This is a genomic window from Arthrobacter sp. K5, assembly GCF_040448525.1.
GTDB lineage: Bacteria > Actinomycetota > Actinomycetes > Actinomycetales > Micrococcaceae > Arthrobacter > Arthrobacter globiformis.
The window spans coordinates 4,446,681-4,503,945 of the sequence record NZ_CP159279.1 but is presented as its reverse complement, the minus strand read 5'-3'; the positions used below and the strand labels follow the sequence as shown (position 1 = coordinate 4,503,945).

General features: G+C 66.9%; 54 protein-coding genes (2 of these 54 only partly in view). 28 read left to right on the top strand and 26 right to left on the bottom strand.

Features of this window, described 5'->3' with window-relative positions; translation table 11 throughout:
- Together ABRP34_RS20535 and ABRP34_RS20530 are read left to right on the top strand one after the other, a co-directional pair.
- Window positions 1–427, top strand: the 3' portion of a protein-coding gene (locus tag ABRP34_RS20535; protein ID WP_353711592.1) for a succinate dehydrogenase iron-sulfur subunit. It extends 356 nt beyond the left edge of the window; only the last 427 of its 783 coding nucleotides appear in the window; its start codon lies beyond the left edge, outside the window; it ends in the stop codon at window positions 425–427.
- Window positions 428–549: 122 nt separating this feature from the next.
- Window positions 550–1,320, top strand: a complete 771-nt coding sequence (locus tag ABRP34_RS20530) for an alpha/beta hydrolase (RefSeq protein WP_003798098.1) — start codon at window positions 550–552, stop codon at window positions 1,318–1,320.
- Here ABRP34_RS20530 and ABRP34_RS20525 read toward each other — a convergent pair.
- From ABRP34_RS20525 to glyA, 13 genes are all read right to left on the bottom strand, one after another.
- Entirely contained in the window at window positions 1,277–2,341 is a 1,065-nt protein-coding gene (locus ABRP34_RS20525; RefSeq protein WP_353713425.1) for a YihY/virulence factor BrkB family protein, read from the bottom strand. The two genes, ABRP34_RS20530 and ABRP34_RS20525, sit on opposite strands and share 44 nt — an antisense overlap.
- A 37-nt stretch (window positions 2,342–2,378) precedes the next feature.
- On the bottom strand, window positions 2,379–2,987 hold the full coding sequence (locus ABRP34_RS20520) for a 2'-5' RNA ligase family protein (protein ID WP_353711591.1): 609 nt from the start codon (window positions 2,985–2,987) through the stop codon (window positions 2,379–2,381).
- 4 nt (window positions 2,988–2,991) lie between these two features.
- The gene (gene trpS, locus ABRP34_RS20515) at window positions 2,992–3,978 is read right to left on the bottom strand and encodes a tryptophan--tRNA ligase (RefSeq protein ID WP_139023217.1); all 987 of its coding nucleotides are present in this window, start codon (window positions 3,976–3,978) and stop codon (window positions 2,992–2,994) included.
- Window positions 3,979–4,099: 121 nt separating this feature from the next.
- Complete coding sequence (locus ABRP34_RS20510) at window positions 4,100–4,933, bottom strand: exodeoxyribonuclease III (protein ID WP_353711590.1); 834 nt, start codon at window positions 4,931–4,933, stop codon at window positions 4,100–4,102.
- Between the two features lie 10 nt (window positions 4,934–4,943).
- On the bottom strand, window positions 4,944–5,507 hold the full coding sequence (locus ABRP34_RS20505; RefSeq protein WP_353711589.1) for a hypothetical protein: 564 nt from the start codon (window positions 5,505–5,507) through the stop codon (window positions 4,944–4,946).
- Between the two features lie 62 nt (window positions 5,508–5,569).
- Window positions 5,570–6,403, bottom strand: a complete 834-nt coding sequence (locus ABRP34_RS20500) for an ABC transporter permease (RefSeq protein ID WP_353711588.1) — start codon at window positions 6,401–6,403, stop codon at window positions 5,570–5,572.
- Window positions 6,400–7,248 (bottom strand): ABC transporter permease, encoded by an 849-nt coding sequence (locus ABRP34_RS20495; protein ID WP_353711587.1) that lies wholly within the window; start codon window positions 7,246–7,248, stop codon window positions 6,400–6,402. Before ABRP34_RS20495 ends, ABRP34_RS20500 begins: the two co-directional genes overlap by 4 nt.
- A complete protein-coding gene (locus tag ABRP34_RS20490) occupies window positions 7,241–8,176 on the bottom strand; it encodes an ABC transporter ATP-binding protein (RefSeq protein ID WP_353713424.1) in 936 nt (311 codons plus the stop codon). Before ABRP34_RS20490 ends, ABRP34_RS20495 begins: the two co-directional genes overlap by 8 nt.
- Window positions 8,177–8,364: 188 nt before the next feature.
- A complete protein-coding gene (locus ABRP34_RS20485) occupies window positions 8,365–8,700 on the bottom strand; it encodes an SHOCT domain-containing protein (protein WP_353711586.1) in 336 nt (111 codons plus the stop codon).
- Between the two features lie 304 nt (window positions 8,701–9,004).
- Window positions 9,005–9,670, bottom strand: coding sequence for a response regulator transcription factor (locus tag ABRP34_RS20480; RefSeq protein ID WP_353711585.1), 666 nt, complete (start codon window positions 9,668–9,670; stop codon window positions 9,005–9,007).
- Window positions 9,667–10,842, bottom strand: coding sequence for a sensor histidine kinase (locus ABRP34_RS20475; protein WP_353711584.1), 1,176 nt, complete (start codon window positions 10,840–10,842; stop codon window positions 9,667–9,669). Before ABRP34_RS20475 ends, ABRP34_RS20480 begins: the two co-directional genes overlap by 4 nt.
- A 140-nt stretch (window positions 10,843–10,982) precedes the next feature.
- Window positions 10,983–11,882 carry a bifunctional methylenetetrahydrofolate dehydrogenase/methenyltetrahydrofolate cyclohydrolase gene (locus ABRP34_RS20470; protein WP_353711583.1) on the bottom strand — a complete coding sequence of 300 codons (900 nt, stop codon included), beginning with the start codon at window positions 11,880–11,882 and terminating at the stop codon, window positions 10,983–10,985.
- A gap of 3 nt (window positions 11,883–11,885) precedes the next feature.
- The gene (gene glyA / locus ABRP34_RS20465; protein ID WP_353711582.1) at window positions 11,886–13,190 is read right to left on the bottom strand and encodes a serine hydroxymethyltransferase; all 1,305 of its coding nucleotides are present in this window, start codon (window positions 13,188–13,190) and stop codon (window positions 11,886–11,888) included.
- A 302-nt stretch (window positions 13,191–13,492) separates the two neighbouring features.
- Between glyA and purU the strand changes: the two genes are divergently transcribed.
- Together purU and ABRP34_RS20455 are read left to right on the top strand one after the other, a co-directional pair.
- Entirely contained in the window at window positions 13,493–14,353 is an 861-nt protein-coding gene (gene purU / locus ABRP34_RS20460; protein ID WP_003798131.1) for a formyltetrahydrofolate deformylase, read from the top strand.
- An 87-nt stretch (window positions 14,354–14,440) separates the two neighbouring features.
- Complete coding sequence (locus tag ABRP34_RS20455) at window positions 14,441–14,800, top strand: class I SAM-dependent methyltransferase (protein ID WP_353711581.1); 360 nt, start codon at window positions 14,441–14,443, stop codon at window positions 14,798–14,800.
- Between the two features lie 24 nt (window positions 14,801–14,824).
- Here the strand turns inward: ABRP34_RS20455 and ABRP34_RS20450 are convergent, their stop codons facing one another.
- A complete protein-coding gene (locus ABRP34_RS20450) occupies window positions 14,825–15,856 on the bottom strand; it encodes a DMT family transporter (RefSeq protein WP_353711580.1) in 1,032 nt (343 codons plus the stop codon).
- On the opposite strand from ABRP34_RS20450, the gene ABRP34_RS20445 reads away from it, so the two are divergent.
- From ABRP34_RS20445 to ABRP34_RS20435, 3 genes are all read left to right on the top strand, one after another.
- Window positions 15,855–17,267, top strand: coding sequence for a PLP-dependent aminotransferase family protein (locus ABRP34_RS20445; protein WP_353711579.1), 1,413 nt, complete (start codon window positions 15,855–15,857; stop codon window positions 17,265–17,267). The genes ABRP34_RS20450 and ABRP34_RS20445 overlap by 2 nt on opposite strands.
- A gap of 99 nt (window positions 17,268–17,366) precedes the next feature.
- Window positions 17,367–17,687 carry a multidrug efflux SMR transporter gene (locus ABRP34_RS20440; protein WP_003798137.1) on the top strand — a complete coding sequence of 107 codons (321 nt, stop codon included), beginning with the start codon at window positions 17,367–17,369 and terminating at the stop codon, window positions 17,685–17,687.
- A 53-nt stretch (window positions 17,688–17,740) separates the two neighbouring features.
- A complete protein-coding gene (locus ABRP34_RS20435) occupies window positions 17,741–18,268 on the top strand; it encodes a gamma carbonic anhydrase family protein (RefSeq protein WP_353711578.1) in 528 nt (175 codons plus the stop codon).
- Window positions 18,269–18,385: 117 nt separating this feature from the next.
- Here the strand turns inward: ABRP34_RS20435 and ABRP34_RS20430 are convergent, their stop codons facing one another.
- Both ABRP34_RS20430 and ABRP34_RS20425 read right to left on the bottom strand, forming a co-directional pair.
- Complete coding sequence (locus tag ABRP34_RS20430) at window positions 18,386–20,122, bottom strand: NAD(P)/FAD-dependent oxidoreductase (protein WP_353711577.1); 1,737 nt, start codon at window positions 20,120–20,122, stop codon at window positions 18,386–18,388.
- A gap of 33 nt (window positions 20,123–20,155) precedes the next feature.
- The gene (locus tag ABRP34_RS20425) at window positions 20,156–21,694 is read right to left on the bottom strand and encodes an amino acid permease (protein WP_353713423.1); all 1,539 of its coding nucleotides are present in this window, start codon (window positions 21,692–21,694) and stop codon (window positions 20,156–20,158) included.
- Between the two features lie 102 nt (window positions 21,695–21,796).
- On the opposite strand from ABRP34_RS20425, the gene ABRP34_RS20420 reads away from it, so the two are divergent.
- Entirely contained in the window at window positions 21,797–23,494 is a 1,698-nt protein-coding gene (locus tag ABRP34_RS20420) for a PucR family transcriptional regulator (protein ID WP_353711576.1), read from the top strand.
- Window positions 23,495–23,501: 7 nt separating this feature from the next.
- On the opposite strand, the gene ABRP34_RS20415 is transcribed toward ABRP34_RS20420, so the two are convergent.
- Entirely contained in the window at window positions 23,502–24,347 is an 846-nt protein-coding gene (locus ABRP34_RS20415; protein ID WP_353711575.1) for a nitrilase-related carbon-nitrogen hydrolase, read from the bottom strand.
- 197 nt (window positions 24,348–24,544) lie between these two features.
- Here ABRP34_RS20415 and ABRP34_RS20410 point away from each other — a divergent pair, with 197 nt between their 5' ends.
- From ABRP34_RS20410 to ABRP34_RS20360, 11 genes are all read left to right on the top strand, one after another.
- The gene (locus ABRP34_RS20410; RefSeq protein ID WP_353711574.1) at window positions 24,545–25,735 is read left to right on the top strand and encodes an ROK family transcriptional regulator; all 1,191 of its coding nucleotides are present in this window, start codon (window positions 24,545–24,547) and stop codon (window positions 25,733–25,735) included.
- A gap of 128 nt (window positions 25,736–25,863) precedes the next feature.
- Complete coding sequence (gene mmsA / locus ABRP34_RS20405; protein ID WP_003798151.1) at window positions 25,864–27,420, top strand: multiple monosaccharide ABC transporter ATP-binding protein; 1,557 nt, start codon at window positions 25,864–25,866, stop codon at window positions 27,418–27,420.
- 44 nt (window positions 27,421–27,464) lie between these two features.
- Window positions 27,465–28,742 (top strand): multiple monosaccharide ABC transporter permease, encoded by a 1,278-nt coding sequence (gene mmsB / locus ABRP34_RS20400; protein WP_003798152.1) that lies wholly within the window; start codon window positions 27,465–27,467, stop codon window positions 28,740–28,742.
- A gap of 55 nt (window positions 28,743–28,797) precedes the next feature.
- Window positions 28,798–29,898: a sugar-binding protein gene (locus ABRP34_RS20395; RefSeq protein WP_353711573.1), complete on the top strand. Its 1,101-nt coding sequence runs from the start codon at window positions 28,798–28,800 to the stop codon at window positions 29,896–29,898.
- Between the two features lie 210 nt (window positions 29,899–30,108).
- Window positions 30,109–31,575, top strand: a complete 1,467-nt coding sequence (locus ABRP34_RS20390) for an FtsX-like permease family protein (protein WP_353711572.1) — start codon at window positions 30,109–30,111, stop codon at window positions 31,573–31,575.
- Window positions 31,576–31,577: 2 nt separating this feature from the next.
- Window positions 31,578–32,285 carry an ABC transporter ATP-binding protein gene (locus ABRP34_RS20385; RefSeq protein ID WP_003798160.1) on the top strand — a complete coding sequence of 236 codons (708 nt, stop codon included), beginning with the start codon at window positions 31,578–31,580 and terminating at the stop codon, window positions 32,283–32,285.
- Window positions 32,286–32,376: 91 nt separating this feature from the next.
- Entirely contained in the window at window positions 32,377–33,447 is a 1,071-nt protein-coding gene (locus ABRP34_RS20380; protein WP_353711571.1) for a Gfo/Idh/MocA family oxidoreductase, read from the top strand.
- A 194-nt stretch (window positions 33,448–33,641) separates the two neighbouring features.
- Window positions 33,642–34,739, top strand: a complete 1,098-nt coding sequence (locus tag ABRP34_RS20375) for a hypothetical protein (protein ID WP_353711570.1) — start codon at window positions 33,642–33,644, stop codon at window positions 34,737–34,739.
- An 87-nt stretch (window positions 34,740–34,826) separates the two neighbouring features.
- Window positions 34,827–36,203, top strand: a complete 1,377-nt coding sequence (locus ABRP34_RS20370) for an LPXTG cell wall anchor domain-containing protein (protein ID WP_353711569.1) — start codon at window positions 34,827–34,829, stop codon at window positions 36,201–36,203.
- A 252-nt stretch (window positions 36,204–36,455) separates the two neighbouring features.
- Entirely contained in the window at window positions 36,456–37,661 is a 1,206-nt protein-coding gene (locus ABRP34_RS20365) for a serine/threonine-protein kinase (protein WP_003802730.1), read from the top strand.
- A complete protein-coding gene (locus ABRP34_RS20360) occupies window positions 37,658–38,188 on the top strand; it encodes a mucin-associated surface protein (RefSeq protein WP_353711568.1) in 531 nt (176 codons plus the stop codon). Before ABRP34_RS20365 ends, ABRP34_RS20360 begins: the two co-directional genes overlap by 4 nt.
- Before the next feature lie 51 nt (window positions 38,189–38,239).
- Here the strand turns inward: ABRP34_RS20360 and ABRP34_RS20355 are convergent, their stop codons facing one another.
- A complete protein-coding gene (locus ABRP34_RS20355; protein WP_353711567.1) occupies window positions 38,240–40,456 on the bottom strand; it encodes a catalase in 2,217 nt (738 codons plus the stop codon).
- A 273-nt stretch (window positions 40,457–40,729) separates the two neighbouring features.
- On the opposite strand from ABRP34_RS20355, the gene ABRP34_RS20350 reads away from it, so the two are divergent.
- Window positions 40,730–41,539, top strand: coding sequence for an SRPBCC family protein (locus ABRP34_RS20350; RefSeq protein ID WP_353711566.1), 810 nt, complete (start codon window positions 40,730–40,732; stop codon window positions 41,537–41,539).
- A 130-nt stretch (window positions 41,540–41,669) separates the two neighbouring features.
- Here the strand turns inward: ABRP34_RS20350 and ABRP34_RS20345 are convergent, their stop codons facing one another.
- Window positions 41,670–43,889: an NADP-dependent isocitrate dehydrogenase gene (locus tag ABRP34_RS20345; RefSeq protein ID WP_003802736.1), complete on the bottom strand. Its 2,220-nt coding sequence runs from the start codon at window positions 43,887–43,889 to the stop codon at window positions 41,670–41,672.
- 373 nt (window positions 43,890–44,262) lie between these two features.
- On the opposite strand from ABRP34_RS20345, the gene ABRP34_RS20340 reads away from it, so the two are divergent.
- Together ABRP34_RS20340 and ABRP34_RS20335 are read left to right on the top strand one after the other, a co-directional pair.
- Complete coding sequence (locus ABRP34_RS20340) at window positions 44,263–45,264, top strand: hypothetical protein (RefSeq protein ID WP_353711565.1); 1,002 nt, start codon at window positions 44,263–44,265, stop codon at window positions 45,262–45,264.
- Window positions 45,265–45,292: 28 nt separating this feature from the next.
- Complete coding sequence (locus ABRP34_RS20335; protein WP_353711564.1) at window positions 45,293–45,427, top strand: hypothetical protein; 135 nt, start codon at window positions 45,293–45,295, stop codon at window positions 45,425–45,427.
- A 123-nt stretch (window positions 45,428–45,550) separates the two neighbouring features.
- Here ABRP34_RS20335 and purH read toward each other — a convergent pair whose 3' ends face one another.
- Window positions 45,551–47,221 carry a bifunctional phosphoribosylaminoimidazolecarboxamide formyltransferase/IMP cyclohydrolase gene (gene purH, locus ABRP34_RS20330; RefSeq protein WP_353711563.1) on the bottom strand — a complete coding sequence of 557 codons (1,671 nt, stop codon included), beginning with the start codon at window positions 47,219–47,221 and terminating at the stop codon, window positions 45,551–45,553.
- 180 nt (window positions 47,222–47,401) lie between these two features.
- On the opposite strand from purH, the gene ABRP34_RS20325 reads away from it, so the two are divergent.
- The gene (locus ABRP34_RS20325) at window positions 47,402–48,754 is read left to right on the top strand and encodes an MFS transporter (protein ID WP_003802746.1); all 1,353 of its coding nucleotides are present in this window, start codon (window positions 47,402–47,404) and stop codon (window positions 48,752–48,754) included.
- A 96-nt stretch (window positions 48,755–48,850) separates the two neighbouring features.
- On the opposite strand, the gene purN is transcribed toward ABRP34_RS20325, so the two are convergent.
- Window positions 48,851–49,426 (bottom strand): phosphoribosylglycinamide formyltransferase, encoded by a 576-nt coding sequence (purN, locus tag ABRP34_RS20320; protein ID WP_353711562.1) that lies wholly within the window; start codon window positions 49,424–49,426, stop codon window positions 48,851–48,853.
- 39 nt (window positions 49,427–49,465) lie between these two features.
- On the opposite strand from purN, the gene ABRP34_RS20315 reads away from it, so the two are divergent.
- Window positions 49,466–49,903: a hypothetical protein gene (locus ABRP34_RS20315; protein WP_003802749.1), complete on the top strand. Its 438-nt coding sequence runs from the start codon at window positions 49,466–49,468 to the stop codon at window positions 49,901–49,903.
- Between the two features lie 34 nt (window positions 49,904–49,937).
- Here the strand turns inward: ABRP34_RS20315 and ABRP34_RS20310 are convergent, their stop codons facing one another.
- Window positions 49,938–51,257, bottom strand: a complete 1,320-nt coding sequence (locus ABRP34_RS20310; RefSeq protein ID WP_353711561.1) for a DUF6350 family protein — start codon at window positions 51,255–51,257, stop codon at window positions 49,938–49,940.
- Between the two features lie 174 nt (window positions 51,258–51,431).
- Between ABRP34_RS20310 and ABRP34_RS20305 the strand changes: the two genes are divergently transcribed.
- Window positions 51,432–51,893: a DUF4383 domain-containing protein gene (locus ABRP34_RS20305; protein WP_043418963.1), complete on the top strand. Its 462-nt coding sequence runs from the start codon at window positions 51,432–51,434 to the stop codon at window positions 51,891–51,893.
- A 575-nt stretch (window positions 51,894–52,468) separates the two neighbouring features.
- On the opposite strand, the gene ABRP34_RS20300 is transcribed toward ABRP34_RS20305, so the two are convergent.
- Window positions 52,469–52,702 carry a hypothetical protein gene (locus ABRP34_RS20300; RefSeq protein ID WP_353711560.1) on the bottom strand — a complete coding sequence of 78 codons (234 nt, stop codon included), beginning with the start codon at window positions 52,700–52,702 and terminating at the stop codon, window positions 52,469–52,471.
- Window positions 52,703–52,754: 52 nt separating this feature from the next.
- Window positions 52,755–52,937 (bottom strand): hypothetical protein, encoded by a 183-nt coding sequence (locus ABRP34_RS20295; protein ID WP_353711559.1) that lies wholly within the window; start codon window positions 52,935–52,937, stop codon window positions 52,755–52,757.
- Between the two features lie 141 nt (window positions 52,938–53,078).
- Between ABRP34_RS20295 and ABRP34_RS20290 the strand changes: the two genes are divergently transcribed.
- Window positions 53,079–54,161, top strand: coding sequence for a hypothetical protein (locus ABRP34_RS20290; protein ID WP_353711558.1), 1,083 nt, complete (start codon window positions 53,079–53,081; stop codon window positions 54,159–54,161).
- A gap of 88 nt (window positions 54,162–54,249) precedes the next feature.
- The gene (locus ABRP34_RS20285) at window positions 54,250–54,459 is read left to right on the top strand and encodes a hypothetical protein (RefSeq protein ID WP_353711557.1); all 210 of its coding nucleotides are present in this window, start codon (window positions 54,250–54,252) and stop codon (window positions 54,457–54,459) included.
- Between the two features lie 150 nt (window positions 54,460–54,609).
- Here the strand turns inward: ABRP34_RS20285 and ABRP34_RS20280 are convergent, their stop codons facing one another.
- Together ABRP34_RS20280 and ABRP34_RS20275 are read right to left on the bottom strand one after the other, a co-directional pair.
- Window positions 54,610–55,347 carry a MarR family transcriptional regulator gene (locus ABRP34_RS20280; protein WP_353711556.1) on the bottom strand — a complete coding sequence of 246 codons (738 nt, stop codon included), beginning with the start codon at window positions 55,345–55,347 and terminating at the stop codon, window positions 54,610–54,612.
- Window positions 55,348–55,449: 102 nt separating this feature from the next.
- Complete coding sequence (locus ABRP34_RS20275; RefSeq protein WP_353711555.1) at window positions 55,450–56,340, bottom strand: PRC and DUF2382 domain-containing protein; 891 nt, start codon at window positions 56,338–56,340, stop codon at window positions 55,450–55,452.
- A gap of 397 nt (window positions 56,341–56,737) precedes the next feature.
- On the opposite strand from ABRP34_RS20275, the gene ABRP34_RS20270 reads away from it, so the two are divergent.
- Window positions 56,738–57,265, top strand: partial view of a hypothetical protein gene (locus ABRP34_RS20270; RefSeq protein ID WP_353711554.1) — the 5' portion only. It continues 423 nt past the right edge of the window; 528 of the gene's 951 nt are visible here — the first part of the coding sequence; its start codon is at window positions 56,738–56,740; the stop codon falls past the right edge of the window.

The window sequence follows — 57,265 nt, the reverse complement described above, 5'->3', positions numbered from 1 at the left end:
GGGCCTGCCGGTGGAGAAGGACCTGATCGTGGACATGGAGCCGTTCTTCCAGTCCTTCCGCGAGGTCATGCCGTTCCTCATCAACAAGGGCCACGAGCCCACCAAGGAACGCCTGCAGTCCGCCGAGGACCGTGAGCGCTTCGACGACACCACCAAGTGCATCCTGTGCGCGGCGTGCACCTCCTCCTGCCCGGTGTTCTGGACCGATGGCCAGTACTTCGGCCCGGCAGCGATCGTGAACGCCCACCGGTTCATCTTCGACTCCCGTGACGATGCCGGCGACATGCGTCTGGAGATCCTCAACGACAAGGAAGGCGTGTGGCGCTGCCGCACCACCTTCAACTGCTCCGAGGCCTGCCCCCGCGGCATCCAGGTCACGCAGGCCATCGCAGAGGTCAAGCAGGCCATTCTGGCCCGCAAGATCTAACACCGTTTACCAGCGGACGTAACGGACGACGGCGTCGCTCACCTTGTACGGGAAACGTACGGTGGGCGGCGCCGTCGTCGTTTTCCCAACAAAGCCATTCGCATCACACGAAAGGGGACGCCGTGTCCCGCTCCGAAAAAGTCTCGTTCGAAGGCACCACCGGTGAACTGCTGTCCGGGATCCTCGACGTGCCGGACGGTCCGGTGAAGGGCTGGGGCGTCTTTTCGCACGGCTTCACGCTGGGCAAGGACAGCCCCGCGGCGTCCCGGATGTGCAAGGCCCTGGCCGACAACGGGATCGGCATGCTGCGCTTCGACAACGTTGGCCTCGGCGGCTCCGCAGGGCAATGGTCCGCAGGGTCCTTCAGCCACAAGGTGGCGGACACCGTCCGCGCGGCGGAGTACATGCGGGCCGAGGGCCGGGGCATCTCCCTTCTGGTGGGGCATTCCTTCGGCGGCGCCGCCGTACTCGCGGCCGCGTCTGAAATCCCGGAACTCGATGCGGTCGCCACGGTCGGGGCGCCCTTCTCCCCCAAACACGTCGCCCACGTCTTCGATGCGGCGCTCGACAAGATCCTCAGCGAAGGCAGCGCCGAGGTGGATCTGGGCGGCAAGCGCGTAGAGATCCGCAGGCACTTCGTGGAGGATCTCGAGAACGCCGACCTCACGGACTGCATCCGGCGGCTGCACAAGCCCCTGATGGTCCTGCACTCCCCCACGGACAACACCGTGGGCATCGAGAACGCCAGCACGATCTTCCAGACCGCCCGGCACCCGCGGAACTTCGTCTCGCTGGAGGGCAGCGACCACCTGCTGACCGGCAAGGGGCAAGCCGCGCGGGCGGCGAAGATTATCGCGGCGTGGGCCGACCAGTACCTCGACGCCGGACACTGACGCCCACGGGGCGCGGGTGCTCGGCCGGGTGGTGCCGCTCCACCGGTGTCTTTCCGGGCTGCACCTGCCGTGACCCCCAGCCGGTGGTTTTGGCTGCCGGAGAGGCCTTCAGGTCCTCCTCGCGGATGGCCGACCAGGACGCGGAAACCAGGTAGACCTGGCTGACCAGGTTGAACCAGATCAGCAGGCCGATGATGATGGCAAACGGTGCCAGGATGGGGTTGCGTCCGGCCCCGGCGAGCAGTTCGGTGCTGAAGACCTGCAGGACCGTGGTGCCGACGCCGGCGAGGATGGTTCCTTCCAGCAGCGCCTGCCGGGAGAGCTTCAGGCCGCCGGCCAGGCGGAACATGATGAGCGCGGTGATCCAGTTCAGGAGCAGCGGTACGGCGATCTTGATCAGCGCCGCCACCGGCCCCGCCACGGCCGGGTCCAGCCGGAGCTGCTCCATCGCCCAGCCCGCCGCGGTACCGAACACGAGGGACGCACCCGAGCTGATGACCAGGGCGACGCCGAGCAGCAGCAGCGTTCCGGCGTCGTGCAGTTTGAGGACCACGGGGTTGAGCTTGCGCGGGCCCAGCATCATCACTCCGCGGAGCCCCTCCCGGAGTCCGGCGATCCAGCCCAGGGACGTAATGACGGTAACGACGGCGGCGATCACTGCCGTCCAGCCAAGACCGTCGGGGTTCAGGAGATCCCTGGGGTCCACCAGCCCGTCACTGCCCTTGACCTTCAGCAGCCCTGGGGCGCTCTCGGCCACGCTGGCGGTAATCCGGTCCAGGAGCGCCGGCTGGCCGCGCAGCGCCAGCCCTGCGATGGAGAACCCGGTGGCCAGCAGGCCGGTAATGGAGAAGAACATGTTGAAGCCGGTGCCGGCACTCATCAGCGGGCCGTGCTGCCGCGTGTAGTGCTGCCAGGCCCGCATGGGGCGGAAGGCGTTCAGCCGGGCCTGCAGGAACTGGACCAGGGCCATGAGCCGGGGGAAAGTCCCCTGGCCGGACCTCCGGGCTTTGCCCCACTCCACCTGTTTGCGGATGACCTCCAGCTTCAGTTGGGCACGCTCAGTGGGGAGCGGTGGCTCCGTCGGTGTTTGTTGCTCGGAGGGCGTCCCGTTCGTCGTCTGGTTCGGTACCAAAGTCAAACTCTTCCCGTAGCTGCCAAATACCGCCGGTGTCGTGCTCGTAGAGTCCCATGCTAACCACCGGGAAGGTGGCCCTGTAGTCTTTCAGCACCGTTTCCGCCTCATCGAGGCTCTCCGGGGCGACGTCGTGGGCAATGGTCACATGGGGATGGTAGGCAAAGGGCAGCTCACGTTCGAGCGGTCCGGTCTGGAGCTTTTCGTGGAGGTCAACACACTCCTGGAAGCCCTCCTCGACTTTGATGAAAACCACCGGGGAGACGGGCCGGAAGGACCCCGTTCCGCAGATGGTCACCATGAACGGGGCCTGCGTCCGGGCCACCTCCCGCACGTGCTCCCGGGCCGCTTCCCAGTCGTGCGTGGGCGTGGTGGTGACGAGCGTGATGTGGGCCGGGATCACGGTGGCCATGGGATCCCCGAAGGACGCCCGCCACCGCTGCAGTTCCTCGGCAATTTCAGGCGGGAAGGCCAGAATGACGCCGAGGCTCATTCCGTTGCTGACTCCGCTGTTGGCGGGCTTGGGGGCCGGCATCTTGCTAGCGGGCTCCGGCATATGGCAGGAAGCCGGTCTTGGCATAGACGTCTGCGAGGGTGGCAGAGGCGATCGCACGGGCCTTGTCGGCACCCAGGGCAAGCAGCCGGTCAAGTTCGGCCGGGTCCGCCAGGAGTTCGTTGGCGCGGTCACGGATGGGGGTCAGCCGCTCGGTCACCACCTCGGCCAGATCCACCTTCAGGTGGCCGTACATCTTGCCTTCGTAGGCGGCCACCAGCTGGTCGACGGTCTGCCCGGTGATGGCCGAGTAGATGGTCAGCAGGTTCGACACGCCGGGCTTGGTTTCCCGGTCGAACCGGATGTCGGTCTCCGCGTCGGTCACGGCGGACTTGATCCGTTTGGCGATGACCTTGGGGTCATCGAGCAGGTTGATCAGGCCGTTGGGCGACTCTGCGGACTTGGACATCTTGGCGGTGGGCAGCTGCAGGTCATAGATCTTGGCCGATTCCTTCTGGATGAAGGGCTCGGGAACGGTGAAGGTGTTGCCGAACCGGGTGTTGAACCGGGCGGCGAGGTCGCGGCTGAGTTCCACGTGCTGGCGCTGGTCCTCCCCCACCGGCACGCCGTGCGGCTGGTAGAGCAGGATGTCCGCGGCCTGCAGGATGGGATAGGTGAACAACCCCACACTGGCGTACTCGGAGCCCTGCCGGAGCGCCTTGTCCTTGAACTGGGTCATACGGGACGCTTCGCCGAAGCCCGTGATGCAGTTCAGGACCCAGGCCAACTGGGCGTGTTCGGGCACCTGGGACTGGACGAACAGGGTGCACTTGTCCACATCCACGCCACCGGCGATGTACTGCGCGGCCGTGACGCGCGTCCGCCGGGCCAGCTCCGCGGGATCCTGGGGAACGGTGATCGCGTGCAGGTCCGGGATGAAGAAGATGGCGTCGTACTCATCCTGCATCCGCACCCAGTTCACCAGGGCGCCGAGGTAGTTGCCAAGGTGCAGGGAGTCGGCGGAAGGCTGCATGCCGGAGAGGATGCGGTGCCGGATTCCGGCCTCTGGCGGGGTGCCGTTGGCTGCTTCGGGCTGCGCGGCTGCGGCGTCGGTCACGGTAGGGGTGGAGGTCATTCGTCAGGAGCCTTAGGAACTAGAGCCGGTAGTCCACTACCAGCGGGGCATGGTCAGAGAAGCGGGTGTCCCACGAGGGCGCCCGGTCCACGACGGCCGAAACTGCTGCGGCCGCGAGGGCGGGGGTGGCCAGGTGGTAGTCGATGCGCCAGCCAGTGTCGTTGTCGAAGGCCTGGCCGCGCTGCGACCACCAGGTGTAGGGGCCGTTGACGTTGCCCGCCAGGCCCCTGTGAACATCCTTCCAGCCGATCTCCTCACCGAAGAAGCGGTCAAAGTAGGCGCGCTCCTCCGGCAGGAAGCCGGCACGCTTGACGTTGCCCTTCCAGTTCTTGATGTCCAGCTCGGTGTGGCCGACGTTCAGGTCACCGGTGACCAGGGCGTGGTCGCTGTGCTTGGTGAGCTCGGGCAGACGCGTGCTCATGACATCCAGGAAGCGGTATTTGTCCTCCTGTTTGGGGGTGCCGGCCTCGCCGGAGTGCACGTAGGCGCTCACGACGGTCAGCTGGGAGGCGTTGCCTTCGGCGTCGCGGACCCGGAAGTCCGCCTCCACCCAGCGGCCGGCCGTGGCGAAGTAGTCATCGCCGATGTGGTCACGGGTGACGAGGGGCTCCTCGCGGGAGGCGATGGCCACGCCGGCGCGGCCCTTGGCCTCGGCTTCGGCGTGCAGGATGTGCCAGCCTTCGCCGATGAGCTGGCGCACGACGGCGTCAGGGGCCCGGACTTCCTGCAGTGTCAGGATGTCCACTTCGCGGGTCGCCAGCCATTCGGCCATGCCCTTTTTGTAGGCAGCGCGGAGGCCGTTGACGTTGACTGTTGCGATGCGAAGGTGGTCCTTCTTCAATGCCGAGCTCACCCGTTCCACTCTAGTCGATGATGGTTCCGGTCACGGGCTCGCCGGAGCCGCCGGACGACTTGATCATGTCACGGGCGTTGGTGGCGGTGATTTCGATGGTCTCGAGGGCACGGTGGATCGTGTCCTGGTCCGCGGCTGCGCCCTTGGCGCGCTCCTGCTCCACCACGCGCACCTGCACCTGCACGATCTTGAAGGAGTGGTCCAGCTTCATGTCCCGGATCTCCTCCGCCTCGCCGCGTTCACGGACCAGGCGGGTACCGCCGTGGTCGGCCGAGACGGTGGAGGGCGCGCGGCCGGTGGCGGCGTTGAACGCGTTGTGCGCCTCGTTGATCTTGGCTCCGGCCTTCTTGGCCGCCCGCTGGATGCTGAAGACCACGAAGGAGGCGAGCGCCAGCCAGAACAGTGCGATGACGGCAACAACCCAGCCGACGACGTCGTTCTGGTTGGCGGCGAAGATCACGGCCACCAGGAAGGCGGTGATCAGGACCAGCAGGCCCGGACCGCTGATGCGGAACATGGAGAATCCGCCCCGGCCGGGGGTGGATGACGACTTGGAGCTGCCCAGAGATTGCATGAAGCTATTCTCTCAAATCCCCGGAGCGCCCCAGGACGCTTCCACCGGCGGCGAACACCTGCCTACTTCAGGAACAGGCTCCGCAGCCTCCCGGTGGTGAGCATGAGGCCCAGGACGATCATCACCAGGTAGTAGCCGATGTGGATGGCCGTGGCCGGGGTGAAGGCGGCAGCGCTGATCTGCCGCAGCAGTTCCACGCCGTGCCACAGCGGCATGGCCTGGATCAGCCACTGGATGTACTCGGGGTAGACGCTCAGCGGATAGAAGGTGGCGCTGAAGAGGAACATCGGCAGCATGATGAAGTTCACCCAGTCCATCTGCTGGAAGGTCTTCATGAAGCTGGTGATGCCCATGCCGAAGCTGGCGAACCCGAAGGCGATCAGCACCGAGGCCGGAATCATCAGCAGTGCCCACGGGGTGGTGATCAGGCCCATCAGCCCCATGACCGCCGTGAACCCGGTGGCGTACAGCAGGCCGCGCAGCAGCGCCAGGAAGATCTCGCCGATGGCCACGTCCAGCGGGCCGAGCGACGTGTACAGCATCCCCTGGTAGAGCCTGGCGAAGTTCATCTTGAAGAAGACGTTCCAGGTGGAGTCGTACACCGCCCCGTTCATGGCCGAAACCGCCAGGAGCGCCGGTGCGATGTACGCCGCGTAGTTGATCTCCTGGCCGCCCGGCCCGGTGACGGAGCCAACGACGGCGCCCATCCCGACGCCCATCGAGATCAGGAACAGCACCGGCTCGAAGAACCCGGACAGCATGACCAGCCAGTTGCTGCTCTTGGTGGCCATCAGCCCGCGCCCGATCACCGCACGGGCGTTGCGCGAGTACAGCGGGCCGAAGCGCCGGTTCCGGGCTTCCTCCGTGACGGCGTGGCCCTGGGTCAGGACTGTCACTGTCCCATCCTCCTGACGAATTGGCGCTTGGTGAGGACCCAGCCGAACCAGGCCAGTGCCAGCAGGAACACGACATGGATGATGGTCAGCACCGGGGATTCCTCGTAGCCGAAGGTCATCACCCGGCCCAGTTCCGTGCCGTGCCAGATGGGCGAGATCCAGCCGATCCAGCGGACCAGGACGGGCAGCGTGTCCAGCGGGAAAAACGTGCCGGAGAACAGGAACAGCGGCATGACGATGAACCGCATCACCATGGCGAACTGGCCCTTGTCCTCCTTGATGGATGCCGCGTACGCCATGAGCGGCAGGCCGAACGAGAGCCCGGCCAGGGTTGCCACCAGCACGGAGCCCCATCCCCAGCCACTGGGTGACGCGCCGAACATGGCCACAATGACGAAGTAGATGACGGACTGCAGCAGGAACCGCAGTGTCACCGCGATGATCTGCCCGGCAGCGATCTGCTCAGGGGTCAGCGGGGAGGCGTGCGGACCGTAGTAGACCCTGCGCCATTTGAAGCCGTCCATGACCGGGAACGTGAACTCGTTGGCTGCGGTCATGACCGCGGCGGACACCAGCAACGCCGGGGCGATGAAGGCGATGTAGCTCACCCCGCCGAACGCGGAGACGGTGTTGGTGTCCACCAGCGTGGCCAGGCCGACGCCCATCGCGAACAGGTACGCTGCGGGCTGGCCCACGCTGTACAGGAAGATGGACCAGCCGTACCCCTTCATGACGCGCAGGACCTGCTCGGCGTAGTAGAAGGCGCCCCAGCGCCGCGCCTTGGCGGCCGACACCCCGGGTGGGTGGGCGCGCAGGGTGCGTCCCGCCGTCGGCAGCTCAGTCAACGAGGCTCCTGCCGGTGAGCCGGAGGAACACGTCCTCCAGCGAGGACCTGCGCACCAGCGAGGTCAGCGGCCGCAGCCCGCGCGCGGAGACTTCCTCCAGTGCCGCCTCGCCGTCGTGGGTATAGATCAGCACGCGGTCCGGGAGTGTTTCCAGGCGTTCGCCGATGCCCCCGAGCTCGGCACCGATACTGGCGTTGCGCTCCGACCCGAACCTCAGCTCCAGGACCTCGCGGGTGGAGTAGTCCCGGATGAGCGCGGCCGGTGAGCCTTCCGCCATGATCCGGCCCTTGTCCACCACGATCAGCCGGTCGCAGAGCTGCTCCGCCTCATCCATGTAGTGCGTGGTGAGGATGAGCGTGACGCCCTGCTCCTTCAGCCGGAACAGCCGGTCCCAGAGAATGTGCCGTGCCTGCGGGTCCAGGCCCGTGGTGGGCTCGTCGAGCAGCAGGATGCGGGGCTCGTTGATGAGTGAGCGCGCGATCGTGAGGCGGCGCTTCATGCCGCCGGACAGGGCATCCACCTTGGACTTGGCTTTATCCGTCAGCTGCGCGAACTCCAGCAGCTCGTCGGCCTTGGGTTTGAGGTAGCTCATGGGCAGGCCGAAGTAGCGTCCGTAGACCAGCAGGTTGTCCCGGACCTTGAGTTCCTCGTCCAGGTTGTCCTGCTGCGGCACCACACCCAGGTGTGCGCGCACCTCGGGACCGTTCTGCTCGGGGTCCAGCCCCATGATGGTCAGGTTCCCGGAGGTCCGCTGGGACACCCCGCCGATCATTTTCATGGTGGTGGACTTCCCCGCGCCGTTGGGGCCGAGCAGCCCGAAGGACTCCCCCGCCGGGACGCTGAAGGAAATGCCGTCGACGGCGGTGACGTCGCCGTACGTCTTGGTCAGGCTCTCTGCGGTAATCACGTACCGCGGCGCGGCGGGCACGGCGCCGGGTTCTGTCTGGTTGGTGGGCCCTGTCTCGTTGGCGGGTACAGGCTTCTTGGACGTTCCTTCGGCGGAATGGAGTTCGGGCACCCCATTACGCTAGTACGCGGCACGGGCCAAAGGAATAGCTAAATCTCAAAAAACCCGGACCCAACGCGGGGTCATCTGACCCCGCGTTGCGGTAGGTGTTACCTGCGGTTCCCCCGGGAGTCCCCGCTTGAGTCGCCGCCGAGGACCTCCAGGCGCTGGCGGTACTCGGTCTCGTCAATTTCGCCGCGTGCGTAGCGCTCCCGCAGGACACTTTCACCGCCGCGGGCCGTGGCCCACTCGTGGTTCCTGCGCCAGGTGCGCCGGGCGAAGAAGATGAACAGTCCGATCACCAGGATCCAGAACAGCGGGAACAGCAGGAACCATGGCGAGAATCCGGTGCCCCACGGGCCGGTGCCCCAGGGACCGTGGGCGACGGGATCGGCCAGCAGCTGCGCGGACTGGACCGCGAAAGTGGCGGCTAGGGATGAAGTCATGTCATGCTCCCAGAATCTCGGTAAGGGCCGTCTTTCGGCTCTGCTTCGAGTCTTGTCGTCCGACGGCGGCGGGTCGTCCGACGGCGGGAGTCACCTTGGGTGCCCCGCGTACTCCGCAGGGAGTCCTGCCCCTGCCGCCTTCGAGGGGACCCTCTCTCAGAACCGATTCCTCACGGAAACCGGCACCGTATGTCTTCCTTCGCGCGGTCATCTGAATGCGAGGCTCCCATCAAGCTGTCTCACAAATCCATACGGCCGCACCCGGAAACCCGCAGGAAGTGAGAGAGCATCGTTTGGTGCTGCCCTAACCCGCCCAGCCGGGCCGCACGAGCCCCGATTCGTAGGCCAGCACCACCAGCTGTGCCCGGTCGCGGACCAGCAGCTTGGTCATGATGCGTGATACGTGGGTCTTGGCCGTGAGGGGCGTGATCACCAGGCGTTCCGCGATCTCCGCGTTGTTCAGCCCCTCGCCCACCAGCCGCAGGACCTCGCGTTCACGTTCGGTGATGTTCTCCAGCAGAACCGGGGCCGCCGTCGCCCGGGACTGCAGCGCCAGCTGGGCCATGATGCGCCGGGTGACGGACGGCGAGAGCAGGGCGTCGCCGTCGTGGACCACGCGGACGGCGCGGAGCAGCTCCTCGGGCTCGGTGTCCTTCACCAGGAACCCTGCTGCGCCCGCCCGCACCGCCTCCGCGATGTATTCGTCCAGTTCGAAGGTGGTGAGGATGATGACGCGGGTGCCTGTCAGGTTCTGGTCCGCCATGATTTTCCGGGTGGCCTCCAGCCCGTCCGTCTCGGGCATCCGGATGTCCATCAGCACCACATCCGGACGTTCGCGTGCGGCGAGGCGGACGGCGTCGCGGCCGGTGCCACACTCGGCCACCACCTCCATGTCCGGTTCGGCGTTCAGGAGGGCGCGAAAGCCGGCGCGGATGAGGGTCTGGTCATCGGCCAGCAGGATGCTGATCACCGCGCCTCCCGTTCCGGTCCGGGCATGGCCGGCGGTGCGGCCGGCGGAATCACGGCCCGGACCCGCCAGCCGGGACGTAGAGGCGACAGGTGCAGCGAACCGCCCGCGGCGGCCGCCCTCTCCCGCATCCCCGTCACTCCGTTGCCTTCCGGCACCCCGGCGGCCCCGGCGCCGTCGTCGTCAATGGTCACGGTGAGCTGCCTTCCGGCGTCCGCCGCCGGCGTCGTGCCCTCCAAAGCGAGAACGACGGCGGCCTTCCGGGCGCCGGAATGCCGCACCACGTTGGTGAGCGCCTCCTGGACGATCCGGTACGCCGCTTCCTGCACGGCGTCCGGAAGCTGATGCACAGCGGCCGCCTCCGGCTGGGTCAGGCTGACCTCGAGCCCGGCGCGGCGGGCGTCGTCGGCGAGCCCCGGGATCCGGTCCAGCCGCGGCGGCGGTGCCGGACTCAGCGGGGCGTCCTCGCGGAGCACGCCCAGGAGCTGGCGGACCTCGGCCAGCGAATCCTTGCTCGCCGCCTTGATGGCTTCCAGCGCGGGGCGGAACTGGGCGGGGTCCTTCTCCCCCAGATGCAGCGCCACCGAGGCACGGACGTTGATCAGCGACAGGGAGTGGGCCACGACGTCGTGGATGTCCCGGGCGAGGGCCAACCGGTACTCGTCACGGGCAGCCTGCTCGCGGGCCTCGTGCTGGCGGCGGCGTTCCGCCACCCGTTCGGTGCGCAGCCGAACGCCCTCGCCCATCAGCACCAGGATGGCCAGCCACGAGGTGCCGGCGAACGCCCGGACCAGGGCGAACTCGTCGCCACTGCCCGCCGCGCCGGCCACCAGGACGGCTGCGCAGGCGGCGGCCACGGCCCAGGTCTGCCAGCGCTTGCCGGCAGCGGCGGACAGCACGATCGCCAGCGCCAGCGACAGGAACACCGGACCCCACGCATAGCCAAGGGCCAGGTACGCCACGACGGACGCCGCCGCGGCCGGAAGCATCACGAGCGGGGCACGGCGCCGCAGCGACAGGGAGGCCGGCCCCGCCAGCAGCAGCACGAACGCGATGGCATCCAGCGGCCGGTGGTCCGGCTGCCGGGCGGAGGCGAACACGGTGCCCACCACCTCGAAGACGGCCACGGCAACCACGATGGCTGCTGTGGGCGGTCCCCGGAAACGGCGCTGCATAGGTCCGAGCCTAGCCGGGGAGGCCCCGCCCGTCGTCGGCTTAACGGCGTAGGGCGCCTACTCCCGTCGGAGTAGACGCCCCACCGGCACCCTAACCTCGGCCAGGGAACCCTGCCGGCGTGGGCCCAGCCTGTCGGATCCTAGCGGAGGCCTGCCTGGCGTTCCGCGGTTTCCACCACGTTGGCCAGGAGCATGGCGCGGGTCATCGGACCCACGCCGCCCGGGTTCGGGGACAGCCAGGCGGCGACGTCGGCGGCGTCGGGGTGGACGTCACCGGTGACCACCGCCTTGCCGGTGCCGTCGTCAACACGGCTCACGCCGACGTCGAGCACGATGGCGCCGGGCTTCAGGTCCCCCGCCTTGACCAGGTGCGGCACGCCGGCCGCGGCGATCACGACGTCGGCCTGCCGGAGTTCGGCGGGCAGGTCGGCGGTGCCGGTGTGCGCCAGAACGACGGTGGCGTTGACGTCCTTGCGGGTCAGCAGCAGTCCCACCGGGCGGCCGATGGTGACGCCGCGCCCGACCACGAGGACGCGCTTGCCCTTCAGGTCAATGCCGTGGCGGCTAAGCAGTTCCACGCAGCCCTTGGGGGTGCAGGGCAGCGGGGACTTCATGGGGCCGCTGATGTTGGCCACGAGGCGGCCCAGGTTCATCGGGTGCAGGCCGTCGGCGTCCTTGTCCGGATCCATGGCCTCCAGGATGACGTCCTGGTCGATGTGCTTGGGCAGCGGCAGCTGGACGATGTAGCCCGTGCACTCCGGGTTGTCGTTCAGCTCACGGACCACGGCCAGGAGCTCGTCCTGGGTGGTTTCCTCGGGCAGGTCGCGGCGGATGGAGTTGATGCCCACCTCGGCGCAGTCCTTGTGCTTGCCGCCCACGTACCAGGTGCTGCCGGGGTCAGACCCCACCAGAATGGTGCCCAGTCCCGGAGTGACGCCCTTGGCCTTGAGTGCGGCCACGCGTTCGGTCAGCTCGGCCTTGATGGCAGCGGCGGTAGCCTTGCCGTCAAGGATCTGCGCGGTTTTTGCGGTTTCAGTCACGGATCACCACTGCTCGTGCTGCGGGTACAGCGGGAAGTCGGCAGCGAGCTTGTCCACGCGGGACTGCAGGGCCTCGATGTCGGTGGCGGAGCCGGCCTTCAGCGCCGTGGCGATGATCTCGGCAACCTCGGTGAACTCCGTGGCACCGAAGCCGCGGGTGGCCAGGGCCGGGGTGCCGATGCGCAGGCCGGAGGTGACCATCGGCGGGCGCGGGTCGAACGGCACGGCGTTGCGGTTGACGGTGATGCCCACGGAGTGCAGGAGGTCCTCGGCCTGCTGGCCGTCCAGCTGCGAGTTGCGCAGGTCCACCAGCACCAGGTGAACGTCGGTGCCGCCGGTGAGGACGGAGACGCCGGCCTCGGCAACATCGGACTGGTTGAGGCGGTCGGCGATGATCTTGGCGCCTTCCAGGACGCGTTCCTGGCGCTCCTTGAATTCGGCGGTGCCGGCGATCTTGAAGGCCACGGCCTTGGCGGCGATGACGTGCATGAGGGGTCCGCCCTGCTGGCCGGGGAAGACGGCGGAGTTGAGCTTCTTGGCCCATTCCTGCTTCGCCAGGATGACGCCGGAGCGCGGCCCGGACAGCGTCTTGTGCACGGTGGAGGTGACGACGTCGGAGTGCGGGACCGGGCTCGGGTGCAGTCCGGCGGCGACGAGGCCGGCGAAGTGCGCCATGTCGGTCCAGAGCAGGGCGCCGACCTCGTCGGCGATCGAACGGAACGCGGCGAAGTCGAGGTGGCGCGGGTATGCGGACCAGCCGGCGATGATGACCTGGGGCTTTTCGGCGATGGCCTGCTCGCGCAGCTTGTCCATATCGATCCGGAAGTTGTCTTGCTCCACCTGGTAGGCGGCAACTTCGTAGAGCTTCCCGGAGAAGTTCAGCTTCATGCCGTGCGTGAGGTGACCGCCGTGTGCCAGGGAGAGGCCCAGGATCTTGTCCCCCGGGGTGATCATGGCGTGGAGCGCGGCAGCGTTGGCCTGCGCGCCGGAGTGCGGCTGGACGTTGGCATACTCGGCACCGAACAGGGCCTTGACGCGGTCGATCGCCAGCTGCTCGGCGACGTCCACGTACTCGCAGCCACCGTAGTAGCGGCGGCCCGGGTAGCCCTCGGCGTACTTGTTGGTCAGAACGGAGCCCTGGGCTTCCATGACCGCGCGGGGCGCGAAGTTTTCGGAGGCGATCATTTCCAGGGTGCCGCGCTGGCGGCCGAGTTCCTGGTCCAGGACTGCGGCGATCTCGGGATCGAGTTCAGCCAGCGGCTGGTTGCTGACGGAGGAAGTGCTAACGGAAGTCGGTGAAGTGGTCACGAAGAACTCCTGGCTAGGGACGGGCACTGCTAAAGGTCAGGCTACCGGCTGGAACGTTGCTCCGCCCTTAGATGACTCCATCCGGAATGGTTTCCGGGCGCGGGACTATTAAGGGCGCCGCAGCGCACTGGGTGGCTGCTCTTCGAGAAGCGCAGCGCTACCGGCAAAACATGACCCTCGGCCCAGGCGTACGATCCGTGGTCTTCGTGAATGCCGCTCCCTGGTGGTTAGCCACCCAAACGCCAGTTGCGACGCCACAACACTATCAAAAGCGGCGCCGACGCGCGGGTAGGCTGTTCTTCGTGAATGAAGACCAGCTCGCCAAATCGTACGTAGTAACCCTGTCCTGCCCCGACCGCCCCGGAATTGTGCACGCCGTCGCCGGCGCCCTGCTCGTGGCCGGCTGCAATATTACGGACTCCCAGCAGTACGGCAGCGAGTCCACAGGCACTTTCTTCATGCGCGTGGAGGCCACCACCACCGCCTCCCAGGCCGAGGTGGTTGCCGCCCTGGAGCCCGTGGCCGAGGCCTTCGGCATGCAGTGGAACCTGAACCCCGTAGGCCGGAAAGTGCGAACGCTGCTGATGGCCAGCAAGTCCGCCCACTGCCTGAACGACCTCCTGTTCCTGCAGCGCTCCGGCACCCTGCCCATCGAGGTTCCCGCTATTGTCTCCAACCACCGGGACCTGGCCGGGCTGGCCGAGTTCTACGGCATCCCGTTCCACTACATCCCGGTGACGGCCGACACGAAGGAACAGGCCGAGGACCAGCTGCGCAAGATCATCGCCGAAGAGGGCGTCGAACTAACCGTCCTGGCCCGCTACATGCAGATCATCTCGGACGACTTGTGCACTGAGCTGACCGGCAAGGCCATCAACATCCACCACTCCTTCCTGCCGTCCTTCAAGGGCGCCAAGCCCTACCACCAGGCCCATGCGCGCGGAGTGAAACTGATCGGCGCCACCGCGCACTACGTCACCGCCGCGCTGGACGAGGGCCCGATCATCGAACAGGAAGTCATCCGGGTGGACCACGCGCGCACGCCGGAGCAGTTCGTGCAGATGGGCCGGGACGTGGAAGGCCGCACCCTCGCCCAGGCCGTGCAGTGGCACGCCGAACACCGCGTGTTGCTGGACGGCAACCGGACAGTCGTCTTTAACTGATGCTCCGCCGCTAAATTCGCCGCCGCGGGCCGTGCGCCGCGGCGGCGGTTCCCACGCGGCGGGTTTTAACCAAGACTGGTTAACACGATGACTCTGCTGACGGAAACCTCACTGGAACCCTTCATCGCCCTGCTCAAGGCCCAAGGCAGGCACGCCGTGCTGGACGTGTGCTGCGGCCCGGGCGACGACGGCCTCCGGTTCGTCCAGGCCGGAATCCACTACACGGGCGTTGATCCCTTCGACGGCAACGTCAGGTACGCCATGGCCCGCCGCCTGAGTGTGTCCGTGGCGGAGCCCTCGCGCCTGCCTTTCGCCGCGAATACGTTCCCCGCGGTCTGGGCGGTCCAGTCACTCGAAGGGCTGACAGCAGACCAGGCGGAAGACGTCATGCGGGAGCTAGAGCGCGTGGCAGAGCCCGGTGCGCCGATCGCCGTCGTCCTTCCCTGACTGCCGCCGAGCTGCTGTGGCCGCTCAGCGCCCGCCGCTATCCCCGGTCCGCTGTCTTCGGTCCGCTTGGACAGGCAGTTGGCTGCGCTGGGCAACGGTCGGCCGGTTGAGCCGGACGCGGACCGCGGCGCCGGCGCAGAGTATGACGGCAAGTCCGCCAACAATGGTCGCCCACGTCAGCTGCTCGCCAAGCAAAACCGCGGCCCAACAGATGCTCATCACCGGCTGCGCGAGCTGGACCTGGCTCACTTGGGACATGGGACCGATGGCCAGGCCGCGGTACCAGGCAACGAAGCCCAGAAACATGCTGACGACGCCGAGGTAAGCCAAGGCAGCCCACTGCACCGGCGTGGCCGCGGGCGGCTGCTGCGACACGGAGAAAACCACTAGCGCCGTCATCAGGGGCGAGGCGAGGACGAGTGCCCAGGATATGGTCTGCCACGCGCCGAGTTCGCGGGCCAGCAGCCCTCCCTCGGCGTACCCCACGGCCGCGGCCAGCACCGCGCCGAAGAACAGCAGGTCCGTCCCATGCAGTTGGCCGAAGCCCCCCGGCTGTGCGCTGGCGAATGCGACGGCGGCGATGGCGCCCGCTCCTGTCGCGATCCAAAATGCTGCCCGTGGACGCTCGCGGCCGCGGAGCACCGCCATCGTTGCAGTCGCAGCCGGGAGCAGGGCGATCACCACGGCCCCATGGCTGGCCGGCGCGGCGGTGAGGGCGAAGGACGTAAGCATCGGGAAGCCGACGACGACGCCGCCGGCGACCACCGCCAGACGAAGCCACTGCACACCGCGCGGCAGGCGCTGGCGTGTCAGCAACAGGGCTGCGGCGGCCAGGACAGCCGCCAGCACCGCCCGGGCCGAGCCAATGAACAGCGGCGACAGCCCCTCCACGGCGAGGCGGGTAAAGGGAACAGTGAACGAGAAAGCCACTACGCCCAGGAGGCCCCACCAGATTCCGGCAGGTGAGGCAGCGCCGTGTGGCGAGCCGGCGCCTGACGTAGTTGGCGACGGTATCACTGGGCGGACTGGAACAGTAGCGCTACTATTGTCTCTCATGAACAACGATAGCAGCTCCCGGATCGCGTCGCGATTGAGGGAATGGGTTGCCGCGGCCGCACCGGGATCGCGTCTGCCGTCGACGCGGTCGCTCGTCGCGGAGCACCAGGCCAGCCCCGTTACTGTCCAAAAGGCATTGCAGGCCCTCACGAGGGAGGGCGTGATCGAGAGCCGTCCGGGGGTGGGGACATTCGTGCGGGCCGTCCGGACCGCGCGGCCCTCGGACTACGGCTGGCAGACCGCGGCCCTGCGGTCACCGCAGGCACCGCTTCGGCCAGGTTCCGCTGCGATGCGCACCGCATCGAACGACGTCATTGCGTTCCATTCCGGCTATCCGGACCGCGAGCTCCTGCCGGAGCGGCTGGTGCGCGCGGCGCTCACGCGGGCGGCCCGCGGCGAGGCAGCGTTGTCCCGTCCCCCGGCGGCAGGGCTTCCCGAGCTGCAATCCTGGTTTGCCCATGAGCTGGGAAGCTCCACCCCGGCCGGCATTACGCCGCCAACCCCGAGCGACGTCGTCGTGCTTCCGGGCAGCCAAAGTGGCCTCAGCTCCATCTTCAGGGCGCTCGTCGGCTACGGACAGCCGCTCCTCATGGAGTCCCCGACCTACTGGGGAGCCATCCTGGCCGCGGCGCAGGCCGGAGTCCGGGTCATCCCCGTACCGAGCGGCACCGGCGGACCGGACCCGGCCGAGCTGGCGCGCGCCTTCGAGGAGACGGGCGCCCGGATGTTCTATGCACAGCCGAACTACGCAAACCCCACCGGCGCGCAGTGGGACGGCCGGCGCGGCGAACAGGTACTGGACGTCGTGCGCAAGAACGGCGCCTTCCTCCTCGAGGACGACTGGGCACACGACTTCGGCATCACCACCACACCCCAACCCGTGGCGGCCCGCGACGATTCGGGCCACGTTGTGTACCTCCGTTCACTGACCAAGAGCGTCTCCCCTGCCATCCGCGTGGCCGCCGTCATCGCCCGCGGCCCGGCGCGCGAACGCATCCTGGCCGACCGGGCAGCCGAGTCGATGTATGTCAGCGGCCTGCTCCAGGCCGCTGCACTCGACGTCGTCACGCAGCCGGCCTGGCAGACCCATCTGAGGAGCCTCCGGCACCAGCTCCAGTCCCGCCGCGATCTGCTGCTCACGAGCCTGATTCAGCACGCGCCCCAGGCCCACATCGAGAATGTCCCCAAGGGTGGGCTGAACCTGTGGGCACGTCTTCCGGACGGGACCGACGCCGAACAGCTCGCCCGGAACTGCGAAAGCGCCGGCGTGATCATTGCTGCCGGAGCGGAGTGGTTCCCGGCCGAACCTGCCGGGCCTTTCATCCGGCTCAACTACGCGGGCCCCAACCCGGGCGCCTTCACCGAAGGCACCCGGATTCTCGGCGAGCAGCTCTCACGGGCCCTCGGGTAATTCTCCTGTTCCGCGCGCACCTAGGATGGGAGTCGTCTTGGTGCGAAGCGCCGGCAGCACGCCGGCCAGGGCTCCAGCAATGAGAAAGGACAATACTTCTTGGGCTACGTCTATCTGGCGCTGGCGATCGCCGCGGAGGTCCTGGGCACCAGCCTCCTGAAATCGACAGAAGGATTTAGCCGGCTCTGGCCCAGCGTCTGGTGCCTGGGCTCCTACGGAATTGCCTTCGCGCTGCTGTCGCAGGTGATCAAGAGTGTGCCGGTCGGCGTGGCCTATGCCCTCTGGTCGGGCCTCGGAACTGTTGCCATCGTGGCCATCGGCGCCGTCTTCCTCGGCGAGGAACTGAACCCCATGAAGGTCCTCGGGATCGCACTGGTGGTGGCCGGCGTCGTCGTCCTGAACGTCGGCGGAGCACACTGACGGGCGCTCCGGGAAGACGGTACTCAAGGCCCGGCTTGTCCTAGGCTTGGGGCATGGCTCCCATTTATCCCTTCGCCGGCGACACGCCGGACATCCACCCCTCCGTGTTCGTTGCCCCGACGGCGTCGATCATCGGCCGTGCCACGCTCGCCGAGGACGCCAGCGCGTTCTACGGCGTCTCGGTGCGTGCGGACACCGCCGCCATCACCGTGGGCACCGGCAGCAACCTGCAGGACAACGTGGTCCTGCACGCCGACCCCGGTTTCCCCTGCAGCGTCGGGGCGCGCGTCAGTGTCGGGCACAGCGCCGTCGTCCATGGCTGCACCGTCGAGGACGACTGCCTCATCGGCATGAGCGCCACCATCCTCAACGGAGCGGTGATCGGCGCCGGATCGCTCGTGGCGGCCGGAGCCGTCGTGCTGGAAGGCACGGTCGTCCCGCCCCGCTCGCTCGTGGCCGGGGTCCCGGCCAAGGTCCGCCGCGAACTCACCGATGAGGAGTTCGACGGCGTGAAGGGGAACGCGGCGCGCTACCGCGAGCTCGCCCGGGCGCACCGCGAACTCCACTGGCACAACCGCTGAGCCGAGGACCCGCATCCGGTGCCAGGACGCCAAAACGGTCGGGGGACACCCGGAGTCGGGTGTCCCCGGACCGCTGGCGCGTCCCAGTACCATTCCGGTGTCGCCGGCTCCGCCCACCTAGTCCAGGCTGATCGGTCCCAGCTCGTCCAGCAGGTCGCCGGGGCCGGGGTTGCCCGGTGCCGATGAGCCGCCGAGGTGGTTCAGCACGCCCCACACCGCGTTCAGCCCCGTGGTCACTGCCCCCTCGGCCCAGCCGGCGGTGAAGGAGACGTCGTCGCCGGCGAGGAAGATCCCGCGCTGGCTTTCCGGCAGCCGGTCCTGCTTGAAGTGGGTGAACAGCCGCTGCTGGTAGCGGTAGTGGCCGGGCAGGTTCGCCTTGAACGCGCCCATGAAGTTGGGGTCGGCCTCCCAGGAGACGGTGATGGGCTGGCCCACGATGTGGCTGGCGATGTCCACGCCGGGGTAGATCTGCTCGAGGGAGTGCAGCATCAGCTCCACCCGTTCGTCGGCGTCGAGTGCCAGCCACTTCAGGGCGTCATCGTTCCAGGTGTAGGACAGCAGGATCACGGCCGGCTGGTCGGGCCCGTTGTCCAGCAGGTACGTGGCGCGGTTAAGCCGGTCCGTGAGCGTCATGGACAGCACTTCCCGGCCCGTCTCCGGATCGATGTCCTTCCAGAACGGCCGGTCCACCATCACGAACGTCTTGGACGACTGCATGTAGTGCGAGCGCTCGATCGCCGTCCACAGCTCAGCCGGGAACAGCGCCTCCTCGGTGTGGATCCGGGTGGACAGCAGCCACGACTGGCAGGTGGTGACCACGGCCGGGTAGGTGGCTTCCCTCCCCCAGCGTTCCCGGATGCGGAGGTTGCCGTCGGCGTCGCGGCTGATCCGTTCCACCGCTCCGCGCGGGGAGCCGGAGTGCAGGGACGCCAGGGACGTCCCCTCCGGCCAGTGCGCCATGCCCGACGGCGCGTGGCGCCAGAGTGCCTCGGGGAGCCTTTGCGCTCCCCCGGCGATGAGCCGGTGCTGGTCGTCGGCGTCGGTATAGACGACGCGGAGGATTTCCAGGATCGAGTTGGGGAAGTCGGTGTCCCAGCCGCCGGTGCCGAAGCCGACCTGGCCGAACGCCTCGCGGTGCGCGAAGCCCGCCCTCCGGAACGACTGGCTGCCGGCGATGAAGCCGTAGAAAGTCTCCTCGTCGAGCTCCGGAAGAAGCTCATTCCACAGCTCCTTGATCCGGGTTGTGTCCCGCGCCCGGATGGCCTCCTGCATCTGGGTGAACTGCGCGCCGTCGTTCACGGCCGCCTTCCAGGCATCGGCCACTTCGCGGAAGAACGGCGGCAGGTCCGCGGAGGTGGCGGCGTAGTGCTTCTGCCCCGCCAGTTCAATCACGGTGCTGGAGGTCACCGGTGCCAGCGGGTTGGGGAAGTCCCGCGTCTCCAGGCCCAGCAGGTCCACATAGTGGTAAAACGCCTTGCCTGACACCGGGAACCGCATGCCGCCCAGGTCCGCCACCACATCCGGGGCTGACGGGAAGCTGGCGGTGCGCAGGCGCCCGCCGAGCTGGTCCGCTTCGTAGAGCACCGGACGCAGCCCGAGCCGCATCAGTTCGTACGCCGTCACCAGCCCGGACAGCCCGGCGCCCACCACGGCGACTTCGGTGCCGTGCAGTTCCGGCGGGACCGAACCAAGGCCGTCCGGGTGGGACAGGTAGTGGTCGTAACTGAACGGGAAGTCCGGGTTCAGCATGGTCACCGGGGCCTGGCCCGGTGATCCGGCCCCGGGCAAGATGCCCGGTGCTGCGGTGGTGGTGCTGGACGGATCGGATGCCGGCAGTTCGGTGGCGGTTGTCATGGAAGGTGTGTCTCCGTGGTCTCGTCTGTTGTCTTACTGGTGAAAGATTGTCGCTTCAGCGGGTGCGGGAGTTGGGGAAAAATCACGGCCGGATAGCTCACGGTATTCCTCCTGCCCCAGCGCGGCCACCCGCGAGTGCCTCCTGCCGTAGCCGAAGTAGGCGGCCAGTCCCACGAGCATCCAGACTCCGAAGGTCACCCACGTTTCGGCACCCAGGTTGGCCATCAGGTAGACGCACATCAGTGCGCCCAGGATCGGTGTCAGCGGGAACAGCGGAACCCGGAAGGTCCGCCTGAGCTCCGGCCGAGTGCGGCGAAGGTAGATGACGGCCACGTTCACCAGGGCGAAGGCGAACAGGGTGCCGATGCTGGTGGCATCCGCGAGCGCCCCGAGCGGGACCAGCCCGGCGGTGAGGGCGACGGCGATTCCCACGATCAGAGTTCCGGCAACGGGTGTGCCGGTTCGGTGGGAGACGCGGCCAAAGACGCCGGGCACCAGCCCGTCGCGGGACATGGAAAGAAGGATGCGGGTCTGTCCGTAGAGGACGGTCAGCACGATGCTGGCAATGGCGAGTACAGCGCCGACGGCGAACACCAGCGCAATCCACGGCTGGCCGGTGACTTCCTCCAGGATCTTCACCAGGGCAGCCTCGGTGCCGTCGAACCAGCCCCACGGGCGGGCGCCGATGGCGGCAACGGCAACCAGCACGTAGATGGTGGTCACTATCAGCATGGACAGCATGATGGCCCGGGGCAGGTCGCGCTTGGGATTGCGGGCCTCCTCACCTGCCGTGGAGGCGGCGTCGAAGCCGATGTAGGAGAAGAACACCCGGGAGGCGGCAGCCGAGACGCCGGCGGCGCCCATGGGCAGGAGCGGCTCGAAGTGGCCGCCGTTGAAGGCGGTAAAGGCCACGGCGCAGAAGAAGGCCAGGATGCCCACCTTGACCAGCACGATCGCAGTGTTGATCCACGCGCTCTCCTTGGCGCCGCGGACCAGCAGGACCATGGCCAGCACCACGATCACCATGGCCGGGATGTTGACCAGGCCGCCGTCGCCCGGAGGCTGCGACACCGCATCCGGCAGGGCCAGCCCGAACACCGCCAGCGCTTCGTTGACGTACTGGCCGGCGCCCACTGCCACCGCTGCCACGGAAACGGCGTACTCAAGCACGAGGCACCAGCCGCAGATCCAGGCCATGCCCTCACCCATGGTGGCGTACGTGTAGGAGTAGCTGGAGCCCGCCGCCGGCACCAGGCCAGCCATTTCGGCGTAGGACACGGCGGAAAGCAGCGCGGCCAGTCCGGCAATGGCGAACGAGATCCAGATGGCCGGCCCGGCCAGCGGCACGGATTCGCCCAGGATCACGAGGATGCCGGTGCCGAGCGTGGCGCCCACGCTGATCATCGTCAGCTGCATGACCCCGAAGCTGCGGACCAGACGGGTTCCCCCATGGCCGGTCTCGGCTTCCTGGACCATCTGCCCGATCGGCTTGCGGCGGAGCAGCTGGGCTGCCAGCCCGGGGCGGCCGGCCTGCACCGGAGGCCGCTGTCCTGCTTGGGTGGGCACAGTCATCATTGACGTCCGTTCGTGAGTAGTTGGGGGCTTTCCGTCGCTCCAGCCTAGGCGTGTGAGTCACCTCTCAATGCTGTGCAAAATGACCTAGAGTGTTCTGGCATGGGACGTAATGCACAACAGGCTGGTGCGCCTGAGACGGCTGGCGGCACTTCTCCGGCGGGCGGTTCGGCGGCGGAACATCAGAGCGGTGTCACCCTGGACCAGCTCCTGGCGAAGCTGCCTTCCGAACTTCTGATGCTGCACGACGGCGGCAACGGCTCCCGCCTGCTGCGGTGGGTTGAGCCGAGTGAGCTCGAGGACCCCACGCCCTACCTGCTCGACGGCGAATTCCTCCTCACGGCGGGGTTGCCCTTCGTTGGCGCCGCAGATGGCGGTGCAGGCGCCGACAGCTCCGCCGGCGCCGGGGCTGGCGCGTATGTCCGGCGCCTGGTGCAGGCCGGGGTCGTGGCACTCGGCTTTGGCCTGGAGCCGTACTTCAGTGCTGTCCCGGAGGCGGTGGTGGAAGCCTGCATCCGGCAGAACCTGACGCTCGTGCAGGTGCCGAGTACCGTTCCGTTCGCCGCGATTGGCCTCGAGTTCTCCCGGCTCCTGGAATCGGACAACGCGAAACTGTTCAGGCATCTCGCGGACACCAACCGGCAGCTGATGCGCGCCGTCCTGTCCGCCCGGCCGGAACACGAACTGCTCGCCGCCCTGGCCCAGCGCGTTCCGGTGTGGGCCATGCTGATGGGCGCCGACGGGCGGCTGCGCGCCCGGGCGGGCTCCGGCGTCGAGGCTGCAGCCCTGCAGCCCCTGCTCGGCCGGCTCCTGGGCGGAAGCGGCCCCCGCGTGGAGATGGATTCCCTGGACCGCCCCGGCTCCCGGCTCGTGTTCGGACATCCGCTGCGCAGCACCCGCGACGCCAACCTCGGGGCGCTGGTGCTGGGCACCGACACGCCGCTGACCCCGGCGCAGAACAGCGTTGTCTCCTCCGCCGTCGGACTTCTGGAGCTCCTGGTCCGGCAACGGACCAGCGGGTCACTGGCCCCGAGCCAGCTGGCGACGTCGCTGCTGCTGCATCCGGACAGCCTGTCCGCCGGCGGGGCGCGGCACATCAACGGACTCCGCGACCTGCTGGCCCAGAGCACTTCGTCCACGCGTTCCGGTCCGCTGCGCATAGTGCAGGGAATCAGGGCAGTGCAGGGAATCGGCGCAGTGCAGGGCACCGGTCCGGATCAGGCCGCCGGGCGCGCCGGCGACAGCCCGGTGCGGGAGCTGCTGCAGTGGCGCCGCCTGTTCGACACCAAGCTCGTGGAGCTCACCGACTACGGCTTCGCCGCCATCACCAGGCTCAAGGTGGACGACGCACTGCTGGGCGAAGTCGAGAAGCTGGGGTGGCGGCTGGTCATCGGGGACGTCACCGAGCTCACCGACCTGAGCAGCGCCAACCAGCGGGTGACGGCGCTGCGGCAGCGCGTCCAGACAACCGGCAAGAGTGCCAGGGTGGGTGAAGTGACGTGGACGGTCGCCGGGCTGCTGGGTCATGAAGCCGGCACCATGCTGGCTGGCCGGCTGCTGGAACCGGTGCTCAGCCAGGACAGCGACCGCCGGACCGCGCACCTGTCCGTCCTGAGGGCATGGCTCGGTGAGAACGGGAACTGGGATGCCACCGCCAAGGCGCTGGGCCTGCACCGCAACAGCGTCCGGCGGCAGATCAACGCGGTGGCCGAGCTGTTGGACACCGACCTGAACCAGGCGCAGGTCCGGGCCGAACTCTGGATTGCGCTGCAGTACGTGGACGAGCTGCCGCACTCCTAGCTGGACCCTATGAAGGCGTTGCGGCGCCGCCGTCCTCTTCGGCGCGGCGGGCTTCCTCCCAGGCGCGGTAAACATCCGGCCGCCGTTCGCGCAGGTAGGGCACGGCATCGCGTGCCTGGCGGGCCGCCTCGGCACTGACCTCGGCGTACAGCAGTTCCGGGTGGGGACCGGCCGCGGCGAGCAGTCCGCCGTCGGGGCCGGCGATGACGCTTCCGCCGAGGAATGTGCAGCCGTCCTCCTCCCCGGAGTGGTTGGCATACGCCACCGTCAGCTGGCTCTCCAGCGCCCGGGCCCGCAGCAGCAGCTGCGGCACCGATTCGAAGCCGTGGGCCAGCGCCGTGGGAACCAGGAGCAGGTGCGCACCGGCCGCGGCCGCCGCGCGCACCGTTTCGGGAAACTCCACGTCGTAGCAGATGGCCAGCGAGGTTTTGATGCCACCCACATCGACGACGGCGGGGGCTGCTTCCGCGGGGCTGAACGCCCTGCGCTCCTCCGGGCCAAAAAGGTGCACCTTGGCGTAGCTCAGGAGTTCGTCCCCGCGGCCGTCCAGGACCGTCGCGGTGATCTGCCACTGCCCGTCGGCCGTGACGGCGGGCAGGCTGTAGACCAGGGCGATCCGGCGCGCGGCAGCGATGCCCGCAAGGGTACGCCGGATCGCGGGCAGAGTATCGGGGTCCAGCTCCGCCCTGATGCGCAGTGGCGCATAACCCACCGGAAATAGCTCCGGGGTCAGGAGCACGGCAGCACCCGCCTCCGCGGCCCGCTGAGCCGCCCGGTCGATGGCTGCGCAGTTCCGTTCGATGTCCAAAACACTGGAGTTCGCCTGCATCAGCGCCAGCTTCACCGTGATCACCTCAAGTCTTCGTGGCCGCCCAACAGTGGACGTCGTTTTCTTCAGCGTATCCGCGGGCGGCACCGGCGATTCCGGTCCATTTGCACCGACCAGCGCTGCCAGTGGGACGGATCGCCCGGCACCCGCACCCATCCGCATGCTGGGGCATTGCGTTAACTTCTTGACTACAAGGCTGCTGATGGTGCAATGTTCATTTCATGCCCTCACCATCGCGCTCAACGAGGAGCCGAACCAAAAACCCCGGGTCGCAGTCCGCCCTCCGGCACCTGAACCAGCAGCGGATCATCGAATGCCTGCTCAACGGCCCCTCGACCCAGGCGGAGCTCGCGCGGCAGACGGGGCTGTCCACCGCGACAGTGTCCAACATCGTCAAAATCATGCAGGACTCCGGGCTGGCATCCACCGAGCCGACCACCAGCTCCGGGCGGCGCGCACTCAACGTCAGACTCAACAGCAACGGTGCCGTGGCGGTGGGCATCGACTTTGGCCGGCGGCACCTGCGGGTGGTTCTCGCCTCGCTCAGCTACCACGTCATCGCCGAGGAATCCGTGCTCCTGCCCCTCGGGCACCACGCGGAGCAGGGCATCCAGGCAGCCGTCGCCCTGCTCGACAAGCTGCTGGCTGACAGCGGGGCGGAGCGCACCGCCGTGGTGGGTGCCGGCGTCGGGATCCCCGGCCCAATCGACCGCCGGACCAGCACGGTCGCCCAGGGGGCGATCCTGCCCGAGTGGGTGGGCATCGACATCCAGGAACGCCTCGAAGAGGCGTTCCAGTTCCCCATTTTCATAGACAACGACTCGAATCTGGGCGCCCTGTCCGAGGTGACGTGGGGGCCGCACAGCGGCATCAGCAACCTGCTGTTCATGAAGATCGGATCCGGCATTGGCGCGGGCCTGATCCTCAACGGCAACCAGTACTACGGCAACGTCGGGATCACCGGCGAAATCGGCCACGCGACCATCCACGAACACGGCCTGATCTGCCGCTGCGGCAACAGGGGGTGCCTGGAAACCATTGCCTCCACCACCACCATGATTGAGTTGCTGAGCCGGGGCGAGGAGCGCCCGCTCACGCCCGAGGACATCGTCCGCAAGGCGCTGGCGAGGGATGCCGCCACCCTGCGCGTCGTGGACGACGCGGGCCTTGCGGTGGGCAGGGCGCTGGGGAATGTGGCCAACCTGATCAACCCCGAGGTCATCGTGGTTGGTGGCCCCCTGGCCGGGCTGGGCGACATCTTGCTGGACCCGATCCGGCGCGGGCTGGTGCGGCATGCCGTGCCGGTCATCGGCGAAACCACCACCCTCACGATGTCCTCGCTGAACGACCGCGCGGAGGCTCTCGGCGCCGCAGCCCTGGTGTTCCAGCACGCCGGAATCCGGCGGACGTAGCGTTTCGTTATGCCGCCGTTGCGTTAAATACTTGACGACAACGGCATGCTCCATCTACTTTTTCATCAGACGGCCCTGCGGATTGCAGGGAAGACAACGAAGTCAATGCATTGGAGGCGTAAGGGCAAATGACGTCCCTCAACACGCAAAGCGAGCCGGTTCTCCTGGAGATGCGCTCCATCACCAAGGAATTCCCCGGCGTTAAAGCCTTGTCCGATGTGAGCCTGCGGGTGAAGGCCGGGGAAATCCACGCGATCTGCGGGGAGAACGGCGCCGGAAAGTCCACCCTCATGAAGGTCCTCTCCGGTGTGTACCCCTACGGCAGCTACAGCGGCGACATCGTGTACCAGAACGAGGTGCAGCAGTTCAAGGACATCCGGGCCAGCGAGCACGCCGGCATCGTGATCATCCACCAGGAACTGGCGCTCATCCCGGAGCTCTCCATTACGGAGAACATCTTCCTGGGCAACGAACCGGTCAAGCGCGGCGTGATCGACTGGGCCGAGGCCCGCACCAGGACCCGCGAGCTGCTTGCCCGGGTGGGGTTGCGGGAGAACCCGGATACCCCGGTGAAGGAAATCGGCGTCGGCAAGCAGCAGCTCGTGGAGATCGCCAAGGCGCTGAACAAGTCGGTTCGCCTGCTGATCCTGGACGAGCCCACCGCCGCGCTGAACGAATCCGACTCTCAGCACCTGCTGGACCTGATCCTGGGGTTGAAGGGCAAGGGCATCACGTCCATCATCATCTCCCACAAGCTCAACGAGATCGAGCAGATCGCCGACGAGATCACCATCATCCGCGACGGCAAGTCGATCGAGACGCTGAACGTAAAACGCGATGGCGTCGACGAGGACCGCATCATCAAGGGCATGGTGGGTCGCACCCTGGAATCGCGCTTCCCGGACCACACGCCCAAGATCGGCGAGGTGCTGTTCGAGGTCAAGAACTGGACCGTGGGGCATCCGCAGGTGCAGGACCGCCTGGTCTGCAAAGGCTCCAACTTCTTCGTCCGCCGCGGCGAGATCGTGGGTTTCGCAGGGCTAATGGGGGCCGGCCGCACCGAACTGGCACGCTCCGTGTTCGGCCGTTCCTACGGCCGTTTCATCACCGGCAGCATCTACAAGAACGGCAAGGAACTCCACCTCAAGAACGTCAAGCAGGCCATCGACGCCGGGCTCGGCTACGTCACCGAGGACCGGAAGTCCCTGGGCCTGAACCTTCTGGATGACATCAAGACCACCACGGTCTCGGCCGCGCTGCACAAGATCAGCAAGCACTTCGTGGTGGATGCCAACAAGGAATTCACGGTGGCTGAGCAGTACCGCAAATCGCTGCGGACCAAGACGCCCTCCGTGGAGGAAGGCGTCGCGAAGCTCTCCGGCGGCAACCAGCAGAAGGTGGTCCTGGCCAAGTGGATGTTCACCGATCCTGACCTGCTGATCCTGGACGAGCCCACCCGCGGCATCGACGTCGGCGCCAAGTACGAGATCTACGGCATCATCCAGCAGCTGGCCAACCAGGGCAAGGGCGTCATCGTGATCTCCTCCGAACTCCCCGAACTGCTGGGCCTCTCCGACCGGATCTACACCATCTTCGAAGGCGCCATCACCGGAGTCCTGAACAAGGACGACGCCAGCCAGGAAAGCCTGATGAAACTCATGACTTCCGCCCGAAAAACCGCCTGACCCTCTGGAACCCTCCAGAACCTTCCAGAACAAGGACTGACATAATGAACGCGCTCAAGAAGCTCTTTGGCGGCAACACCCGCCAATTCGGCATGATCTTCGCCCTGGTTGCACTGATCGTTTTCTTCCAATTCGCCACCGAAGGCCGCACGCTCACCCCGGGCAACGTCATCAACCTCTTCAACGGCAACTCCTACATCCTGATTCTGGCCATCGGCATGGTGCTGGTCATCATCGCCGGCCACATCGACCTGTCGGTCGGCTCGGTGGCGGCGTTCGTCGGCGTCACCGTGGCCCTGGCCATCAGGGACTGGGGCATCCCCTGGTACCTGGGTATCCTGCTTGGACTCGGGCTCGGCGTCCTGATCGGGGCCTGGCAAGGGTTCTGGACGGCCTATGTGGGGATACCAGCCTTCATCGTGACATTGGCCGGCATGCTGCTGTTCCGCGGCTTCAACCAGTTCGTCGGCAAGTCCAACACCATCCCGGTCCCCGCCGACTTCCAGTACATCGGCTCCGGATACCTTCCCGAGGTCGGCCCGAGCACCGGCTACAACAACCTCACCCTGCTCCTTGGCCTGCTGGGGGTGGCGTTCGTGATCTTCAGCGAACTCCGCGCCCGCCGCACCGCCAAGGCGCTCGGCGCTGAGGTCCCCGAAGGCTGGGTGGTGGTCACCAAGCTCGTGCTGGTCTGCGGTGCCATCCTGTACGCCACGTACCTGTTCGCCACGGGCCGCCCGGGAACGTCGTTCCCGATCCCCGGACTCATCCTCGCCGTCCTGGTCCTGATTTACGGCTTCATCTCCTCCAAGACGGTCGTCGGCCGCCACGTCTACGCCGTGGGCGGCAACCGGCACGCGGCTGAGCTCTCCGGCGTCCAGTCCAAGAAGGTCAACTTCCTGGTCATGATGAACATGTCCATCCTTGCCGGCCTGGCCGGCATGATCTTCGTGGGCCGCTCCACGGCGTCCGGCCCGTTCGACGGCGTGGGCTGGGAACTCGATGCGATCGCCGCTGTGTTCATTGGCGGCGCGGCTGTCACCGGCGGTGTGGGCACCGTGATCGGCTCGATCGTCGGTGGCCTGGTCATGGCCGTGCTGAACAACGGGCTGCAGCTGCTCGGCGTCGGTGCCGACCTGACCCAGATCATCAAGGGCCTGGTCCTGCTGATCGCCGTCGCATTCGACGTCTACAACAAGAGCCAGGGCAAGCGTTCCATCATCGGCTTGCTGACCCAGGGCTTCAACCGCCCCAGCGGCGGCACCCAGCTCCAGCCCGACGAAGTGACCTCCACGAAGGAAACCATCTCCCGGGAAGCCTGAGCACCGCCCGCTCCCCGGATGCATTTCCCACCCCTATAGAAAGTGAACCGAGCAAATGCGAATGATTGGTAATGCAGGAAAGGCGGCAGCAATCGCTGCCATTGCGGCACTGGCGCTGACAGCCTGCGGCCGTTCCGACTCCGGCACAACGGGCGGCGGCACCGCCGGCGGCGAGGCGTTCCCCAAAGACTCCTCGATCGGCGTCGCGCTCCCCCAGAAGACCTCGGAAAACTGGGTCCTGGCGGAGAAGCTGTTCAACGACGGCCTTAAGGACGCGGGCTTCAAGCCGGACGTCCAGTTCGCCAACGGCGGCGTCTCGGAGCAGCAGAACCAGATCAGCGCCATGATCACCAAGGGCGCCAAGGTCATCGTCGTCGGCGCGATCGACGGCGCCCAGCTGGGTACCCAGCTGAAGCAGGCCAAGGACGCCGGCGCCACCATCATCGCCTACGACCGCCTGCTGCTGAACACCGAGAACGTGGACTACTACGTGGCCTACGACAACTTCAAGGTGGGTGAGCTGCAGGGCAAGGCGCTGCTGGAAGGCATGCAGGCCAAGAAGCCGAACGGCCCGTACAACGTCGAGCTCTTCGCGGGTTCCCCTGACGATGCCAACGCCAAGGTCTTCTTCGACGGCGCCATGAGCGTTCTGAAGCCGAAGATCGACGACGGCACGCTGAAGGTGCTCTCCGGACAGAAGTCCTTCGAGCAGGCTGTCACCCAGGGCTGGAAGGCAGAAAACGCCCAGCGCCGTGCGGACACGCTCCTGACCGGCAGCTACACCTCCGCGTCGCTGGACGGCGTCCTGTCCCCGAACGACACCCTGGCCCGCGCGGTGCTGACCGCCGTCAAGGCTGCCGGCAAGCCGCTTCCGGTGGTCACCGGGCAGGACTCCGAGGTTGAGTCGGTCAAGTCGATCATGGCCGGCGAGCAGTACTCCACGATCAATAAGGACACCCGCAAGCTCGTGGAGCACGCGATCGTCATGGTCAAGGACATCCAGGCCGGCAAGACGCCTGAAATCAACGATGACAAGTCCTACAACAACAAGGTCAAGACCGTTCCCGCCTACCTGCTGGAGCCGGTCATCGTGACCAAGGAAAACGTCAAGACGGCCTACGTGGACGATCCGGTTCTCGGCCCGATCACCAAGTAGCGGCTTCCGCCACAGACGCCACAGAGCCCCGGCTCCCCGGAGGTGACCAGTTCACCCGGAGAGCCGGGGCTCTTCCGTTGCCACCGGACGCTCCACCGCTCCTCGCCTCACAGCGGAAACATAGGTTCAGCCCGTTTCCTGCACAGCAGCGGGCACCAATGTGGGATCCGAAGCCGGCCAATCCCCCGGCATGTGATCCCAAGGAGTGCAGTGAGCGTCCTCGCCCGAAGTGTAGGCAATGCGTTTAGAAACAAGGTCCGAACGGCCGCGGTTGTGGCCGTGCTGGCGGTCGCCATCGGGCTGGCCCTGGCCATGCTCGTGGCCAACCAGGCAGTCGGGGCCAAAGTAAAGGAGCTGAACGCCTCGGTAGGGACGGTGTTGACGGTGAACCCGGCCGGCGGCCAGGGCTTCGAAGGCGGCGGTGAGCCGCTCACTGCCGAGCAGGCAGCGACAGCGGCGGACGTCCCGAACGTGACCGCCGTCGTCGGAACCAAGGCGCTGCGGCTGCGGAACGCGGCCGAGGCCGCCGCGCAGGCGGCAGCCGGCACCCAGGCCGGTCCGGGCGGCGGGCAGGGCGGCCCCGGCGGCCAGACGACCACCACGCTGACCACCAGCCTCACCGCGGCAGTCGACGCCGGAACGCTGGGCGCGCGCAACCAGGACAGCTCCGGAACCACCGGTGCCACGGGAAGTACCGGATCCACGGGCACCACCGCCACCACCCAGCCGGCGCGGGCCCTGCCCATCACGGCGACCGGTACCGGCGCAGAGGTGGACAGCACCGGCAAGACGCTGGAACTGACCTCGGGCACCGGGCTGGGCGATTACACGGCGGAGTCCACCAAGGCGCTGCTGGGCACCACCCTTGCTGAAAAGAACAACCTCAAGGTGGGCTCCACCTTCACCATCAACAGCAAGACCTTCACCGTCGCGGGCCTGTTCGACGCCGGCACCGCGTTTGGCAACAACGCCCTCTACGTCACGCTCCCCACCGCCCAGACACTGGCCGAGCTGCCCGGAGAGCTGTCCACAATGATCGTCACCGTCGACAGCATGGAGAACGTGGACGCCGCCAAGACGGCCCTGCAGAACGCGCTCGGCACCGACAAGGCCGACGTCACCCAGGGCCAGCGCAACCTCGAAACCGCCGTCACCTCGCTGGACAGCGTCAAGAACATCTCCATGGTGGCGTTCATCGCTGCACTTGGCACCGCGGGGCTGATCATCCTGCTGATCATGGTCATGCTGGTCCGCGAGCGCCGCCGCGAAATCGGCGTTCTCAAGGCCATCGGCGCACCGAACCGCACCATCGGTCTGCAGTTCGTGCTCGAGGCCCTGGTCCTGGTGGCCCTCGGCAGCGTGGTGGGCGCCGTCCTCGCCTCCTTCGCGAGCGGCGGCATCGCCTCCGCACTGGTCAGCTCCAGCACAGGCACGACGGCGGCCCCCGCCGGCCAGCGCGGCGGCGGGTTCGCCGGGGCTGCGGGCGGACTCCCGGGTGGCCAGGGCGGTCCGTTCGGCGGCGCCTCCCAGCTGCTCACCTCCGTCACCGCCAGCGTGTCCCCCGGAATCCTTGCCGCCGGCATCGCGGCCGTGTTCGGCGTCGCCATCATCGGTGCGCTGGTTCCGGCCCTGCTCACCGCCCGCATCCGCCCCATCGAAGTCCTCCGAGGAGAATAGCCATGATTGAAGTCAAGGATCTGGTCCGCACGTTCAAGTCCGGCGACCGCACCATCAAGCCGGTCAACGGCGTCAGCTTCGAGCTGGGGCAGGGCACACTGGCGTCCATCGTGGGCAAGAGCGGCAGCGGCAAAAGCACACTGCTCTCCCTCCTGGGTGCGCTGGACAAGCCCACCAGCGGAGACGTCGTCGTCAACGGGGTGAGCCTGGCAGGCATGCCGGATGGCAAGCTGACCGAGTACCGGCGCCGGGACATCGGCTTCGTGTTCCAGCAGTTCAACCTGGTGCCCAACCTCTCCGCGCTGGACAATGTCATGCTGCCCATGGAGTTCGCCGGGGTACGGAAGTCCGTCCGGGCCGAGCGGGCACGGGCACTGCTGGAGCAGGTGCAGCTCGATCCGGACAAGCACGGCCGCCGCATCAACCGCCTCTCCGGCGGCGAGCAGCAGCGCGTGGCCATCGCCCGGGCCCTCGCCAACGAACCCAAGCTGATTCTCGCCGACGAGCCCACGGGCAACCTCGATGAGCAGACGGGCGAGCACATCATCGCACTGCTCAGCTCCCTCAGCCGCGACCACAACACCACCATCCTCGTGGTCACGCACGACCGCACACTGGCCAACAAGACGGACCGCCGGTTCCGCCTCCAGCAGGGCAAGCTCACGGAGGAACCGGTCCGCGGCCGCGCTGCGGAGCCGGCGGCGGTGTAGGAAGCCGGCGGGTGCGGGCAGGGCGTAACCCTCCCGCACCTTCCGCAGGTTTAGACCCGACCCTTCCTCACCCGGGTGAGAGGATGGCGTCATGACGTCAACGATCGCCAAGCCATGGCTCTTCAGCCAGTCCAACCAGGATCCCCTTGCCGCCACGGGCCGACCGCTGCGGTGGGGTGTCATTGCCACCGGCCGCATCGCCTCCCTGGTGTCGCGGGACCTGGCGCTGCTGGAGGACGCGGAGCTTTACGCCGTCAGCTCCCGAGGCCAGCACACCGCGGACGCTTTTGCGGGCGAGTTCGGCTTTGCCGTGGCGTACGGGGACGACGGCGGGCACCACGGCTATGAGCGGCTGCTCGCCGATGACGCGGTGGACGTGGTCTACGTGGCCACGCCGCACGCGCAGCACCACCGGGTAGTGCTGGCGGCTCTTCGCGCGGGCAAGCATGTGCTCTGCGAAAAGGCATTCACCATCAACGCCCGCGAAGCCTCCGAGCTGATCCAGGTAGCCCGTGAAAAGAAGCTGTTCCTGATGGAAGCCGTGTGGAGCCGCTTCCTGCCCAGCATGCAGAGGGCCTTCGAGATCGCACATTCAGGCGAACTCGGAACCGTCCAGTGGGTCACGGCAGACCTCGGCTTCCCGGCACCCTACTCCCCTACCGCCAGGCTGTGGGCCGTTCAGGACGGCGGCGGAGCGCTTCTTGACATCACGGTCTACCCGCTGTTGTGGGCGCTTGGCACCCTGGGTTTCCCGCAGACGGTCAGTGCCATGGGCACATTGAACGACGACGGCGTGGACGCCCAGAATGCGCTCACGCTCGGTTACCACCACGGCGCGCAGGCACAGCTCACCTCGTCCCTGCTCGCCCACGGCCCCCGCACCGCAACAGTTGCCGGCAGCCTGGGTTACCTGCAGACACTCGGCTCGATCAACAACCCCAAGAAGCTGGTGGTGGGGATCGGGCAGGAGACCCCGCGGACTGAACACTTCGAGGTGACTGGGCGGGGTTATACGTATGAGCTTCGCGAGGTGACCCGGTGCGTCCAGCAGGGCCTCACCGAGAGCCCGGTCATGCCCCTCGAGGACTCGCTGAACACGATGCGGCTGTTCGACGGCGTGCGCGCCCAGCTCGGTGTCGCCTATCCCAACGACGCTCACTGAGCAGCTTTTCCGGCGTTCATCGAGTCGAAAGAATTATTGTGCCGGGTCTGGACTCTCACTTTGGGGCAGGCTTAGGCTGGAGTCGATCGTCGATTCATTCGGTGAGCTTGGGGGTGTTGAGCATGACCATTGCGGCTTTGTCGTGGTCTGCGCTGCGCCCCTTGCGCCCTGTTCTCTTGGCAGGTGCAGCCGCTGTGGCTTGGCTGGCTGTGTCCGCCCCTGCCGCCGACGCCAACAGCAGCTCTGACTCGCTTGGCGGCAGTATTTCCTCGGCTGTCTCATCCATCAAGGGAGATGCGGACAGCGTGGCGGAAAGCGTTGGCGCGCTGGTCTCCGCCAAGGCACATGAAGCCCCCGCCGCTGCTCAGCCCACGCCAGCCGTAGCTCCCCCGCCACTTCCAGCAATCGACCCGGCAGCCATCCCGGCACCATTGCCGGCGACAGTTGCGCCGCCTCCCGTCACTTCCGTTCCTTCCACGCCGCCAGAGCCAACCCCTGTGACCGTGGTTGCCCCGGTTGTGGCGGACATTGTGGAGCCCGTTGACACCGCGCTCGACGGACTACCTCTCGGCGGGTCGATTCCCGACGACACCCTGGCCGGGGTTACCGATCCCGTTGCCTCCGTTGCTGATGGAGCGCTAACGGACACGGCCGAAACCATCGTGCAGCCGGTCGCGGAGGGCGTTAAGCCCGTTACCGACGTCGTGAAACCAGTAACCGACGTCGTGGGCCCGGTAACCGAGGCTCTCCCTGTCGAGCTTCCCGTTAAGCCCGTCACTGACGTGCTCGCGCAGGTACCTTCTCTGACGGCACCGATTATTGTGCCCGCCAAGGATGTCGTGACGGGGATTGTCGCCGATCCAGGCCGGCTACCCGCAGTTGGCCTCGCCGAAATGGGGCAGGCCTCCGCCGGTCCAGGGTCCTGGCCCGGCATGGTCCCCGCCCCCTCCGTGGCGTCCGCGCCAGCTGTCCAACCGGCCACCGGGCTGCCGGCTCATTTCAGCCATGCTGCCGCGCCGAAAGCTGCCAACCCCGCGGGGTCTGCCCCGAAGGTTCCTGCCGGCGGAGACTCACCATCCGGTGGCGATGGCACGCCGTCACCGGAGGCGCTGCTTCCGTCTCCTGCCTCAGGATCGGGTAGCAGCACGTCGTCCGGCGGCCCTTCGGCTTCGGCCGCCTGGCTAAACAGCGCCTTTGAATACCTGCCGCTCATGGGATTTGTCCCTGTCAGCGGACCCCTTCAGCATATTCCTTCGCCGGTGGCCATCGACCCCGGCTCCTCTCCTGACTAGTTGGGCCCCTTCTGCCTCCATGCGGCAGAAACACGGCCAATCGGGTTGCCATGAGCGCCTGACAACAACTTTTCAGGAGACGTCACAATGCACCAGACAATTCGCAGGGGCCTACTAGGCACCCTCTTTGCCGGAGGGCTACTAGCCCTCGGCGCAACCGCGGCGAGCGCGGATACAACTGCCACGGGCACGGTCAACATCGCGTCCGAAACCGCTTCGGCGGACCTTAATGCTTCGACGTCGCTGGGTCTGCTGGGTGGCCCAGCGCCGTCGAATTCTTCCGCGGTCAGCGTTAATGCCGGCCTCGATCTCAACACCGGTACATCGAACGGCAGCATTGCCGCGGTGGCACCGGCCGCGACCGCTGTGGCCGACGTCAACCTCGGCAGCACCGGAACCGCAACGGGGACAACTGCCCCTGCGGCTGACGCCACCGCCCTGATCGACGTCAACCTCGGCAACACCGGAACCGCAACAGGGACAACTGCCCCTGCGGCTGACGCCACCGCCCTGATCGACGCCAACCTCGGCAACACCGGAACCGCAACAGGGACAACTGCCCCTGCGGCTGACGCTACTGCCCTGGTTGACGTCAACCTCGGCAACACCGCAGTGACGGGCACCGAAACCGGAGCTGTCGCTCCTGCGGCTGACGCCACCGCCCTGGTCGACGTCAACCTCGGCAACACCGCAGTGACGGGCACCGAAACCGGAGCTGTCGCTCCTGCGGCTGACGCCACCGCCCTGATCGACGCCAACCTCGGGAACACCGGAACCGCAACAGGGACAACTGCCCCTACGGCTGACGCCACCGCCCTGATCGACGTCAACCTCGGCAACACCACCGGCACGGGAACCGGTACCGCCGTTCCCGCCACCGATCTGGCCGCCGTCGTCGACCTCAACCTCGGCGACACGGGTTCCCTGGGTACCAGTGCGGAAAGCGCCGTCGACCTCGGGCTCGGCACGGGAACCGATGCAGCCGTGGACCTGGGGGTCGACCTGGGCATCGGACTTGGCGCAGGAACTGTGACGACGCCACCGGCTACTGATCCGGGTGACGGAACCGGCAACGGCTCCGATCCGGGCGACGGAACTGATGGAACCGGCACCGACGGAGCCGGAACGGGAGCCGAGGGCACGGGCACTGATGGCACATCGACTGATGGAGCCGGCACCGGCACCGCCGGGACTGGCAGCAACGGATCCGGCACCGACACGACCGGTGGAGCGGCAACGGGCACTGGCACCGGGACCTCCACGACCGGCGCCGCCATCCTGCCCGCGGGCTCGGTGACCACAGGCGTCCCCGCCTCGGAGAGCATGGCAACCATGGCCAACGGAAGCATTGCCACCGCACAGCAGACCCTCGCCAACACGGGAGCCGACACTGGGCTGCTGCCACTCGCACTGGTCTTGCTCGCCGTCGGCGCACTCCTGGTGATCCGCAGGAAGAAGGCCTAACAGCCCGGTCCTGACCGAGCAGGAGTAACTGCCGTTCGTCGGCGGTCCGCATCACGGCAGTACTCCGGACTTGCCGATGCCGGGCCGCCGGCGAAGCCGTGCCCGGACGCCATCCGGCCACCGTTGCGCCACCAAACAGCCAAACAGCCAGTCGGACACCCGGTCAGAAACCCAATCAAACAGCCAGGGGCCTCGATTACTAAGTACACGTACTATCCTTAACACCGAACCCGAGCTGATAAGGACGACAACGTGTTAGAGGAATCGCCCAGCGGGGTGACAACGGATGTACTGGGCGGGCGCTACCGGCTGGGTGAGGTGATCGGACGAGGCGGCATGTCGTCGGTCTATGCGGCCAGGGACCAGAACCTGGGCAGGGACGTGGCCCTGAAGCTCTTCGCCCCTCAGGCTGCAGATGCCGACGAACTCAAAAGGCAGGAAGCCGAGATCCGGCTCCTGGCAACCCTGAACCATCCCAGCCTTGTCACCCTTTTCGACGCCGGCGTGGATACCCGCGTGCCGGACCAGCCCAGACCTTTCCTGACCATGGAACTCGTGGAGGGCCAGGACCTGCGCAGCCGCATCCGGCACAGCCGCGTTCCGCTCGACGAGCTGTCCGTCATCGGTGCTGGGGTCGCCGATGCCCTCGCCTACGTTCACGGGCTGGGCATCATCCACCGCGACATCAAGCCCGCCAACATTCTCCTCATCCAGGTTCGCCCCGGCGAACCGGTGCGGCCCAAGCTGACAGACTTCGGCATTGCCCGGATCGCCGACGGCACCCGCCTCACGGCCACCGGCACCATGGTGGGCACGGCGGCGTACTTGAGCCCCGAGCAGGCCATGGGCTCCCCATTGTCCCCCGCGTCTGACATCTATTCGCTGGGCCTCGTGCTGTTGGAGTGCATCAAAGGCACTGTTGAATACCCGGGCAGCGCGGTGGAGTCGGCGGTGGCGCGGCTGCACCGTGCCCCGGAGATCCCCGGCGACCTGCCCGCGGAATGGCAGCACCTGCTGGCCTCCATGACCGCCCTCGAGCCGCTGGAGCGGCCCACCGCTGCGGACCTGGAAGCGGCTCTCCGGCGCGCCCTCGTTTCACCGCAGTCCGCCCCTACAGACCTGGCCGGGGAGCACACCCGTGTACTCCCCGCGTTGCCGTCCCGGCCGCCGTCGGTGCTCCCGTCCGGGCCGCCTGAGCCACAGTCCACCGCCAAAACAACAGCAAATACACCAGCGGGCCAGGCATCAGCACACCCCGATGGGCCGCCCGCGAGCGGGAAGAGGCGCCGCCGTTTCCGTATTGGCGCCGCTCTGGCGGCGGCAACCCTGCTGGGCGGAACCGCGGCGGTGACGGTGGCCGCCAACTCACCTGAAACGCCCGACGTCGTCCCTTACCCCAGCGTGAGCGGCACCTTGGGTGACCATCTCGTGGAGCTGCAAAGGAGCGTTGAACCATGAGCCCGCGCCAGACACCGGCCGCGTGGCGCCGGGCGATGACCGTCATTACGGGGTTCACATTGGCAGCTGCAGTGGCAGGCTGCGCCGGCACCGCCCCGGAGCTCGAGACGGGCGCGGCCGCAAAACTTCAGGAGCGGGTTCTTGAGGTCACCAGGTCCGCGGCGGGAAGCAACCCGGCCGCCGCGCTGAAGTCGCTGGCCCGGTTGTCCTCTGAGCTGGATGCCGCGGCTGCTGCGGGGCAGGTTTCCTTCAAACGCCACAGGAGCATTACGGCGGCCATCAATTCCGTGCGGGCCGACCTCACGGCAGCGCAGGCGGCCAGGAACGCTGCCGCCCAGGCGGCCGCTGCGAAGGCCACGGCAGCCCCGAAACCTTCACCGACGACTCCGCCGGCTGCTGCAGCCCCGGTTCCCGCCCCCGCGCCGGCTCCAGTTCCGGCTCCGGCAAACAGCGGAAGGCAGGACAGCTCCGGCAAGGGCAGCCCGGAGGGGAACAAGGACAAGGGTTCGGGCAAGAACAAAGACTAGCCCCGCCCGGGACCAGTCTTTGTTCTTCAAACCCTCAGGAAGATTGGCCCGTCAGGAAGTCGCTGCCGGGAAACGCTCCCACGCCCGGTGCGCGGCCAGCAGCTCCTGGATCTGCGGAACCACCTGCTCGGCAGTGTCGCCCCGCACCACGCCTGCTGCGTCGTCCGGGATGCTCGCCGCGTCCACACCGGCGGAGCCTGACCCCCACGCCCCGATGGCCTTCGCGTGGCGGAAGGCCTCTGACAGCAGGAGCACGACGCGCGGATCAAGCGAAGCACCGGGATCACCGGCTTTCGCGTCCAGCCCCTGTTCGGCGTCGTCCGCCGGCGCCCCGGATCCTGCCACGATGACGGCGTCGAACTCGGTAGAGCGGGCGGTGAGATAGGTCCGCTGAACCGGGATCCCGCCGTCGGACTCTCCCCCGAGCGTCCCGCCGGCCGGTGCGATCACCAGCGGAACGATGCCGGCGTCGTCGAGCGCCTTGCGGGCGTCCCGGACGGCCTCAAGGTCACTGGACCCGTCCGCCACGATGCCGACGACGCGGCCTGCGACCGGCCACGTCTTTCCCAGCTGGGACAGGGCGGGGCTGGGCTGGGCGTCGGGCACGTCCTCGGTGGCCTCGGGAGCGGGCAGCCCCAGCCCGCGGGCCACGGCTGCGCACAGCGAGGCATCGATGTTGGCCAGCGCGAGCAGCTGCCGCTCACGGACCGGCTTCTCGTAGCACTTGCCCAGCTCGAAGGTGTACGCCTGAATGATGTGGTCCTGCTCCACCGGAGTGAGGCTCCGGAAGAACAGCCGGGGCTGGCTGAAGTGGTCATCGAAGGAGGCCGGGTTCTTCCGCTGTTTAATGGCCTCCGCCACGGCTTCCGGAACATCAACGAACGACCCGAGGTCTGCGCCGGCCTTAAACGGGCAGCCGCCGTCGAGGGAATTGGGCCGGTACGGCGCAACGCCGGAGTGGACGGCGGTCTGGTGCATGCCGTCGCGCAGCATGTCGTTCACCGGGGCCTGGGGCCGGTTGATGGGGATCTGGGCGAAGTTCGGCCCGCCCAGCCGCGAAATCTGGGTGTCCAGGTAGGAGAACAGCCTGACCTGCAGCAGCGGATCGTTGGTGACGTCAATGCCCGGCACGAGGTGCCCTGGGTGGAAGGCCACCTGCTCCGTCTCGGCGAAGTAGTTGACCGGGTTGGCGTTGAGCGTCATCAGCCCGATCGCCTGGACGGGGGCCAGCTCCTCGGGCACAAACTTCGTGGGATCCAGCAGGTCGATCCCCTCGAACATCTGGTCCTCGGTGTCCGGGAAAGTCTGGATTCCCAGCTCCCATTCCGGGTAGGCGCCAGCCTCGATCGCGTCGGCCAGGTCCCGCCGGTGGAAGTCCGGATCCATGCCGTTGATGATCTGGGCCTCCTCCCAGACCAGGGAGTGGACGCCCTGCTTCGGCTTCCAGTGGAACTTGACGAGCGTCGTGGCGCCCTCGGCGTCGACCAGCCGGAAGGTGTGGACGCCGAATCCTTCCATGGTGCGGTACGAACGCGGGATGCCCCGGTCGGACATGTTCCACATGGTGTGCGCCTGCGCCTCGGTGTGCAGGGACACGAAGTCCCAGAACGTGTCGTGGGCGCTCTGGGCCTGCGGAATCTCGCGGTCCGGATGCGGCTTTGCGGCGTGCACGATGTCCGGGAACTTGATCCCGTCCTGGATGAAGAATACCGGGATGTTGTTGCCCACCAGGTCGTACGTTCCCTCATCGGTGTAGAACTTGGTGGAGAATCCGCGGGTGTCCCGGACGGTGTCGGCGGAGCCCCGCGAGCCCAGGACCGTGGAAAACCTGACGAACACGGGCGTTTCCACGTCCTTGGCGAGGAAACCTGCGCGGGTGATATTCGCCGCCGTCCCGTACGAGCGGAACACGCCGTGGGCGCCGGCACCCCGGGCGTGCACCACGCGCTCCGGAATCCTCTCGTGGTCGAAGTGGGTGATCTTCTCCCGGAGGTGGTGGTCCTGGAGGAGGATCGGTCCCCGTGGCCCGGCCTTAAGCGAGTGGTCCGTGTCGGCCAGCCGGAGCCCCTGCGCGGTGGTCAGGTACTGGCCGGACTGCGCCCGGGAGTGTTCGGGCGCACCCGTGGGGCTGCCGGTCGGCGATACCGCTTCCGGCCCCTGCTGGTCCGGCTTGGGCGGCAACGGTTCCCTCGGGGTGGTGGGTTCGACGACGGCGGGCGGCTCGCCTGCCGGGGCTCCCGGAATGTTGATTGCTGATTCTTCAGGCACAGAGATGATCCTTTCCGAAGCGGCGGCCTAACCGGACTCGGCGTTGGGCACTGGGCTCCCCACCGAAAGATAAGCCTGCTTAGTACCCTAGGAAATCCCGGGCCCGCCCACAACTGCGGGCCGTCATTTGAGCGTTCGGGTCTTCATAGTCAGCAGGCTTAGCTTCTCTCTTCAAATGCCGGCTGGTTCCCGCTACGTTGGAGATGTTCCATCCGAACAACGGCAATCAGAACCACGGGCCATCCGCCCGTACGCTGAAGGAGTGAACCACGCATGGCAACTGTCCAGGAATCGATCACTGTCGATGTCCCCGTACGCCAGGCCTACAACCAATGGACGCAGTTTGAGGATTTCCCCAAGTTCATGAGCGGAGTGGACGCTGTCCGCCAACTCGATGACACCACTGTTCATTTCGAAACCAGCATTGCGGGCGTGAAGCGCGAGTACGACGCCCAGATCACCGTCCAGGAGCCGGACCAGCGCGTCACGTGGGAGAGCCTGAACGAGCCACGCAACTCGGGCACCGTTTGGTTTGAGTCCCTGGGTGACAACGAGACCAAGGTGAACGTCGAGCTGACCTGGGAGCCCGAATCCGCCGTGGAGAAGCTTGGTGCCGCCACCGGACTTGATTCCCGGCAGGTGGCCTCGGACCTGAGGAAGTTCAAGAAGTTCATCGAGGAACGCGACACGGAAACGGGCGCCTGGCGTGAAAGCGTGAGCGGTGGAGAGGTGGAAGGTGACGCGGGTTCGACGGCGCCCGCCGTCGGAACAACGGCAGCCGGAACGCCCGCCGTCGGAACAACGGCAGCCGGAGCGGCCGGCGTCGGCATGGGCGCAACAGCAGCCGGAGGCAACGGTGACCCGGGCGCAAGCACCGGCTATTCCGAGGGGGCCGGCATGGACGCGGTCCCGGGCCGCAGCTACGAATCCGGAGACGCCTACGACGCCTCGGCAACCGAACGGCCCGTAAGCACGGACCCGGATATGGCCGTCGACGCCCCTTACGGGGACAACGACACAGGTGAACCCCGCACCGAAACCCGGCATACGGACACCCGCCGCGACGACATCCCGGACCGGTAGTCCACCGTCCCGCCCGCTGGCTCGAGGTCCAGGCCGGCAGTCCCGGCAAGCAAAGAGAGCGCCCCGCCACTCAACGAGTGGCGGGGCGCTCCTGCTGTTCAGCTCGGCAACTCGGCCGCGGGCCGGAGACCTAGCTCAGGCTGGCGACGATCTTGTTGAGCGTGGCGGACGGCCGCATGACGGCTGCAGCCTTCTCGGCGTCCGGGCGGTAGTAGCCTCCGATGTCCACCGGCTGGCCCTGGGCGCCCAGCAGTTCGGAAACGATGGCTTCCTCGTTGGAGGTCAGCGCGTCGGCGACCGATGCGAACGAGGCTGCGAGTTCTGCGTCCTCGGTCTGCTTGGCCAGTTCCTGTGCCCAGTACTGAGCCAGATAGTAGTGGCTGCCGCGGTTGTCGATCTCGCCGGCCTTGCGGCTCGGGGACTTGTTCTCCAGCAGGAACGTGCCGGTGGCGCGGTCCAGCGTGTCGGCGAGGACCTGGGCGCGGGCGTTGTCCGTGGTGTTGGCCAGGTGCTCGAAGCTGACGGCCAGTGCCAGGAATTCACCCAGGCTGTCCCAGCGCAGGTGGTTTTCCTTCAGCAACTGCTGGACGTGCTTCGGGGCGGAGCCGCCGGCACCGGTTTCGAAGAGCCCGCCGCCGTTGATCAGCGGAACGATGGACAGCATCTTGGCGCTGGTGCCCAGTTCCAGGATCGGGAACAGGTCCGTCAGGTAGTCGCGGAGCACGTTGCCGGTGACGGAGATGGTGTCCTCGCCCTTGCGGATGCGCTCGAGGGTGAAGGCGGTGGCCTTCACCGGGGACAGGATCTCGATCTGCAGGCCCTCGGTGTCGTGCTCCTGCAGGTATTCGCGGACCTTCTCGATGAGCTTGGCGTCGTGTGCGCGGGTCTCGTCGAGCCAGAACACGGCGGGGGTCTGGGAGGCGCGGGCGCGGTTCACGGCCAGCTTCACCCAGTCACGGATGGGGAGGTCCTTGGTCTGGCAGGCGCGCCAGATGTCACCAGGGGCAACGTCGTGTTCGATCAGGACGTTCCCGGAGCCGTCAACCACCTGGATCTTGCCGGGGACCTGGGCCTCGAAGGTCTTGTCGTGGCTGCCGTATTCTTCGGCGGCCTGGGCCATGAGGCCGACGTTCGGGACCGTGCCCATGGTGGTTGGGTCGAAGGCGCCGTTGGCGCGGCAGTCGTCGATGACAACCTGGTAGATGCCGGCGTAGGAGCTGTCCGGGAGGACTGCCAGGGTGTCGGCTTCATTGCCGTCCGGGCCCCACATGTGGCCGGAGGTGCGGATCATGGCGGGCATGGAGGCGTCCACGATGACGTCGCTGGGGACGTGCAGGTTGGTGATGCCCTTGTCGGAGTCGACCATGGCGATCGCGGGGCCTTCTTCGAGGCCCTTCTTGATGGCGGCCTGGACGCCTTCGCGGACGTCCTCGGGCAGCTCGTCCAGACCGTTGAGGATGGAGGCGAGGCCGTTGTTGGGGCTGAGGCCGGCCGCGGCGAGCTGCTTGCCGTAGGTGTCGAACAGCTCGGAGAAGTAGGCCTTCACCACGTGGCCGAAAATAATGGGGTCGGAGACCTTCATCATGGTGGCCTTCAGGTGTGCGGAGAAGAGCACGCCCTCTTCCTTGGCGCGGGCCACTTGGGCTGCCAGGAATTCGTCCAGGGCGGCAGCGCGCATCACGGTGCCGTCGATGACCTCACCGGCGAGGACCGGGAAGGCTTTCTTCAGGACCTTGACCGTGCCGTCTTCGCGGACCAGCTGGATTTCGATGGTGCCGTCGGCGGGGATAACCACGGACTTCTCGTTGGCGCGGAAGTCGTTGGCGTCCATGTGTGCCACGTTGGTCTTGGACTCGGGGGTCCAGGCACCCATGGAGTGGGGGTTCTGGCGGGCGTAGTTCTTGACCGACAGCGGAGCGCGGCGGTCCGAGTTGCCTTCACGCAGGACCGGGTTCACGGCGGAGCCCTTGATCTTGTCGTAGCGGGACCGGATGGCGGTCTCTTCATCGGACGTGGGGTTGTCCGGGTAGTCCGGCAGCTTGTAGCCCTGCGACTGAAGCTCGGCAATGGCAGCCTTCAGCTGCGGCACGGATGCGCTGATGTTGGGGAGCTTGATGATGTTGGCTTCCGGCTTCTTCGCCAGTTCACCGAGTTCAGCCAGGGCGTCGCCGATCTGCTGCTCTTCAGTGAGGTAGTCGCCGAAGACGGCGATGATGCGGCCGGCCAGCGAAATGTCGCGGGTCTCCACCTGCACACCTGCCGTGGAGGCGAACGCCTCAATGATCGGCAGGAACGAATATGTGGCCAGCATCGGCGCTTCGTCGGTGTGGGTATAGATAATTTTGGCCATGCTCGGGCGTCTCCCTGAAGGTCGGCTTGTATCTGGTATTCCGGCTATTTCACCAACCTTAAACTTACCCGAGCTGGACCGGATGAACCTTACCCGGATGGCCGGATGCCCTTGCATGACCCCGTTTCTGTGTCGTCGGCCACACTATCCATTGTCCCCGGCGCGGAGGAGCTCTAATCTTTCTCTCATAAAGGAATACCGCTTCGGCGGCTGAACTGAGTTGTAACCCCTTGCGGCAGGGGCAGATCAGTACCACCCCTACCTGGCAAACAAAACTTGAATCGTCAATAACCGAGCTTGTCATCCCCGGGTAGGTCAATCAGTCACCCGGCGTGCCTCCCGGGGCCCGCCCAACCTGATAGGTAGGACCGCAATGACGAGCAAAAAGACTCTGGCTGGCAGCCTTCTGAGCCTTTCCACAGGTCTGTTGCTGGCAGTGAGCGCCATCGGCGGCGCCACAGCCTCTTCTGCAACGTCGCAGGACTCAACTCAACTACAGGTCGCTAGCACCCCAGTGTCCAGCCCGCAGGGCTACTGGACACCCGAGCGCATGCGTGCCGCCGTTCCCGGTGATGTTCTGGCCGCCAAGGCCGTGGCCCGGCAGGACAACAAAGGCCCCTCGTCCGATGCTGCAGTGGAGTCGGGAGCCCTAACGAGATTTGCCGGCACCGCCGCGCAGACCACGGTCACCACTGCCCTGCACACAAATGAGGCCCCGGTGAAGCACATCGGCAAGGTCTTCTTCACGCTCGCCGGAAATAACTACGTCTGCTCCGGCAACTCCGTCGCTGCCCGGAACAAGAGCCTCGTGGCCACCGCCGGCCACTGCGTTAATGAGGGGCCCGGCGCCTTCGCCACCAACTGGGTCTTCGTTCCCGGCTACGTGAACGGGACGGCCCCCTACGGTCAGTGGCCGGCCCGGTCCCTGCACGCGGCACGGAACTGGACGTCCGGCGGCGATATCCGGTACGACACCGGCTTCGCCGTGGTAGCCCGGGTGGGAGGCAAGTACCTGGCCGACGTGGTGGGGGCGTCCGGAGTGGAGTTCAACCAGCCCCGCGGCCTGACGTACAAATCATTTGGGTATCCGGCCGCGGCCCCGTTCACCGGCCAGACCCTGGTCAGCTGCACCGGCGCGGCCAGGGATGACACCATCAACCCGCAGTTCAACTCCCAGGGCATTTCGTGCGACATGACGGGCGGTTCCTCGGGCGGCCCGTGGTTTGCCCAGGGCGACACGGACGCTGCAAGCGGGGCGGGCGGCTTCCAGAACTCCGTCAACAGCTACGGCTACGGCACGAATTCCACCACGATGTTCGGGCCGTTCTGGGGCTCCACCACCATGAAGGTCTACGACAGTGCACAGAGGAAATAAGGATGATGCGGGCTCCTCAGGCGAAGTGGTGAGCCACAGCGTCAGCGAGGCGCCCGAGGAGGTCCTGGCCTACTGGACGCCGGAACGGATGGCCGAAGCGGTCCCCCGGGACATCCGGTTGCCGGATCCGGAGGAAGGGGAGTCCCAGGCCGAAGGAAAATAACCCAGCTTAAAGCCCGACGGCGGCCGTCCCCCTAAGGGGGCAGCCGCCGTCGGGCTTTTGTGTTGGGCCCACGCCGCCCGGGTTCCCTGGCCGAGCGCAGCGAGGTTAGGGAGGCGGTGGGGATTAGTGGAAGAAGTGCCGCGCGCCGGTGAAGTACATGGTGATGCCCGCAGCGTTGGCTGCGGCGACGACTTCCTCGTCACGGACCGAGCCACCGGGCTGCACCACAGCCCGGACACCGGCGTCGATCAGGATTTGCAGGCCGTCGGCGAACGGGAAGAACGCGTCGGAAGCTGCAACCGCACCACGGGCACGGGCGGGGGCGCCGGCCGTCCCGACGTTGGTGGCACCACCGGCACCATCGACGTCGGACTCAACCTGCACACCTAGCGTGTTGGCCCGCTCAACGGCGAGCTTGCAGGAGTCCAGGCGGTTGACCTGGCCCATGCCGATGCCCACTGCGGCGCCGTTGGAGGCGAGCAGGATCGCGTTGGACTTGGCCGCGCGGCAGGCGGTCCAGGCGAACGCGAGGTCGGCCAGCGTGGCCTCGTCAGCGGCTTCGCCGGCTGCCAGGGTCCAGTTGGCCGGGTTGTCGCCGTCGGCGTCCACCTTGTCGGTGATCTGGACGAGCACGCCGCCGGAGACCTGGCGGATTTCGGCCGGGTAGCGGCCATAGCCTTCGGGCAGCGCCAGCAGGCGGATGTTCTTCTTCTTGGAGAGGATCTCCACGGCCTCGGGGTCGAAGCCGGGGGCGATGACCACTTCGGTGAAGATACCGGCCACGGTCTGGGCCATGCCGGCGGTGACCGTGCGGTTGGCCGCGATGACGCCGCCAAACGCGGAGACTGGGTCGCAGGCGTGTGCCTTGGCGTGGGCGTCGGCGATCGGGTCCGCAGCGTCAGGGGACGCCACTGCCACACCGCAGGGGTTGGCGTGCTTGATGATGGCCACGGCGGGCTCCGCGAAGTCGTAGGCGGCGCGGAGTGCTGCGTCGGCGTCCACGAAGTTGTTGTAGCTCATGGCCTTGCCGTGGACCTGATCGGCCTGTGCGATGCCCGCGGGGGCTGCCTTGTCGACGTACAGCGCTGCCTGCTGGTGCGGGTTCTCGCCGTAGCGGAGGACCTCGGAGCGTTCCAGCGCGAGGCCGGCATAGGCCGGCCAGTCGATCACGCCGTCGCCGTCCTCATCGAGGAACTGGCTGGCGGTCCAGGTGGCCACGGCGGTGTCATAGGTGGCCGTGTGCGCGAAGGCCTTGGCGGCGAGGCGCTGGCGGGTCTTCAGGTCGAAGCCGCCCTCGGCGGCGGCCCGCACAACGTTGGCGTAGAACGTGGGGTCCACCACGATGCTGACGGCGGCGTGATTCTTCGCGGCGGAGCGCACCATGGCCGGGCCTCCGATGTCGATCTGCTCCACGACGTCGTCCTGCGCGGCACCGGACTTGACCGTCTCCACGAACGGGTAGAGGTTCACCACCACGAGGTCGAAGGCCTCGATCTCCATCTTGGCGAGGGTCTCCATGTGGGCGGGGACGCGGCGGTCGGCGAGGATGCCGCCGTGGACGCGCGGGTGCAGGGTCTTGACCCGGCCGTCGAGCATCTCGGGGGAACCGGTGACCTCTTCGACTTCCTGGACCGGAATGCCGGCCGCGGCGATCTTCTTGGCGGTCGAGCCGGTGGAAACAATTTTGACGCCTGCTGCGTGCAGGCCCTTGGCGAGCTCCTCCAGACCGGTCTTGTCGTATACCGAGATCAGGGCCCGGCGGATGGGAACACGGTCAAGCTGCGTCAAGCTCACAAAAGTCTCCGTCTTTATCTCGCGGTTGATGTGCCGCGGTTGGTGGGGATACGGCCCAGTTTATCGTGTCGACGGGCCCGCGCCTGCTGACGGGCCCAGTGTGAAGGCCGGGCTGTTCGCGGCGTGAGGGCCCCGCGCTCCGGGCCTTCCCGCAACGTAAGGTTTAAGCAGGAGGCCGAGATGAATATTTACACCGCTGTGCCCAGTGGCGAGCAGGTAGTCCAGGAACTGCCGTGGCGCTGGAAAGTGCAGGGCCGGATCTTCGTGATCGGCGGCCTGGGATTCATGTTCGATGCGTGGGACGTCACCCTCAACGGCATCCTCATTCCACTGCTGTCCACGCACTGGAGCCTCACCCCGGGCGAGGCCGGCTGGATCGGCACAGCCAACCTGATCGGCATGGCCCTGGGCGCCTTCATCTGGGGCACCATCGCGGACACCATCGGACGCAGGAAGGCTTTCACGGCCACGCTGCTGATCTTCTCGCTTTTCACGGTGCTCGGCGCCTTCTCCCCCGACTTCCTCTGGTTCTGCGTGTTCCGCTTCATGGCCGGGTTCGGCCTGGGCGGCTGCATTCCCGTGGACTATGCGTTGGTGGGTGAGTTCACGCCGCGCCGTCAGCGCGGCAGGGTCCTCACGGCCATGGACGGCTGGTGGCCCGTGGGTGCGGCGCTCTGCGGGTTCGTTTCCGCCTGGCTCGTGGCCGCCTTCGCCGACTGGCGCCTGACCATGCTCGTCATGGTGCTGCCGGCCCTGCTGGTGTTCTGGGTTCGGCGCAGCGTTCCCGAGTCGCCGCTGTTCCTGATTCGCAAGGGCCGCCGCGATGAAGCTGCCCGGGTGATTGACGGCCTGGTGGAGGCCACCGGCGCCGAACCGCGGGCCTACAGCCTGCCCGAGCCGCAGGCTGTACCGCGCTTTTCCGCCGGCAGCGCCTGGCAGCAGCTGCGCGGGGTCTGGCAGTTCAACTGGAAGATCACCGCCGCCGCCTGGGCGCTGTTCATGAGCATCCTGCTGGTCTACTACCTGTCCCTGACCTGGATGCCGCGGATCCTGATCGGCGCCGGGTTCGCCGAGTACAAGGCGTTCCTGACGACGGCGGGGATGGCCGCCGTCGGGCTCCTTGGCGTGATCGCGGCAGCGCTGCTCGTGGAGCGTGTGGGCCGCAAGTGGCTGCTGGCCATCACGGGGCCCCTGTCCGCGCTCGTCCTGGTGGTCGTGGCGTTCGTGGTGGACGTGCCCACAGCCGCGGTGTTCTGGCTGCTGGTGTTCGGGTTCGTGGTGCAGGTGGCCATCCCGGTGCTCTACGCCTACGTTTCCGAGCTGTACCCCACGGAGCTGCGCGGCAGTGGCTTCGGCTGGGCATCCACGTTCTCGCGGCTGGGGGCAGGCTTCGGCCCGCTCATTTTCGCGAACTACTTCTGGCCGCAGCTGGGGCTCGCCACGTCCTTCGCCCTCGCCGGCGGCCTGGTGGTCCTGTCCGTGCTGTGGATGGCCTTCTTCTCCCCCGAAACCCGGCAGCGCCGCCTCGAGTAGCTGCCCGGGCTCCCCATCCCCCATGTAAGTAGCAGCAGGGGGCGTTCCCAAGGCTGGGAACGCCCCCTGCTGCTACTTACATGGGTGTGGTGCGGGCTACTTGGGCGCGTACGCCGCAGCCAGCGACGCCAGGGTGGAGACCAGGAGCCGGCGCTCCACCACCTTGATCCGCTCGTGCAGGGTGTCCTCGGTGTCGTCGTCCTCGATGGCCACCGCTTCCTGGGCGATGATGGGCCCGGTGTCCACGCCGGCGTCGGCCCAGTGCACGGTGCAACCCGTGACCTTCACTCCGTAGGCCATGGCGTCGCGGACGCCGTGGGCGCCGGGGAAGGACGGCAGCAGGGCGGGGTGCGTGTTGAGGTATTTGCCGTCGAAGGCGTCGATGAACTCGGGGCTGACGATCCGCATGAAGCCGGAGGACACCACCACATCCGGCTGGTAAGCGGCAACGGCTTCAGTCAGCGCGGCGTTCCATTCCGCGCGGTCCGGGTAGGCCTTGAAGTCCACCACGAACGTGTCGATCCCGGCTGCCGCCGAGCGTTCCACGCCGTATGTTCCCGGGCGGTCCGCGCCCACCGCGGCGATTTCAACATCCAGGTCCCCGGCTTGAATGGCGTCAATGACGGCTTGGAGGTTGGAACCGGTTCCGGAAACGAGGACTACTATGCGCATTGCTCAAGCTTAGGCGGCTGCTCGCGTAGGCTGGAAAACATGAATCCCACTCCCCAAGGGCCGCAGCGGACCGCGCGTCCGCTCAGCGAGGAAGCCAAAGCCTCGCTCCAGAAGACGCACACGCTGTTCCGCATGTTCATCGTGGCCGTGCTGGGCGCCTTCTTCGTGTTCCAGCTGGACATCGCCTACCTCTGGCTCACGGCCATTCTGACGGCGGCGGGCATCGCGCTGGGGATTATTGTGCTCATCCGGGCCATCCGGTTCAAGGAATCGAAACTGGTGCTGTTCGGCACCATCTCCGGCCTGGTGGTTTCCGCCGTCATGGTTATCCTGGTCCTGACCTCGGCGCTGTTCTTCAACCAGGTGCGGGACTTCCAGCAGTGCTCCCGCCAGGCACTGACCAGCAAGGCAAGCACGGAATGCCGGGTCCAGCTGGAGAACTCGCTGCCCGGACCACTCAAGCAACCCGTACGCTAGAGCCGCCCCGGCGCGGAAGACCACGCGCGGAAGACTATTGGCCGCTCGGGGCAGTCCCCTGCTCGGCGTCGTGCAGTTGCCGGCGTTCCAGCCACGGCCCCGCCGCATACCCAATTACGACGCCGATGCCGACTTCCGCTGCCAGCCAGACTGCCGTCCACATTGGGTCCGGGCCGATGTCCGAGAGGCGGCCGATTCCGGCCGAGCCGCGCGCCAGCCACGCGAGGGCTGCGGCCAGTACCCCGGCGGCGGCCCCGACGATCAGCGCCAAGAACAGCGTGGACGCGGCGGCCGTCAGCCAGCGCACGCGGAGTTTGATGGACAGCCATTCATCGAAGTGGTTTTCACCTTCGCGCAGGAACCACCAGCCGGCCAGGACACCGGCGAGCACGGGAACCACTAGCGCCACCGGTCCGAAATCGAGCGGACCGGAAGGGATCGCTGCAAAAACCGGGATAGTGGGCAGCGGTCCTACGGCGGTTCCCAGCGGGCCCACCTGGGAACCAACGCCGAGCGCGAATCCGGAGCCGGTCAGCCATGCGAGGGCGAAGACGGCGAGGTTGGGCAAGAAGCCGAGCTGCGCGATGGTGAGTGCCGCGCCTCCGACGGGTCCGGCGTCGAGCGCTTCATAGACCGCCACCACAAGGTTCCAGTGGATGAAGAGATCCACGGCCAGCAACGCCGAGGAGATGGCGAGCGCCGCGATGACGGCCACGAAGCCGGCCTTGGCTGCCGAGGCCAGATACGATCCCGCCCACCGCGAGTGCTGGCTGGTGCGGGCGATCCAGTCCACGGCGTCGACGCCGATCAGCCGGCTCCATGAACCGGCCTCCCGCCGGGCGCCGATCACCATCCCGAGGCCGAACGGAACCAGCGGAAGGAGTCCGGCCCACCACAGGAAAACCTCAACGTCCTCGGTCCGGCAAATGAATCCAGTGGCAATGCCAAACCCTGCATAGACCAGCCACGACCCGAGGAGCGCCTGCCACAGCTGGTCCGTGTACGACGCCCGGGCCAGACGCCTGCCCGCCCGCCAGGCCAGCAGGAACGGTATAAGGGTCAGGCCCAGCGGAAGCAGCGACAGCGTGCCGGTCTCCGGCCTCGCGGCAGAGCCCTCCCCCACGGTGGTGAGGTACAGGGGCACCCCGTGGATGACCAGCCACGCCTGGCCGGCCAGCCGGGCCAGGACATCGAAGCCGGCGCTCCCGAAGCCCGAGGTCGCCCACACGGCAACGATGGGGGCGATGACCACCAGCGCGGAAATGATGGCCGCCTGCGCGGACTCCAGCCCGCCCTGCAGCCACAGGGGCATGGGTAGGCCACGGTCTCCGGTCTGGTCAGCACGCAGTTTCATCGCCTCCCATCGTGCCATGCAGTGCACGGCTCACCTGTTTTCGACAGGCTCAACGGCGCGAGAAGTCGGACGGTCATGCGCCTGCGCCGGTAGCGGCAGGTTCGACGGCGGGCGCTTTTTCGGGATGCCCGTCGTAAAATTAGCTTGTCCGCATTCAGTGGTTGGAGGCAGAAAATGACTACCGCATCCCCACATGCACATGGCGTTCACTTTGGCAGGACTGACGTCCAGAACGCCGGCATGGGTGTTGGTATTGTCGCGTTGGTTGCCGGTGTGCTGGGGTTCATCCCGGGCATTACCGCACGGTATGGCGAACTGATGTTCCTTGGGCCCGATTCGCACGCCATGTTCCTAGGCCTGTTCCAGGTGTCCATGCTGCTCAACATTGTGCAACTGGTGATCGGCGGAACCGGCTGGGCCATGTCCCGCAGTGAGATGGGTGCCCGCAGGTTCCTCTTGGGCGCCGGTGCGCTATACATCATTCTCAGCATTTACGGGCTCAGTGTCGGAGTGGATTCGGCGGCCAATTTCCTGTCGCTGAACATGACGGACAACTGGACCATGATGGTGGCTGGTGTACTGATGATTGCCGCCGGCTGGATGTTTTCACGGCATTCGGTCGAGGACAGGAAATAGCCCGGAACGCGAACGCCGGGAACTAGGAGCCGCGAATGAATAGATATCTAATCTGAGTATTCGTACTACCGGTTGGTGCAGGCGGCCACGTTATGTCGTGGCGGCTGCACCAACTTTGTGTCCGGAAAGTTGGTGTCCGTAAACCCCTCCTGCCCCGGAGGCAGCGGCAAGCCGGCGAGGACCCGGCCGGATTGCAGAGATCAGGGCGCAGAGATCAGGCAAGGGACAGCACGAAGGAGAGCACGAAGCCGGCCGCCGTGCTGAGCGCCACTGCGGGTCCGCCGTGTTCGAAGGCCTCCGGCATCAGGGTGTCCGCGAGGGAGGCGATGACGGCCCCGGCGGCAAATGCCAGCGGCAGGGAGATGGTTTCCGGATCCGTGCCAGGGCGATATTTTCCGGCACCCCGTCCAGCGTCACGGCTGCAAGCAGCGCCATTCCGGCGGCACCCCGGGTGGACGTCGACGCGGGGGCCTTCTCTTGGGCGGCCGCATCGGTGTTCAGCTTCGCGCTGCCGCGGAATTCATCTGCCGGCACTGATTTGGCCCCTGGTTGCGCCCACCGGTCAAGCATCGCGCTCAGCGCAGTGAAGACCACCGCACCCACCAGCAGCCCAAGCGCGGCCCGTACTTGCCGCCGCGCTGGTAAGCGTCCTCAAACAGCTCGAAGGTCAGGGCCGTGATGAGTGCGCCTGCGGCAAAAGACAGCAGGATCGCCAGCAGCCGCTTCGGCAGTTCAAGACGGGCACCAATAAGCGCACCTATAACAAGTGCGCTAGAAGCCACCACGCCGAACAGCAGGGAGGTTCCCACACCGTCAGTATAGGATCGGGAGCCGCAGCCGGGAACGCCCCTCCGGTGGCCGCTATTTGAATCGGATCTGGGCGTATGGCTCGCTGGGCAGATTCCCGGCAGTCCAAGGCTCTTCAGACGGTTCGCTCCGCACTTCGCCTCGCCCGTCGCGCAACACGGCCAGCACCGTTGCCGCAACGGCGACGACGGCGATTGCGGCCAGCAGCACCAACACGACGACGATGGACCCAGACATCCCTGCAGCACCTTCTGCTTCAATTTTATAGCGTTCCCGCCTGCTCGATCGTGCGCGAACTTTTTTCCTCTGGACGTAGCTGGGCGGCAGGCATATTCTGGCCTTCCACCGCGCTGGGGGGTGATTCGGGTGGGCAACGGCTTGCGCTCTGTCAAAGCTGCCGTTCTTCGCGCCCTCCTGCTGCCCGCCCTTCTGGTTCTCGCGTGGATCACCTGGGGCGCAGCGTCCGCTGAGGCAGCTTCCGGGGACACCGTGACGGCCGGTTCCCTGGATACCGGTTCCCTCAACGCTGGTTCCCTTGTCAAAACTCCCGTGGCTGCCATTGCGAAGTCGGCGGTTTCTGCTCCGCTGGCTTCGGTTGCTTCCCAGGTGGCCCCGGCGACCAGGGTGCTTCCGGTCGCTCCTGCCCTGCCGGCGGCCCCGAGCCTCCCTGCCAACGTCACCAAGTCCGTGTCGACTGTCGTCGGCACTCTGGCGGACACGGCCGGCGCCGTGGTCAAGGAGACATCGACGGCGGTGACAGCCGTGACCACCGCGACGGCGCCCGTGCTCGCTAAGGCGGACACCCTGGTTAGGGCCGTGGAGGACGTCATTTCGTCGGCGCCCCGGCTGCCTGCAACGCCGGCCATTCCTTCCGTACCCGTCCCCTCAGTTCCGGTCCCGTCCGTTCCGGCGCCTTCCGTGCCGGTTCCGGAACAGCCCGCGGCTCCTGCACCGGGCATCACGCCTCCGACGACGACTCCCGCCTCCGGAGGCAAGTCGCCAGATCTTGCTGCGCCGCCATTCGCCGTTTCGCCATCGGCGGTTGGGCCGCGGACCGCCAGCCTAAGGGCGGCAGGCCACGCGCAACAGCCGGCGACGGCGGAGACAGTGGCCCCAGCCATTCCCGAGGCCGGCACCCGCCTGCCACTCTCCGGCGCAGGCCTCTCGCTGGCCGAGCTTCAAATGATCACGCCCGGACAGCGCGAGCTGGCAGGAGTCAACCACGCCACCCACAAGCTACACCTTGGAGACCGGCCCGGCGACGGCCACCTTCAGTCCCTTGCTGTGACGGAGGGAACGTCTGGGAACTCCTCCTCAGGCTCCGAAGGCTCTGGCGCTCAGGCCGTCGAAATGGCCGGTGACTGGGACCGGACGCCGCTGCATGCCGGCGCCCGTGCATTCGATGCGGCCCAAGACCTTCCAGCCAGCCCAGCCTTCGATCCGGGGTGTTCCCCCGACTGAACAGGTCACCCCTGCCCACTTTCCGGGCAGAAACGACCACCTGCGCAACTCTGCGCAAGGACCACCCGTTCAGTCAGGAGAATATGTCATGTCTACGCACGCCCCGTTATCTGCTGCCCCTCGCCCGTCCCGTCCGCAGTCCGGAGCCCACAGCGCCCGGATCGGAAACTGGCCGGACTCGATGCGCGGCCGGATCGGAAACTGGCCCGATCCCATGCGCGGCCGGATCGGTAACTGGCCCGATCCCATGTCCGGCCTCATCGGCAACTGGCCGGACCCGATGCAACAGCGAAGCTAGGGTCGGCGCCAGGGATGTCACAGCGAGGCTAAAGTACGGTCCGGCCCCTGAGCCCGGACCGGATCGCGCCCACCAGGAAAGTGTCGCCGCGTGCGGCGCGGCGACACTTTCCTCCTCAGTGACCGAAAAAAGCAACCCAAGGCCGTATGCCTATTCGGTGCTGGAGTCGCCCACGCCCTTTGGCTTCTGCCCTGTTCCGGCGCCGTCCTCCGGCGCCGGAATAGCGTCCTGTCCGGCCCCATCTGCTTCAGAGGCCGATGCCCGCAAGGCAGGTTCCGCCGACGTGCCCGTGCCCGAAGCCCTCTGTGCACCTTCTGTTGGCCTCGCACCTTCTGTGGGTGCACCTTCTGCGGGTGCACCTTCTGCGGGTGCACTGGCCACAGGAGTGCCCGCCTCGGCGGCCTCGTCCATGGTGGGGTCACCGACGCCGGCGGCCGCATTCTGGTTCTTGGCCGAGCCTGCCTTGGAGCGGCCGGGAAAATAACTGATGACCCGTGCCAGCTCCCGGCCCAGAACTGTGCCCTCGACGACGTCGGGGGGCAGGGCGTCCTGTTCCGCTTTCCGCGCTGCCTCCAGCGCCTTCCGTCCATCTTCCGTTATGGATACCTGGTTGTGCCGCCTGTCCAGCGAACTCGACTCACGGGCCACAAGCCCTGCCCCCTCAAGTCGGGCCAGAACCCGCCCTAGGGACTGACTGCGGACCTTGATGTCGGCGGCCAATTGCTCCTGGTTCAGTGGCCCGTCCGTCAGGCCTTGGAGCGCAATGACCGCGGCATGGGTGAGGCCGAGTTCTGCCAGCGCCTGGTCCTGCCTGCGCTGGACAAGCCTGGCGGCCATGGACAGCAGCTGGTGAGGCCCCCACTGCTCCGCGTCAGGATTCGGGACCATCGGTTTAGACCTTCTTTCCCCTTTGAGCCCGTGCTGGCAGTACCGCCAGCCCAAAATGCCGACAACGCAGGGGCCGGTCACCCGGCCCCGGCATTGGGCTCGTTAACGGCGGGTGTCCTCGACGCCGTCGGTCTCGATGCGCTCCTTGCGGACCTGTTCATCCACCGTTACTTCATCCGTGACGGTTTCCGTGTCCAGCCTGACCCGCTCGACGGGAACAGTTTCCTTGTCCACCACGAGATGTTCCTCGTGAAGAACAACCTCGTGTTCCGCTTCGCTGATGTCCTGTCCCCTCAACGCCTCGCCCCGGTTTCCTTCGGTGATCGGTTCGCGCTCCAGCCGTACTTCCTCGCGCTGCACCGGAACTGTCCGGGTCTCGTTTTCGGTCACCACATATTTGCGCAGACGGGCACGGCCGGCAGCCTGCCTTTCTGTGCCGACACTCACGCGCTCCTCCGACCGGGTCATGGCGTCGTCATCGGCCAGTCCGGACGTGTCGCGTTCGAGCCTGTCATCCGCAGCGCTGTAAGTTCCACCGCTCCCCGCGGCAGCGAACTGCGCATCCCGCTCGGTGGCGGACCGGCCGGCAGCGGACCGGTCGGCAGCGGACCGGTCCGCTGCCGACCGGCCGGAGTCGGGGCCATGCCCGGTCGCAGCCTCGGAATAGGTCACGTTGCCATTTAGCTGGTAGTGCTCGTAGAGCCGGTCCTCTTCTGACGGATCAAGGTGACCCTCAGCATCCACGCGCGGAGCATCCTTGACCTGGTCCTTGCTGTAAGGGACAACTATGTCGGCTCCTTCAAGCCGTGCTCCCTCAAGGGGAATGAACGACTCCGACGTCCCGAAAAGGCCGGTCCGCGCCGTCACCCAGGTGGGCTGCCCGTTGTCATCATCCGCATAAACCTGGCTGAGGGAACCGATCTTGTCTCCATCTGCGGAGAGGATGTTTCCATTCTTGTTGAGCAGGTCGTCGATGTGTTCCTTGGTGAGCATGCTGTCTCCTTGGAGTTGACTTCGTGTTCAAATGTGGCTGTCCACGCTGAGGCCGACGATGGCGCAACGGCAGGCCAGGGCACGCTCTCGCCGCCTTAGAACGGCAACTGCCGCACCCTGCCGGGCAGTCCTTCGTCGCTGCCGAGGCCGGCAATCCGACCCCGCACCTATACCCTAAGCATGCTTACTATCAGATTGGCAAGCCAACTTAGCTTTTTTCTTGGATCGGGCGGTCGGGGACACGCCGCAAGTCCCGCCGGCGGTCGACACCAGAAAAACGGAGCTGTGAAAAAATGCCAAGGGTGCTTACTATTTATTAGTAAACATGCTTACCATTGCATGCCAGCAACGCTGGTTCCTGTACAGCAGCTGCCCCTTTCGGAAAGAGAGAGCGAAGATGACTGAGAACCAATGGCCGCAGGATGAAGACCTCACCACTCCCCCGGCCACACAGAATTCGGGTTACGGCGCCAGCACCACGGGATACGGCGCAACTGGAGCGGGTACCACCGGTTACGGCACTCCCGGCTACCAGGATGACGCGTCTTCGAAGAAGGACGTGGCGAAGGAAGAGGCCGCGAACGTCGCCGGCGAGGCTAAAGGTGCCGCCCGGAACGTAGCGGAGACGGCCAAGGCGGAGGCCGCGAATGTCGCGTCTGAAGCCAAGAACAGTGCCCGGGATCTGCTGCACCAGGCGAAGTCGGACCTGACCAGCCAGGCCGGCACCCAGCAGGCCAAGGCCGCCGAAGGCATCCGCAGCATCTCCTCGCAGCTGCGCACCATGGCCGACGCGCCGGACCAGCAGGGCGTGGCCGCGGACCTCATCCGGCAGGCCGCCGACCGCTCCGCCTCGGTCGCGTCTTGGCTGGACAACCGGGATCCGGGCTCACTGCTGGACGAGGTCAAGTCCTTTGCCCGCCAGCGC

Coding starts and splice junctions, on each gene's coding strand:
- ABRP34_RS20520 (WP_353711591.1), bottom strand. CDS start 2,987: ATGCCGGCCCCCAAGCCCGCCAACAGCGGAGTCAGCAACGGAATGAGC.
- trpS (WP_139023217.1), bottom strand. CDS start 3,978: ATGCAGCCTTCCGCCGACTCCCTGCACCTTGGCAACTACCTCGGCGCC.
- ABRP34_RS20505 (WP_353711589.1), bottom strand. CDS start 5,507: ATGCAATCTCTGGGCAGCTCCAAGTCGTCATCCACCCCCGGCCGGGGC.
- ABRP34_RS20485 (WP_353711586.1), bottom strand. CDS start 8,700: ATGACTTCATCCCTAGCCGCCACTTTCGCGGTCCAGTCCGCGCAGCTG.
- ABRP34_RS20475 (WP_353711584.1), bottom strand. CDS start 10,842: ATGCAGCGCCGTTTCCGGGGACCGCCCACAGCAGCCATCGTGGTTGCC.
- ABRP34_RS20455 (WP_353711581.1), top strand. CDS start 14,441: ATGACTCTGCTGACGGAAACCTCACTGGAACCCTTCATCGCCCTGCTC.
- ABRP34_RS20445 (WP_353711579.1), top strand. CDS start 15,855: ATGAACAACGATAGCAGCTCCCGGATCGCGTCGCGATTGAGGGAATGG.
- ABRP34_RS20450 (WP_353711580.1), bottom strand. CDS start 15,856: ATGAGAGACAATAGTAGCGCTACTGTTCCAGTCCGCCCAGTGATACCG.
- ABRP34_RS20435 (WP_353711578.1), top strand. CDS start 17,741: ATGGCTCCCATTTATCCCTTCGCCGGCGACACGCCGGACATCCACCCC.
- ABRP34_RS20430 (WP_353711577.1), bottom strand. CDS start 20,122: ATGACAACCGCCACCGAACTGCCGGCATCCGATCCGTCCAGCACCACC.
- ABRP34_RS20425 (WP_353713423.1), bottom strand. CDS start 21,694: ATGACTGTGCCCACCCAAGCAGGACAGCGGCCTCCGGTGCAGGCCGGC.
- ABRP34_RS20420 (WP_353711576.1), top strand. CDS start 21,797: ATGGGACGTAATGCACAACAGGCTGGTGCGCCTGAGACGGCTGGCGGC.
- ABRP34_RS20410 (WP_353711574.1), top strand. CDS start 24,545: ATGCCCTCACCATCGCGCTCAACGAGGAGCCGAACCAAAAACCCCGGG.
- mmsA (WP_003798151.1), top strand. CDS start 25,864: ATGACGTCCCTCAACACGCAAAGCGAGCCGGTTCTCCTGGAGATGCGC.
- mmsB (WP_003798152.1), top strand. CDS start 27,465: ATGAACGCGCTCAAGAAGCTCTTTGGCGGCAACACCCGCCAATTCGGC.
- ABRP34_RS20395 (WP_353711573.1), top strand. CDS start 28,798: ATGCGAATGATTGGTAATGCAGGAAAGGCGGCAGCAATCGCTGCCATT.
- ABRP34_RS20385 (WP_003798160.1), top strand. CDS start 31,578: ATGATTGAAGTCAAGGATCTGGTCCGCACGTTCAAGTCCGGCGACCGC.
- ABRP34_RS20380 (WP_353711571.1), top strand. CDS start 32,377: ATGACGTCAACGATCGCCAAGCCATGGCTCTTCAGCCAGTCCAACCAG.
- ABRP34_RS20370 (WP_353711569.1), top strand. CDS start 34,827: ATGCACCAGACAATTCGCAGGGGCCTACTAGGCACCCTCTTTGCCGGA.
- ABRP34_RS20360 (WP_353711568.1), top strand. CDS start 37,658: ATGAGCCCGCGCCAGACACCGGCCGCGTGGCGCCGGGCGATGACCGTC.
- ABRP34_RS20350 (WP_353711566.1), top strand. CDS start 40,730: ATGGCAACTGTCCAGGAATCGATCACTGTCGATGTCCCCGTACGCCAG.
- ABRP34_RS20345 (WP_003802736.1), bottom strand. CDS start 43,889: ATGGCCAAAATTATCTATACCCACACCGACGAAGCGCCGATGCTGGCC.
- ABRP34_RS20340 (WP_353711565.1), top strand. CDS start 44,263: ATGACGAGCAAAAAGACTCTGGCTGGCAGCCTTCTGAGCCTTTCCACA.
- ABRP34_RS20325 (WP_003802746.1), top strand. CDS start 47,402: ATGAATATTTACACCGCTGTGCCCAGTGGCGAGCAGGTAGTCCAGGAA.
- purN (WP_353711562.1), bottom strand. CDS start 49,426: ATGCGCATAGTAGTCCTCGTTTCCGGAACCGGTTCCAACCTCCAAGCC.
- ABRP34_RS20315 (WP_003802749.1), top strand. CDS start 49,466: ATGAATCCCACTCCCCAAGGGCCGCAGCGGACCGCGCGTCCGCTCAGC.
- ABRP34_RS20310 (WP_353711561.1), bottom strand. CDS start 51,257: ATGAAACTGCGTGCTGACCAGACCGGAGACCGTGGCCTACCCATGCCC.
- ABRP34_RS20305 (WP_043418963.1), top strand. CDS start 51,432: ATGACTACCGCATCCCCACATGCACATGGCGTTCACTTTGGCAGGACT.
- ABRP34_RS20295 (WP_353711559.1), bottom strand. CDS start 52,937: ATGTCTGGGTCCATCGTCGTCGTGTTGGTGCTGCTGGCCGCAATCGCC.
- ABRP34_RS20285 (WP_353711557.1), top strand. CDS start 54,250: ATGTCTACGCACGCCCCGTTATCTGCTGCCCCTCGCCCGTCCCGTCCG.
- ABRP34_RS20280 (WP_353711556.1), bottom strand. CDS start 55,347: ATGGTCCCGAATCCTGACGCGGAGCAGTGGGGGCCTCACCAGCTGCTG.
- ABRP34_RS20275 (WP_353711555.1), bottom strand. CDS start 56,340: ATGCTCACCAAGGAACACATCGACGACCTGCTCAACAAGAATGGAAAC.